This is a genomic window from Actinosynnema sp. NPDC002837, from assembly GCF_040295345.1.
GTDB lineage: Bacteria > Actinomycetota > Actinomycetes > Mycobacteriales > Pseudonocardiaceae > Actinosynnema.
This window is the reverse complement of sequence record NZ_JBEOVG010000068.1, coordinates 1-49,195: the sequence shown is the minus strand read 5'-3', so window position 1 is coordinate 49,195 and position 49,195 is coordinate 1. Positions and strand designations below refer to the sequence as shown.

Genomic DNA, 49,195 nt, shown 5'->3' with positions numbered 1-49,195 from the left:
TTTTTTTTGTGTTTGCTGTTGTTGGGTTGTGGTGTGGGGGGGGGGGGGGGGGGCGGCCCCCCCCCCCCCCCCCCACCACCGTGTCGGCGGCTGCCCTCTCACGCCACCTCCAGGCGGGTCGGCGGGTGGTCGAGCGCCTCCCGCCACGACCGCTCCACCGAGATCGGCGACGTCGCGGCGGTCAGCCGGGTCGGGTCGAGCGCCAGGGTGGGGTCCCCTCCGCGCAGCACTTGGAGCCCGATGCGGCGAGCACGCACGAACGGGTCGTCGGTCAGGGCCAGTTCGTCGAGCAGCAGGTCCTCGGTGGCCGCGGTCACGACGGCCGCGTCGCGCACGAGGCGCGGCACGGCGAGCGATGCGGTGTCGAGCAGGTCGTGCAGGACGGGCGGCGCCACCGGCGCCGGACTCAGGAAGCCGACGCACAGCGCGGTCGGCGACGGCGCGTCCCACGAGGTGCCCACAAGTCCCAGCGAGACGACGGCCCGTCCGGGCAGACCGCGGTCAGCGGCCAGGTCGAGGAGCACGGGCCGTGGACCGCCGACCAGCGCGCGTGCGGCCGACCACACCGCCCACGTGCGGTGCGGGTCGGCGCTGAGACCGCCGACCCGCCAGAGGAGCGCGGCGCCCCGGGCCTCGTCCACCCGCAGCGGCGGCCTCCGCGCCGACCGCTTGGACCGCGTCGACCGGGCGGGCCGGCGCGGGGTGCGTGCGGGGAGGTCGCGGAAGTGCTGCTCGGCGAGAGCCAGGGCGTGCCTGGAGTCGACCCTCCCGGACACGACCACCACCGTGCTGTCCGGGCGGACGTGGTCGTGGAGGAAGGAGCGCACCCGCGCGGGATCGGCTGTCGCGAGTGCGCCGGGGTCACCCAGCGGGTCGACGCCGAGCACCGCCCGCGCCCCCGGCAGCCAGGGGAACCCGAAGTCGGGGTGCCGGCGCAGCGCGGCCGTCTCCTCGGCGATCAGGGACGCGTGCGCGCGCACCGAAGCCTCGTCTACCACTGGAGCGCGCAGCCTGTCCGCATGCGCCTCTAACGCCTCCGGCAGGTCCTCCGGCAGCGCGAACGCCTGGACCACGACGTGGTCCTCCCGCGTGGCGCCCTGGACGGTGTCGCCGCGGCAGAGCAGGTGCTCGACCAGATGCACCAGCCCTTGCAGGTCGGGCGGATCGTCCCGGTAGCCCGTGGCGTGGACGGTGGTGACGCAGGCGATGGCCTCGTCGGCGTCCGGCGCGACGACGACGGTGATCCCGTTGGGCAGCGTCGCGGCGGTCGTCACGCGGAAGACCTGTTCGCCTCGTCCGCCGTCCGGACCTCGGCGAGCGTGGTCAGCCGCCGGATCGGCGAGAGGAGCAGCAACAGGATCGCCAGGGTCATCCCCGCGGCCGCCAGCACCAGGACCCCGCGGACCGGGAGCCGGGTCGCCAGCCACGCTGCGGCCGCCGCGCCCACGGGCAGCGCGCCCCTGGACACCACCCGGATGGACCCGCCGACCCGGCCGAGCAGGTCCTGCGGGGTCAACGTCTGTATGAACGACGCGACCGACACGTTGAACGCGACCCCGCCGACCGCCGGCACGAAGGCGCCGATGACGAAGAACGCCAGGCCCCAGCCGGGGGTGGTGAGCGGCACCAGGAGGATCGCCGGCATGGTGACAAGGGGGAACGCCCAGATCAGCCGCGCGTCTCCGAGCTTGCGGCTCAGCGGCCCGATGAGCAGGGCGCCGATCGTGCCGCCCACGCTCCCCGCGGCGAGCAGCAGTCCCGTCGACGCGGTGGACAGGCCCACCTCGCGCACCAGGAACACGATGATCAGCGCCTGGTAGCCGGCGAACGAGAGGTTGAACACCCCGGAGGAGCGCGCGATCGCCCGAATGATCGGCTGCCGCCACACGAACCTCAGGCCCTCTGCGATCTCCTTGCCCAGGTGGCGCTCGGGCTTGTGCGGGGGCTCGGCCTCCTGCTTGCGGACGCGGGTCAGCAGCACCCCGGACACCAGGTAGCTCACCGCGTCGACCAGCAGCGTGAGCGGTGCGGTCAGCACCTGTACGAGGACACCGCCGACGCCGGGGCCCGCGATGTAGGCCACCGACGCGTTCAGCTGGAGCCGACCGTTGGCCGCCACGAGCTGATCGCGTTCGACGATGTGGGGCAGGTAGGCCGGGTAGGCGACGTCGAACACCACCGTGAGCACGCTGGTGCCCAGGGCGACGAGGTACAGCTGCCACAGCGTCAACGTTCCTGTCGCAGCGGCAACCGGCACCGACAGCAGCAGCACGGCGCGCCCGAGGTCGGCGCCGACCAGCACGGGACGACGAAGCCTGCGATCCACCCACGCGCCCGCCGGGAGGCCGATCACCAACCACGCCAGGTAGCCCGCTGCGGTCAGCAACCCGACTTCGAACACCGACGACTGCAGTGTCGCGATCGCCACCAGCGGCAGGGCGATGACGGTGAGCTGGTTACCCAACTGGCTGATCGCGTCACCCGCCCACAGCAACCGGAAGTCCCGGTTTTCCTTTACCACCCGGAGCCTGCGGGAAGACTCGTGATCCTTCTGCGGCATTCGCCACCCGTTCGTCGATGTCATTCGGGAAGAGGACATCGCGCTGCGCGCCCCCCGCCCCACAGTAGCGGTATCGGCGCGTTCGACCGCAAACTGAGGAGTTCCGAATGTGCGCCGTTCGGGTGACCGCGAACGAAGGGGTCGGGAGTCGCGCCGACCGGGGTCCGGATCTGGAAGTCGGCGTGTCCTGCCGGCGGGACAGGGTTGACCTGCGCATTCTGGTTTAATTCCAGGTCGAGGTGAATGGATTTCTGCGCTCACCCCTTGTTGACCGATGGTCGGGGTGGCGCAGAAATTCTTGAGGCATTGACAGTTAGATAGGCCGCGTATAACGTCGTTGACGTCCGACGGGTTCGGACCTTTCAATCGATTTCAGATGGCCATTCAACTGACGGGGGAACGTTGACTTCTGATCTTGACGTGGACTCGGCAGGAGATGGCGCGGAAATGCTCGTGGACACGCCCGTGCTGAAGTCCACCGCGAAAGCCGTGCTGCGCGACGGCGGCCTGCTGATCGTCGACGGGGCGTTTGAGTACCGCTGCCCCATCGCGCACCCGGCAGTGGAGGCCGTGGAGGCGCTCAACAACCGCGAATTCCGCCGCCTCGCGATGGTCGAGGCGCTGGCGACGCTGCGCGGCGGCGACCTCGGATCGGGTGTCGAGGCGGTGACCGCGCTCGTGAAGTCGGGACTCGTCGTGGAGCACCCGGCGGGGAACCGCCGGTTCCACAACGCCGAGTACATCGGCTACCGGCTGATCGACGCGTTCCGCCAATGGGCTCCCCGGCTGTGGAACGACAACCCGCTCATACGCGCACTGCGTGCCGGCGGACGCCGCGACCTCGGGATGGGCCTGATGCTGGAAACGTTCTTCGTGGTGCGCGCCGCGCACTGGACCGCTCCCTCGGTGCTCGCCCACGACCTGACCGCGGATCAGCGCCGGGCGCTCCGTGAGTTCTTCGACGAGGAAGCCGACCACTCGGCCCTGATGGCCCGGGATTTCGCTCACCTCGACATCGACCCGGCTCAGCTCGGCACAGCCCAGTCGACCCCCGAAAGCATTCTTTTCAACAACTACTTCTTCGCCATGGGACACCACTCGCCCGCCCACTTCGCAGCGTCCCTCATCATCCCGGAAGTGCCCGAAGCGGTCGCCGACCCGGATTCCCGGAAAATCGACCCGGAGGGTAGGCCCCGAGATGTGCTGGACCTGCTGGAGTTCCGCAACGACATCCCGGCGGCCGCACTGGCCGGCTTCCGCGCGCACGGTGCGATCGACGAGGGCGCCGAACACGCGATGATGCCCGTGCGGGTGCTCGCCGAGGAGCACGTGATCAGCGTCGAGCGCACCCGCGTCCTGGCGTCGGTCGTGGCGCAGGGGGTCGTCGCCTACGACCAGTTCCTGCACGGGATCCACCGGCGCTACGACGCCTGGGACGGTCGCCTCGTGCTCGGCCCGGTGCTGGGTGAGTTCTGACCGGTCCCACCGCTTGGCCCCGTGGGTCGTCCGGCTTGACCACGCCGATGGCCCCCTGCTGCTCGGACCGCGTCTTCGACTGCTGCGGCTGACAGGGCGGATCGATCCTGCCGGACTCCGGGACCGGGGCTGCGCCGATTTCGTCATCGACATGGATGCGCTGCCCGCAGCGCGGCCGAAGGGGGTGTGTGCGACCGTGGTGCTGCTCGACAACACCGGACGAGGCGCGGCCGCCGACCTCGTCGCGCCGTTGACCGCCCGCGGGTGGTCCGCCACCGTGGTCGATGCGCCGTCCGCAGTGGCCGACGCCGTGGACGCGGGAACGCCGGTGGTCGTGGTGGCGGACCGGGAGGACATGGCCGAGCCGGACTGGCTGTCCGCCTTGGTCGAGCGGCATCCGGTCCTGTGGTCCGGTGAGAGCGTCGACGGCACGCACGTCGGACCCGTGCTGGCCTCCCGCGACGACGTCCGCCGCTACTTCGAGGCGACGACGACGTGGTGGTCCGACCGCGCGCTGCGCGACCTCGGGTTCACCTCGCGCCCGTTGCCGCTGCTGACCGGCCCGGCCCGGGCGGACGCGGTGGCCGCCGCCACCGACTCCCTGCTGCGGGACCGGGTGCCCGACCGCGTGGTCCTGCTCGACGGGGGCCGCATCGCCCAGCTGTGGACAGCGGTTCGCCGCGGACCCCTCGCCGCGGAAGGGCTGCGCGCGGAGCAGTCCTGGGCCAAGGGGTTGATCAAAGACCTGCGGGTGTTCGCCGGGGGGTCACCGGAACGCCCCGTGAGGCTCTCCACGTGCCGCACGCCGGCGGGTGGCGTGGTCCCGGAACTGGAGTCGGCCAGCGGCAAGGGCGCCACCGATGAGGAGGCCGTGACCAGAGCGGTCGGCGAGGCGATCGAGCGGTTCGCCGCGTGGAACGCCAACCAACTGCCCAAGGCGTGCGCCGACGGCACGCGCAGGCTCCGGCTGGAGGACTTCCACCCCTACGGAACGGCCTACGACGAGTACCTGGCGGCCGGCCGGCCGCCGGTGGACCACGTGCGCGGGCTGTCCCTCGTGGACGGCGAGCCGGTCGACGTGCCGTTGGCGCTGGTGGCCTTCCCCTACATCCCCGGACCGGGCGACCGGCCTCGTCCCACCTGGGGCACGACCACCGGGCTCGCCGTCCACCCCGTGCGGGAGGAAGCGGTGGCCCGCGCCCTCCGCGAGGTGCTCGAACGGGCCTCCCTGTACCCGAACTTCCTGTGGCAGCGCCCGGCGATCCGGTTGCCCGACCCGGATCCGGCCACCCGGCTGCTCGTCTACCCGGACACATTGGTACCGGTGGTGCACGCCTTCGTCGTGGACCACGGTGCCGCACGGGCCGCACGCGGCTCGGGCAGCGGGCTCACCTGGACGCAGGCGATCGCCGCGGCGGTCGAGGAGGCCGAGCAGATCATGTCGCAGGTGCGGCGCGACCCGCCCGACCACATGGGCGCGGCGTTCCGCGACTGGGCCGACCCGGCCGTCGTGGAGCGCGTGTGGGCCTACGTCGACGCGCACCCCGAGGAGCGGCCGCCCGACGTCGAGCACCGCAGCGCGGCCGAGCAGGTGCGAGCCGTCGCCGTGCGATCGGCCGAGGTCGTGGTGGTCGACCTGCCGTGCGCGGTGCGGGGGTGGACCGCGGTGCGGGTCCTGGTGCCGGGTGCCACCGCGCACCGATTCGCCTCACCCAGCGCCGCCGGCGACCGGTTGACGGGCGCGCCGTGGCACGCCGGCCTGCCCGGCGGCTGACCAGACGTCCCGCGGTTGCGCGGGCAACCAGCAGACGACCGATGAGGAGGTGAGATGCATGGCCGAGAACCAGGAGAAGGACGTCCAGCCCGAGGTGGTGGAGACGCCCGAGCCGTTCAAGGTGGAGGCGGTGAAGGTGGACACGGACACCGTCCTGCTGCAGCCCACCTCGTACTGACCGTCATCGCCGTGGTGGGTGTTCGGCACCCACCGCGGCGATGCACGTCCCGACCCTGACCTGATCGGAGCCACGATGCCGGGGGATGCCGTGTTGGACACGTTCGAGCTGGTAGAGAAGGAAATCCTGGCGCTGCACGAGCCGGGCGACCCGGCGCACCTCGCCGGTGCGGCGGCCGAGGCGTTGCGCGTGCACCGCGACCGCCTGCAGCGGCTCGACCCGGCCCGGCTGCTGGTGTGGGCGCTGGACGCGCCCCTGCCGCCCCAACCGTGGGCGAACCCGTTCGGCGATCCGGCGCTTACCGTCGTGCACAACGAGCACTTCCGGATCGATCTGCTGTACTGGAACCACAACTCGACCCCCACCCACAAGCACGTCTCCTGCGGGGCGTTCGCCGCGCTGCACGGTCCGCGGCTCCACCAGGTGTTCGACTTCACCGAACGCCGGGAGATCGCCCCGTTCGTGTCCACCGGACGAATGACGTTGCGCGAGCGGCACCTGATGGCGCAGGGGGACGTCCACGAGATCCACCCCGACCTCGTCCACGACCTGTTCTGGCTCACCCGGCCCAGCGTCACGATCAGCGTCCGGTGCAACGATCACCCGGGGGAGGTCGAGCAGCCGTGGGAGTTCTGGGAACCCGGCCTGACCTTCCTGGGCATGCACCAGCAACCGAACGCGGACGTGCGCCGCAGGACCGCCGCGATGACGACGTTGCGGCGGGCGGGCGAGCGCGCCTTCGGCTCCGCGTTGACCGACCTGGTCCGCGATGGCGATCCCAGCCTCGTCTACCACGTCGTCATGGACACCCTGGCGTCCGGGCCACCGCGGCGGTGGCTGCCGACGATCCTCGAAGCCCTCGCGGCCCGCGCCGACGGCTTCGGGAGCGTGCTGGGCGACGCGATCCCGCACCTGCTGCGCAAGATCCGCCTCTACCCGGTCTACACCGGTGACGTGAACGCGCAACTCGTGGTCTCCCTGCTGTGGGGCGGGGCGTCGACGGAGGACATCGCCGCGTTCGTGGCGGACAACGTGCCGGGGGCGGACGTCGACGCGGTGTTCGCCGATGCGGCCCGGCGGATCGCCGACACCGGCGCCGAGGCGCCCGAACTGGACGGGTGGGCGGGGCGATGACGACGTTGTTCGAGTTCGACGAGTGGTCCCGGTTCACGGAGACCCACTGGGAGCGGCGCCCGGCGGTGCTCCGCACACCCCTCACAGCGGCCATGTCCGCCCCCGACCACTTCGCTGCGCTGGTGTCGGCCGCGGACGCCTGGCGGGCGGGCAGGCTGGTCCGTCCCCGCGACGTCCGCATGCTCATGGGCGACGGTGAGGTGAAGAGCAACTCCATGGCTCCGCTGCTACCGCGCGCACAGGACGGCGACATCACCTCTTACATCCGGCGGGTCGACGAGCACGCCCACGGCGACTGGCACATCGTCGTGAACAGCCTCCAGCAGTTCTCGTGGCCGTTGTTCAGCGCGGCTAAGGAGATCCTGGACGGCATCTACCGCGCCGCGGGTTCCGTGCCCGCCGGCTTGACGGACTGCCACCTGATCGCGGGGTCGTACGGCGAAGCGCCGACGCGGATCCACAAGGACACCGCGACGGTCATGACCTTCGTGCTGTCGGGCAGGAAGCGCTTCTACACCTGGCCCTACGAAACGCTGGTCCGGTACGCGCGCACCCCCGACCCCCTGCACCACCAGGTGAACCTGGACATCGACTTCCGCGACGTCGTCGACCAGGCCACCGTGCTGGAGGGCGAGGCGGGCGACGTCCTGTACTGGCCGTCGGACCACTGGCACTGCGGTGAGTCCGACGGCACGCCGCACCTGTCGGTGCACCTGGCGACCTACACCGACAACAACCTGGTGCGCACCTTGGACTCGCTCGTGTCCACCGCCCTGGCCGAGCGGAAGGCCGACCACTGGCTCGACGGCTTCCCCTACCCACCGCGGGTCGGGGCCGCTCCCGACACCGTCACGAACAAGGCGATGGCCGAGATGCTGGTGGAGATCGCCGACGAAATCCCCGCCCGGTTCCAGGCCAAGCGCCTGCGTCGCGCCAGCGCCGTCAACTTCGAGTTCGTCCCACCGCCGCGCGGCTCGGCCTTCTCCGGCGACCACGCCCGGGTGGACGCCCGGTTCCCGGTGCTGTTCGAACCCACCGCCGACCACGGGGACGCGCTGCTGATCGCGGTGAACGGGCACGTGTCGAAGATTCCCCGCCTGCCGTGGCTGGAGGACCTGCTGTCGGCGCTCAACGGTGCCGGGTCGTCCGGGCTGGACTACCGCGAGCACCTCGGCCGCACCCTGCCGGCCACCGAAGTCGCCGGTGCGGTGTCCGCAGCGACCCAGGTGCTGCGGTTCATCGACTCGGCGGGTGGGCTGGTCCGCCCGTGACCGAGGTGCTCTCGCTGTCCACCGGGGTGTTCGTCACCTGGACCGGTCACCACGCCCGGTTGGGGGCCGTGGCCCAGCCGCTGCACCTGTGGGACCTCTCACCGGAGCTGGCCCTGTGCGTGCTGCGGTTCACCCGGCCGACCGCCGTGGAGTCCGCCCTGGAAGCCGTCCCGGCGTCCGCGCGCCCAGCGGTCCGGGACTTCCTCGCGGAGCTGCGCCGGCACGGCCTCCTGGTGACGGGGGCGACGCCCGCCGCTGTGCCGAGGACGGCCGAGTTCGAGCTGACCAGGCACGTCGAGGTGTACCGGGACATCGACTCGGTGCACCCCGGCTTCAGCGCGCTCTACGCGGACGTGGCCGAGTACACGTTCACGTCCCCTCCCTTGGCCTACGCCCTCGTCAGCGCGGTGGAGCACGTGGTCCGCAACGGCGTCGACGGCGCGATCGTGGAGTGCGGGGTGTGGCGCGGCGGCAGCATGATGCTGGCCGCGAAGGTGTTGCCCGAACCCAGGGACCTGTGGCTGTATGACACTTTTGAAGCCCGCTGGGAACCGCGCGGGCCGAGCGACGGCTACGTGTTCGCCCCTGGGAGGCGGATCGACGACGGCACGGAGCGCGACCCGGTCGGCGCCGAGGCGAAGGCGATCACGGAGGAGGAAGTGCTGGAGAACCTCGTCGGCACGGGCTACCCGAGGGAACGCATCATCACGGTGAAAGGGCTGGTGCAGGACACCATCCCGAACCAGGTGCCCGAGCGCATCGCGGTGCTGCGACTGGACACCGATTTCTACGAGTCGACCCGGCACGAGCTCGTCCACCTGTACCCGAGGCTCGCGTCCGCCGGAGTTCTGATCATCGACGATTACGGCAAGCACGCCGGAGCCACCAAAGCCGTTGACGAGTACTTCGACCAGTTGCCCAACCCTCCCCTGCTGGTGCGGGTCGACGTGCAGGGAAGGGTCGCGGTGAAGCCGTAAGAGGGCATCTGAGCTACTTCTGGCCGAGTATCTCCGCCTTGTCTGGTTCGTTTCGCCAGGTTGGGTGGATTCGCCGGTCAGGACGCGGCTCATCATGTCAGTGCCTGTATCCGAGCTTGGTCGGGCGGAGAGGCTTTGGTGCGCAGACAGCGGAACTCCTGGTGGATCGGGACGGTGTCCATGCGCCGTTCCACCAGGAGTTCCGCTGTTATCGCGCCCGATCCCGGCGGGCGGTTCGACCGCGGTACCCGTGCTGCCGCTTGGCCGCCTCCCACCAGCCACTCGACGGACGAGGTGGTATGCCACCGACGTCACCGACGCCCAGTGGGCCGAGCTGGACCCGCTGCTGCCCGATCCGACCTGCCCGGCCGGTCGGGGCGGGCGGTGGGAGAAGCACTGCCGGCGGGTGATCGTGGACGCGATTCTGTACGTGGTCGACAACGGCATCAAGTGGTGGGCGCTGCCGGCGGACTTCCCGCCGTGGCCGACGGTCCACAAGCGTTTCGCCGCGTGGGAAAGGGTCGGTGCGTCGCAGCGGCTGCTCGACGGGTTGCGTGATCGCGTTCGGCTGGCGGAGGGTCGGGTGGCGGCGCCGTCGGCGGCGGTGATGGACTCGCAGTCGGTGCGCGCCGCGGAGACCGTCGGACGGGCGACACGGGGTTGGGACGGCGGCAACAAGGTCGCGGGCCGCAAGCGCCACATCGTCGTGGACACCACGGGACTGTCGTTGGCCGTCCTGGTGACCCCGGCCTCGACGCAGGACCGGGTCGCCGCCTGGTAGTGGAAATCGTGCAACGCCCGCAGGTGCCGTACTTCACCGTGCCGCACAAGGTGAATGGTGGAGCGGACGTTGGCGTGGATCACAGGGCACCGCCGCTGCGTCCGCGACTACGAAAGACTACGCCACCATCACGAGGCCATGGTCCGCTGATCCACGATCCGCATCACCAGCCGCCGACTCACCCGATCCAGGTAGCTCGGAAACAGCTACTCACACGTCAGGGGGCAGCCGGGTCACCGGCGGGGCAGGAAGCTCCCGCCTCGGCGGCACGAGTCGCTCGTGATCACCGGCGAGGACACCAGATCGGGCAACTACTGCTGGTAGTCGAGCCATCGCATGCTGTACCCCCTGATCGCTCTCAACGGAGATGCCGTGCGTCGGCTGGCTCCCGTCTCGGGTAGAGGCGAGAGCCGGCCGGCGGTGGATTGGGTCAGCCGACCTGCGCGCAGCCCTGACCCCTGAGCCCGTCCTCGCCGTCGGGTTGCACGGCCTCGCAGAAGAACGTGCGCCGGGGCCCCATGACCAGCACCTCGTAGCCGGGCTCGACCTCGGGCTGACAGCCGACGGCACGGATGCCGCCGTCGCCACCGGTCGTGATCCTCTGACACTCGTATCCGCTCTGGGAGGTGGACGCCTCGACCCCGGTGGGGCTCGACGCGGACGCGACGGTGGCCGGCAGGGCCGACAGCGTGACCACCGCCGCGACGACACCGACCCGGCGTGCCGCTCGTGAGAAGAACCGGGACTCCGACAAGTGAACCACTCCTCGTGAAGGTTCGGACGATGACGCGGGGCGAGGCCCACGCCGCGGATCGACGATCCGCCGCCCCACACCACCACCCCTCACCTCCGCCGGCATCCGCGATCACACCTCCGGCCACACCCTCACCCCACCCGGCGACAAGGACGCCCCAACGGTGGCGGGAGGTTCGGTCCGCAAGCCCGGTTCAGACTCCGACAGGACCTCGCGCAGCCGCACGACGAAGCGGTCCGGGGCGTCCACGAAACCGAAGTGCCCGCCGGGGAACCTGGTCGGCTCGACGCCGAGACCCGAGGCGAGCGCGAGCGACGTCCGCTCGCACAGCTCGCCGCCCGAGTCCTCGCCGATGCCAACCACGACCCGGGTCGACGCCGTGCGCAACGCGTCGAGGTCGGGTACCCACCACACGGTCGGCCGCAGCATGTGCTCGTACTGGAAGCGCTCTTCGGCGACTCTTGGTGTCCAGCCATCCGGCCAGGTCACCGACCAGCGGGCTAACCGACGTGGCCGAACCCTTGGCGCTGCGAGCCGTCTGCGCCCTGTACGGCGGGCCCCTGCCGCAGGACGAGCGGCGGCTGCGTGAAGCCTCGCGCACGCTCGCCCTGGGGCTGGACTCCGGGCTGGCCCCCGAGCGCCGCGCCCCTCGCCGGACGCGCGGGAGACGCTCAACGCGATGATCGACCAATGGCGTGCCGCGGCCCGTCCCGGTGGCGTACCGGCCGCCGTGCAGCCGACGAGCAGGTGCTGCGCAAATCAGAGCAAATGAGCACTACCCGCTTTGAGGACAGGCTCTAGCGCCGACCTCGCGGCGGTCACCGTCGGCCCGGTGCCCGGGGTTCAGTCGCCGACGTGGCGGCGGTGGCCCAGCGGCCACCGCCGGCCGACACCGGTCGTGGTCGTCACGGTTTCCCTTCTGAGAGCTTGGTCAGCTCGGCACCCGGCGACTCCGCGGGCTCGAGCACCGGCGCCGGCTCGCCGGCTTTCCACCACCGGACACCGGCCCCCGCGATCAGCAGCGCGAGCACACCGGCGGCGGTCGGGATCAGGAAGCCGGACGTGCCTCCGTAGTGGGTGACGAGCAGTCCGCCGACCGCCGCGCCGCCGGCCATGCCGACCACCACGCCGGCGTCCGCGAGAGCCATGCCCTCGTTCATCCGCTCCTCCGGCGTCAACTCCTGCAGCAGCCCCATGCTCGTGATCATCGTCGGCGCCAACGCCGCACCAACGATGAACGTCCACACCCCGAACAGCAGCAGGTTGCCACCGATGACCAGGGGGACGGGCAGCAGGCAGACGCAGAGGATGGCCGAGAGCGCGAGGGTGCGTCGGCGCGTGTCGCCCTTGAGCTTGCGCGTGCCGAAGTACAAACCGGACAGGGTCGAGCCGAGACCGATGAGGGCCAGGAACACGCCGGAGAACGACCGGGAACCCTGCAGGGCGACATACGCGACCGTGGTGACCTCCATGGCACCCGCGGACAACCCGAGGACGGGGAACAGGGAGACCGCGGCGCTGATCCCGGGCACGCGCAGCCGGCGGCGCGGCTCGCCTTCGTCGGACTTCAGCGGTGCGGGCTCCGTCTTGCGCTGGGCGGCGAAGAGCAGGGTGCCCACCAAGAGCAACGCGTTGGCCGCGGTCAGCCCGGCGGCGGGACCGATCGCACCGCACAGCAGTGCGGCCACGGCCGGACCGGAGATGAAGACGATCTCGTCGACGGTCCGCTCGAAGGAGTTGGCCGCGTGCAGCATGTCCGGCTGCCCCTGGTAGATGCGCACCCAGCGGGCACGGGCCATGGTACCCACGAACGGGACGCCGGCGGAGAGGAAGTACGTGACGTGGAGCGTCCAGACCGGTGCGCCGTACACGGCGCACAGGACCGTGCCGGTGCACGCGACCACCGAGATCACGGTGGCCGGGACGGCGACCCGGGCTTGCCCGTACCGGTCGACCAGCCGCCCGACGATCGGCGCGCAGATGGCGACGCCGACGAGACCTACCGCCGACACGCCCCCGGCCACGGCGTAGGAGCCGCGGGTATCAGCCACGAGGAGCACGACGCTGATACCGAACATTCCCATGGGCAGACGGGCGAGGATTCCGGTGAGCGTGAAGGCCACACTGCCTTCCGCGGAGAACAGCCGTCGGTATTGGCCGAGCATTGAACGAGACTCCCCGTCGTCGAGATGAGTGGTTGCTGGACGTTCATCCAGTGGCTGGTCGTTGGAGCACTGTCGAGGCAATTTCGGTGCTGACAAGGGCCGACGCGGCTCGGCGGTCCACCTTGCCGTTGGTGTTGCGAGGAAGCTCTGCGACGACCAGGACCCGCCGGGGCACCATGTACGGCGGCAGATCGCGGGCCAGTTCGGCGCGAACGTCGGTTGGATCGCGGTCCGGTGCCACGCAGACCGCGTAGAGCCCGAGCGCGTCGGCCGTGTCGTGGCACACCACGGCGACGGCGTCCGCCACGCCCGCGAGGGCCCGCAGCGCCGCCTCGACCTCGCCCAGCTCCACCCGGTACCCGTTGATCTTGACCTGCTGGTCGGTCCGCCCGAGGAAGTTCAGCGTGCCGTCGCGCAGGGTCACCCGGTCCCCGGTTCGGTACCAGCGGTCCGGCGCGACCACCGGGTCCCCCGCCTCGGCCTCGGGGTGGAACCGGCCGGTGTTGGCCATCGGGTCCAGGTAGCCGGAGAAGCGCTGCGGCCCCCGGACGCACAGCTCGCCCTCCGCGGCCGGGCGGCCGGATCCGTCGAGGATCGCGTGGTCGAGCCCCCGGTAGGGCAGACCGATGGGCACGACGCCGTGAGGTGAGGACGGCCAGTCGGCGGGATCCGGGGGCACGACGAAGTCGCTGCAGCTGATCGTGAGTTCCGTCGGCCCGTACAGGTTGGTCAGCGTGCTCGCGGGGGCGGCCGCCTTCCAGGCCCGGGCCTGCTGCCAGGTGAGCTGCTCGCCGCAGAACAGGCTGTGCCGCAGCGACGGCATGCTGTCCGGCGTCAGCCGTCCGCCTGCCTGCGCCCGGCTGATCGCCGACGGCACCGAGAACCAGTGGGTGAGGGCGTTGTCGACGACGAACCGCACTGGCCGCAGCAGGTCGTTGCGGCTCGCCACGACCACGGTGGCGCCCGCGGACCAGACCGCGAACAGGTCGAACACCGACAGGTCGAAGGTGAGGTCGAAGGTCTGCGAGCAGCGGGAGCCGGGAACGAGGCCGTACCTGCCCCGCACCGCTTCCAGGAAGGCGGAGACGTGGCGATGCCGGATCGGCACCCCCTTGGGCGTGCCGGTCGAACCCGAGGTGAACAGCAGGTATGCCTCCGACTCGGGCGCGTCGGCCAGCGGCGGCACCGGCGGCAGCTCCGCCGGGTCCGGTGCCGGGTCTGGCGTCAGCGTGCGGACCCCGTCGAGACTCGGGACCGTCGACCGGGGGTCGGCCAGGACGAGGCCGGCGCCCGACGCCGCCACCATGTGCCGGGTCCTCGCCTCCGGGAAGGCCGGGTTGAGCGGGACGACGGATCTGCCCAGCCGCTGGATGGCCAGGTAGCCCACGTAGGCGGGCACGCTGCGCTCGGCCAGCAGACCGATCCGCGCGGGTACGGTGTCCGACTCGCGCACGATGCGCGCCGCGAGGGACTCCGCCATGTCCGCGAGCTGCCGGTAGTCGAGGCGTACGCCGCCGACCTCGAGGGCCGGCCGCGTGCCGTGGCGCGCGACGGAGGCGGCGAACCAGTCGTAAAGCATCATGACTCCGTCCAGGACAACGTGCCGGCCGACGAGGTGGCGGTGCCCATCCCGAGCCGCAGCAGGTCCGTCCCCCGCCGGCAGAGCCGCATGGCACCGTCCAGCCAGCCGAGGTCCCCGGTGGCCTCCACCGGGCCGTGCCCGTCGACGCGAAGGCGCAGCCCTCCGTCGCCGGGGGCCGGTCGGGCGAGCAGCAGTGCGAAGGCCGCCTCCGAGGCGGGTGCCTTGGCGTGCACCGCCGGCGCGTCCAGCTCCAACCGCGTGACCCGGGCGTTGGGTGCGGACTCGGCGCCCACCAGCAGCACGTCCCGGATCCCCTCCAGCCCCAACAAGGTGTCGGCGACGGAGAAGGCACGCGGGAGGAGGTCCGGTCCGAGGGCCGAGACGCAGGCCATGGGCCCGAAGAAGCCGTGAACACGGCAGAGGTGCCCGAGCGCCGCGGTCGGCGCCGACTGGAAGAACAGCAAGGGACCGACGCGCCGGTCGGCGGCCAACCGGCGCGACGCGCCGTCCAAGGTCTCGGTGTCACCGTGGCCGCCGACAAGGACGAGCGCCGTCGCCTCGCCACCCGCGGCCCCGCCGGGCGCGCGGTCGAGGCAGTCGCCGGCGACGGCGACGACGAGCGGGCCGAACCGGGAGTGGCCGAAGCCGGGGATGGAGGGCAGCGATGCGGGCGCCGCGCCGGGAAGCCCGCCGGCCTGTTCTCCCCACGGTGCCCGGCAGCTCAGGCCCTTCACGGTGAAGACGGGATCGGCGGTCACGCGGCGCTCCTCGCCCGGACGAACTCGAGGAGCGAGTACTCGAGCCGGGCCGGTCCGGGAACGGTCACCGTGTCGAGGACCTCCGTGCGCAGCCCGGCCTCGTCGGCGATGCGCCCGAGCAGGTCCTGGTTCCCCAGGCTGCCGAAGCCGAGCAGCAGGCGTCCGCGCGGAGACAGGAAGTCCCGGGCCTCGCGGAGGTAACGCCGGTGGATCAGGTAGCCGGGGTCGAACACGATCCGCGCGAGGTCCTCCGTCACGCCCTCGGGCGCCGGCGCGTCGACGAAGGACGAATTCCAGAAGATGATGTCGAACTCGCCGGCCGGCACCTCGGCGAACAGGTCGCTGTGGACGGTGTGCACGGTGTCGGCCACGCCGTGGCGGCGGGCGTTCAGCTCGGTGTTGCGCACGGCCGAGGCGTTGACGTCGACGGCCGTCACGTGCGAGCTGCCCTTGAGAGCCGCGGTGACCGCGGTGACGCCCGCACCACAGCCCATCTCCAGGAACGGGCCCGGGCCGTACGGGAGGCGGAAGGTGAACCAGGCCGTGGAGAAGTCGTCGGTCGGGCAGTGGACGCCGTCGAGCACGTCCCATTCCCGTCCCAGCAGCGAGCAGACGATGGGCCCGGTGCGCTCCGCCGGTCGCCGGGCCAGGCGCGTAGCCAGATCGAGGTTCACCGCGAAGCCTCCGTCGTGAAGCGGTGCGCGTCCGCATGGTGCCGCAGGGCGTCCGGGTCCCGCACCACCTTTCCGGAGACCGTGCGGGGCAGGGTGTCGCAGAGGACGAAGACGTTCGGGATCTTGAAGCCGGACAGGTGCTCGCGGCACCAGGCGATGAGATCGGCGGCCTGGACGCCGCCCTCCCGGGCCGTGACGTACGCCTTGATCGACGAGTCGTGGACCACCACGGCGTCGGAGACGTCCGGATGACGGTTCACCAGCACCTCCACCTCGCGCAGGTCGACCTTCAGGCCGCCGACCACCACCAGCGAGTCGGCGCGACCGTGCAACTCCAGGCATCCGTCGGCGGCGAAGGCTCCCCGGTCGAAGGTGCGCAGCCAGCCGTCCCGGACGCGGTCCTCCGTGCCGGGGCCCAGGTACGGGGACTCACCGACGTGCACGTGGACCTCGTCGTCCTCGACCTTGACCCGGCCCTCCTGCAGGACCTTCCCGACGGACGGGGGCGGGCAGGGCGTGACGAGGTCGGCCGTGATGATCCCGGTCTCGGTGGTGCCGTACACCGGGCTGATGGGAATCCCGAGGCGCTCGTGGAACCGCGACCACAACTCCTGCTTCATCAGCTCGCCGGCCGACACGGCGAGCCGCAGCGCGGGCAGGTGCAGGGCACTGGTCCTGGAGATCACGTCGAAGTGCATCGGCACGCCCAGGATCGCGTGGATGCCCGCGGCCCGCGGTCCGCGCAGCAGCGTCCCCAGGCCGCGCGCGCTGGGCAGCACCGTCTCGGCTCCCACGTTGAGCGCGTGCAGGATTCCGCCGATCAGGCCCATCGTGTGGACGGGCGAGTTGAGGACCAGGACCCCCTCCCCGGCCGTCGGCATGCCGGGCAGCGCCGCGTACCTGTCCAGCTCGTCGAGGATCGACCCGCTCGACCGGCCGATCATCTTCGGGGTGCCGGTCGACCCGGAGCTGAACTGGATGAGGCAGTGCTCACCGGTCGCGGGCCGGCCGCCCGGGAGCTCCAGGACGTCGACCCGGCACTCCTCCGGCGGCGCCGAGTCGATCACCTCGGCCGGGGCCGTCACCAGGGTCTGCGGGCGGCTCAGCTCCAGCAGCCGGCTCAACTCCGAGGCGGTGTGCCGTGAGTCGATGAGGACGACCGTCGCCCCGCGCGACCAGAGCGCCAGCAGCACCTCGATCAGCGTGAAGCTCGGCGGCAGGTACAGGGCCACCGACCGGCCGGCGCCGATGCCCTCGGAGGCGAAGCGGCGGCCGTGGTCGCTCACCCGGGCCGCCAGCTCGCCGTGGGTCACGGCGCCCTCGATGCGGGCGAACACGGCGGCGGGGTCGGCGTTCTCCAGCAGGTTCGCGCCCCACCACTGCGGCGTGGATGTCATCGGCGTCTGCTTTCACTCGGTACTGAACAGCAGGGCGGCATTCGCTCCCCCGAAGGCCGCGTTGAGCGACAGCGCGTACTTCAGTTCGGCGGCTCGGCCCCGGTTGGGCACGCAGTCCAGGGCGCATTCCGGGTCCGGGTCGAGGTAGCCGGCGGTGGGCGGGATCCGCTGGTCCCGCAGGGACAGCACGGTGATCACGGCCTCGACCGCCCCGGTGGCCTCCAGCATGTGCCCGGTGGCGCCCTTGGTGGAGCTCACCGGGACCGCGCCCGCGCGGGCGGCGAACACGTCGTGCACCGCCGCGGTCTCGGCCTTGTCGTTGACCGGCGTGCCGGTGCCGTGCGCGTTCACGTAGCCGACGTCGTCCGGGGAGCACCCGGCGACGCGTAGCGCCGCGCGCATGGCCCGCGCCATGCCGCGGCCGGCGGGATCGGGCTGGATGGGGTGGTGCGCGTCCGCGGACATCCCCCACCCGCGCAGCAACGCGAGCGTCGTCGCCCCGCGACGGCGCGCCGACCGCACGGACTCCAGCACCAGGACCGCGGCCCCGTCGCCGTGCAGCATGCCGTCGCGTTGCCGGGAGAACGGGCGGACCACGCCGCTGTCGCTGAACGCGCCGCCTGCGTCGAACTTCGAGAAGATGTCCTCCGACACCGCGTACGAGCCACCGCAGACGACGAGGTCGGCCTGCCCCGAGCGGATCAGCTGCGCGCCGTAGGCCACCGCCGTGGTCGAGGAGGTGCAGGCGTTGCTGAACGCCATCGGCGACGGGCCGAAGCCGAGCTCCTGCGCCAAGGCGGCGGCCAGCGCGGCGGGCGCGCTGGTGCCGAGCCGGTCGTCCTCCCACCGGTCTCCGCGCTCTTCGGCTCGCCAGAACTCCAGGACCGCTGACCGGTCACCCAGCGTCCCGAGCAGGAAGGGCGCTCCCCGTGCGCGGGTTCGCGCGCCGTCGAGGGCCTCGTGCGCGCAGGCACGCAGAAGGCCCAGCTGCGTGGGAGCGCCGGACGCCCAGACCGCGTGGTCGTCAGGCAGGGTGGCCGCGAACCGGTTGTGGTAGGGGGTGGTGTCGAAGCGGGTCACCGGCGCGAACGCCGCCTCACCCCCGAAGACCCCGCGCCGCACGGCATCCACGCCCGCGCCGAAAGCCGTGCACACCCCGATGCCGGTGATCGCCACGGGCTCAGACATCGCTCGTCGCCTTCGCCGTGTCGCGTTCCGGGAAGCGCGCGTCGAGCAGGGTGAGCAGCGGAGTGGCCTTGACCGCGGTCTCCTCGTACTCCGCGGCCGGGTCGGACATGGCCACGATCGCGCCGCCGACGCCGTAGCTGATGCGACCCGGCTGTGCCACCAGCGTGCGGATGGCGATGCTCAGGTCGACGCTGCCCGACAGCGAGAAGTACCCGATCACGCCCGAGTAGATGCCGCGGGGCCCGTCCTCCAGCTCGTCGATGATCTCCATGGTGCGCAGCTTCGGCGCCCCGGTCATCGATCCGCCGGGGAACGCGGCCCGAACGCAGTCGACCGGGCTGCGGTCGGGGCGCAACCGCGCCGTCACGGTGCTGATCAGCTGGTGCACCGTCGTGTAGGACTCGACGACGAACAGCTCCGGGACCGCGACCGAGCCGGTCACCGCCACCTGGGCCAGGTCGTTGCGGAGCAGGTCGACGATCATGAGGTTCTCGGCTTGGTCCTTCTCGGAGGTCGCCAGGTCCTCGCGGAGCCGGCGGTCCTCCTCGGGCGAGCTCGACCGGGAGCGCGTGCCCTTGATCGGCCGGGCTTCCACGCGCCCCTCGCCGTCGATGCGCAGGAAGCGCTCGGGCGAGGTGCTCAGCACCGACAGCTCACCCATGCGCAGCAGCGCCCCGAAAGGGCCTGGGTTGTCACGGCGCAGCGAGGTGTACGCGGCCCACACGTCCAGCGTGCAGTCAGCGCTGAGCATGTTGGTCAGGCAGACCTCGTAGCTCTCGCCGGCGGTGATGGCGCGCTGGCAGGACTCGATGAGGTTCAGGTAGGTGTCTCGGTCGTGGCGCAGGGACAGCGACTCGGTGACCGGCTCCGGGCGCGCCGGCGAGCGTCCGGGAGCACCCGGGATCGCCTCGATCCGCGCGCGGGTGTCGGCCAGCCAGTCCCGGGCCGGTGCCTCGTCGCCCGTGTGCAGGGCGACCAGGTACGTCGTCAGGGTGCCGTGGTCGAACACCACGTACCGGTCCGCGAAGATCAGCGACGCGTCCGGGTGCTCGGAGCGGTGGCGCGAGCGGGCGCCGCACTGGGCCTTGAGCTCGTAGCCCAGGTAGCCCACCCAGCCGCCGCGGAAGTCGAACGGCAGGCTCTCGCCGCCGACGACTTCCGAGTTCTTGAGGCGGTCGTCGAGCCAGTCCAGGAACGGCCGGGTCTCGTCGCGGGTGCCGTCTCCCGCCCGCACGGTGACCGTGCCCTGCGCGACATCGGCCGTGACGACCTCCGACGTGGGGCTCTCGGCCGCCCCGAGCACGGAGAAGCGGCCGAGACGCGGATCGGGACGGCTGCTGTCCAGCCAGAACGCGAACGGCCGGTCGAGGAAGAGCTCCTCGTAGACCTGCTCCGGGGCACGGTCGGTCGGAAGCTGCTCGACCAGCAGGCGGTACGTCACCCGCTGGTCGGTGTCCACGCGCGGCGCGGACACCGGCTGCGGGGGTCCCGGGCGGACGGTTCGGCCGTGCCGCCGGTTCCAGTCCTGGCTCAGCTCCGCGAAGTTGGCCAGCAGGCGATGACCGTGCTCCGTCGCGATGGACTCGGGATGGAACTGCACCCCCCACTGAGGGCGGTGGCGATGGCGTAATGCCATCAGCACCCCGTCGGGCGTCCAGGCGATCGGATCGAGGTCGTCCGAGAGGCGGTCGACCACCCACGAGTGGTAGCGCACGACCTCGTACTGCGTCGGGATGCCGGCGAACAACCCGGTGCCGTCGTGCCGGACGAGCGACTTGCGGCCGTGCCGGGGCTCCGGGGCCAGCGCGATCGACCCGCCGCCCAGCATCGCGATGCCCTGGTGCCCGAGGCAGACGCCGAGCAGCGGGATCCGGCCCGAGGTGACGACGTCGCGGCAGATGCCGAAATCGGCCGGGACACCCGGTGTACCCGGACCCGGCGAGATGACGACGTTGTCGAACGCGTCGAGGTGCTCCGGCCGCCACCCTGGCTCGTCGTTGCGGATGACCGTGGGCTCGACTCCGTTGACCTCACCCAGGTAGTGCGCCAGGTTGTACGAGAAGGAATCGTAGTTGTCTATGAGCAAAGTCCTCATACGTGCTCCTCGGCGCGGTTCCGGGCGATGTCCAAGGCCGCCGCGATGTGCTCCAGGTCTTGTTCCTCCGCCGGGGTGTCCAGGATCAGCGTGGTGTAGCCGAGGTCGAGGTAGCGCCCGATCTCGTGCCCGACCGCGGCGTAGTCACCGACCAGGTACGGGCAGAAGGTCCGGTAGTTCTTGAACGGCCGCATCCAGTACGTGTCGTGGTGATCGGCAGCCTCGGCGAGTTGCCGGTGCCACTGCGAGTCCGAGCGCGACATGGCGAGCCGGTGGCTGACCTGCCCGGCGCGGTCCTCGGGGAAACGCGCGAGGGCGACGTCCCACGCCTCGGCCGACGTCGGCCGGGTGATCACCCCGATGCGCAGGCCCTGGGGGATCGACGGATCGGCCGCGACCTGCTTCCCCGGTTCCTCCGGGTAGGAGACAGCCGTCGCCGAGGCGGCCCGCGCGGCGGCCATCCCGGCCGCGGAGGAGCCGGAGAACAGGAACCGGGGAGCCAGCTCGGCCGGGAGCGCGGTCTCGAGGCGCAGCCCGGTCACGGAGTAGTAAGCGCCCTCGAAGGTCACCGGTTCCCGGGAGGCGAGCAGCCGCCTCATGATCAGGGAGTACTCGACAGCCCGGTCGTAGCGGTCGTCGTGGGCGAGGTCGTCACCCATCGCCCGCAGATCCCCGGTGAACCCGCCCGCGACCATGTTCAAGTCGACGCGGCGGCGGTGCAGGTACGCCAAACCGGCCACGAGCTTCGCGGCGGTGAACGGGTGCATGTACGCCGGCTGCACGGCGACCAGCGGAGCCAGTCGCGCGGTGGCCTGGATGATGGTCTGCGCGATCAGCCACGGGTCGACCGACCGGTTGTCCGTGTAGACCAGGACCCCTTCGTACCCCGCGCGGTCGCTCCAGCCCGCCACCTCGCGGACCCGCCGCAGGTAGTCCGCGCCGTGCTCCTCGACCGAGGGAGGACAGGTGCCGAAGAGGGTGATCCCGCTGCGTGGTCGGCTCATCGGGCCACCTCCTGACCGGGGGTGGTCGCGGCCGGGGAGCCGCCGGCCAGCGGTCGGCGTCGGGTGAGCAGGGAGATCCGCGCCGGGTGTCCCGCATCCTCCACCAGGGAGATCCAGTCCTCCGCGACGCGGCAGAAGGCCGAGTTCAGGGCCTGTTCGGCCGAGACCTCGTCCGGCGCCAACACCTCCCAGCGGACCAGGCTGTTGATCAGGTGGGGGTCGAAAGCGGTCCAGGCCCCGTCCAGCCTGATCTCGGGCCAGTAGTGTTCCAACGAGTAGGGGCTGGACAGCAGCAGCCCGAAGCTGCGCCGGGCCTCCCACTGCTCCTCCGTCGCCCGCCGGACGAGGAACCAGGTGGCCAGTTCGCAGTCGGCCAGCGAGGTCTCGGCCAGGAACGAGAGGTCGCGGCGCAGGGCCTCGGGCAGGAAGTAGAACTCGAACCCGGACACCTCGGCGAAGAGCCGCCCCAGCTCCGGCGGGGCGTCGGCGGCACGCCCGGTGGCGCCGACCTCCAGGCTCAGCGTGAACTCCCCGGCCGCGCCGGAAGGGCTCGCCCCGAGGACCAGCGCCTCGGCGCGCGGACGGAAGTCGCACCGGTGGCCGGGGTCGGGGGACTCGCACTCGGCCGCGACTTCGACGTCATACCGGAACGGGCGGTTGTCCACCACCGCGCGCAGCACGTCGGGCCATCGTCGCATGGCGAGGTAGCGGGGCGAGGGCAGGCGCAGGGCCAGGGAGGCGTTGGCCAGGTCGAGCTCGTCGAAGTACTGCTCCTCGCCCGACGTGCGGTGCGGGAACCCGAGGTCGAGGAGCGCTGACAGGACCGGCGCACCGATCCGGAACACCCGCTGGACGACCGAAGCGTCCTGGTCGAAGACGCGGTGCCGGTCGGGCACGAGCCGTGCCCGGTCGGCGATGACCCGGAGCAGGTCGGCGTTCACCCGGAGTCCTCCCGCGAGTCGGAGATCAGGTTCCAGAGGGAGCCGGGCGAGGAGAAGATCTCGAAGGCGATCATCTCGTCGGGGATCACCACCCCGAAGGTGTCCTCGATGGTCACCAGGAGCCGCACGACGGTGAGCGAATCCATCCCGAACGCCGTCAGGTCGCTGTCCTCGTGCAGCGTCGTGCCGGGCGGGAGCTGGCCGGCCATGCACTCCCTCAGCACCGCCTCGAAGTCCGGGTTCAGCGCGGTGATCTCGGACCCCTCAGACACCAGCGGCCTGCCGGTTGCCGTAGAACTTCCGGAGCATCCCCACCAGTTCGGGCGCGTAGCGCGCGGCCGCGAGGATCTCCGGGGGCGGCGTGAACCGCGGGTGGATCATCTCGGCGAACCGCGAGAACTCCATGCGCAGGCTGTGCTCCATGGTGCGCGGCCACTCGACCGGGACCCTCCAGTCGTGCTCGTAGCCGGTGGCGACCATGTGGGTGACCGAGGACTCGACGATCTCGCGGCGGCTCGCCGGCTGGATCGGAGCGCGCACCGGCTCGAAGGGGGCGAGGTCCGCACGCGGCTCATCGCCGAGGATCCTGGCGGTCAGCTCCGCGGCCAGCAACGGGGAGAGGTGCAGACCGTCGCGATAGGTGCCGGTCAGCATCCACAGTCCGGGCATGGCCGCACCGATCAGCGGGAAGCCGTCGAGTGCCACGGGGCGGTTCCCCACCTGGATCCGGTTGACGCCCGCCGTCCAGAAGTCCCGGTGCAACTGCCGTGCCGCGCAGTCGAGGAGGAACTGCACGTCCCGGATCACCGGCGTGCTCACCGGCGCGGTCGAGATGACGTTGGTCGCCCCGACGTACACCTCGGTCGCGTTCCTCGGGACCAGGTGCAGGCCGCAGGCGAAGGCGCGGTTCGGCGTGCGGATGACGTGGCGGGGCCCCGGTGACTCGGGAGCCGACAGAAGCACCGAGAGGCCGTAGCCGGAGATCAGCGGCGGCATCCGCTCCGCAAGTCCGGGAACGCTCCCAACGACGGCCTGCGAAGCGGCCCCCGCGGCGAGCACGACCTCACCGCCGGACAGCGCCGCACCGGAGGCGAGGACGACGCCGCGGGCCCGCCCGGCGAGGTGATCCAGTGCGGTGACGGAGCCGTCGACGAGCACCCCACCCCGGGCGACGAAGGCCGCCTCGAGGGTGGTGAGCAGCGCGGCCGAGTCGATCGCGTGCTCGTCGGGGATGAACAGGGCGCGCAAGGGCCTTGAGGCGGCGTCGGGCGAGAGCCAGGCGATGTCGTCCACGTCGAGCTCTTCGTGCTTCTGCTCGTAGGTGGTGAGCGCGCTCTGGATGGCCTGGAAGTTCGCGCTGTCGATGCCGGCCACGCCGACGGTGTTGAGGATGACCACCGTGCCGTCGGCCGTGACCAGGTCGGCGGCGTTGTCGCCGGTGTCCGACGTCAGCTCTTCGAGCCACCGCGGCCACAGCTGCTGCGCCTCCACGCCGAGGTCGAGCTTCCGCCGGCCCTCGCTGCTGGCCAGCAGCGAGGAGGTGACCTCGCCGAAGCATCCGAGCATCGCCCCGGCGGCCACCGACGCCGCGTACGGGCGCGACCGCTCACCCACCACCGCCACCGAAACGCCGCGGCGGACCAGGCTCAGACCCAGGGACAGGCCGAGCACGCCATTGCCTACCACGACCACGTCGTAGCTACCGCCGTCCGAGACGGCACCTCCGTGCGGCACGCGACTACCCCCTTGCGACTCGGAAACTGATGCGTGTGATGGCTCGGTGGCCGAGCCCTCGAGAGGACTTCAGTCGGTCACGGCGAAGCGATCCGGGTAGATCTCGGCCAGGTACTGGTGCACCGAGCGCGCCGAGTTCAGGCTCAGGATCACGTCGCGGCCCGGCTGCTGGAGGTCGACGCCGAAGCGCTCCTCGAGCAGGTGCTGAAGCCAGACGAAACCGAAGGAATCGATCACGATCTCGGTGTCGTAATCAATGGGAGCATCGATCATCTGGATGGACATGCATTCACCGATGATCGCGGTTATTTCATCGCGCGTTACCATGAACTCCCCCTCCTGCATCGAGCACCACAACGCGGAATGCGTCATGGAACGACCCTGGAAGCATGGATCCCGAAGGCACGGGAACGGAGTGGGCACGTCGCCACGATGCCATCAGATACGACGTCCCGCAGCGCCGGCATGAGCCACTGACGATGCAGAACAATCCAGGGCATCAGCGCCCCGCAAACCCACAGATGTTTACCCCCCTCGCAGGACCTCCCCCGTGGCCGCGGAAGTCAGACAACCACACGTCACTCAATGCATCAAGAGTCCGATTGGCACACGCGGTGGCACGTCCACCGGAGCGAATCAGACGCCGCCGCGGTCGACCTCGGCGATCCGGCGCGGAGCCGTGTCCCGCGTGGCGAGACCCCGAGCAGCGCGAAACTGCTGGTAACGGGCGTCCGCCGAGATCAACTCGGTTGACCGGAAGCTTTCACGATGCTGCCCCATCCGTCCGAAATGACCGTGTTTGGCCGCGCGATCGGCTCGATCACCGATGCACTGCGGCACACCGCATCCAGCGTCCGACGCCGGTAGCGCGAGCCAGTCCAGGCCCTCAGTTCTTGTCGGTCGTCACCCAAAGGGCGGGAAGAACTGACGATGACCTGGCGCGCCGACCTACGCAGCTGACGAATGGTTGAGGCTTGCACCCTCCCAGCCATCTATGGTTCGCTGATGTTCGCTGTCGATGTTGCCGACGCGTCCACCGCGCCACTATTCGGCGTTCGCCGACAGGGACAGCGGCGGGACAAGACGGTTCCCGTTTTCGCCGACACACCGCTCCGCACTTGCGGTGGTGTGGAGTCGCGTGCGACCGGCGAAGCCCGCACGTGTTGAACGAGCAACTCGGCGCCGCGCCGGCATTCCCTCTTCCCCGCCCGGCGAGGGCGTCATCTTCCGTCCAGAACAGGGGTAGCGGCGTGCGAGAAGAACTGACGAACTTCTCCGGCGGGGTGCGACGCGCCGGACCACTGCAGTCGGGCATCTGCCAGTTGGAGTGGATGTCCTACCGGTCCGGCGCCCACGGGCTGTTCCCCAACATCTGGCGCGTCGTCGCCGTACCCGAGGGTTTGCCGGACGAGGCGGTGAGCGCGGTGGTGGGCGACCTGCTTCGGCGGCACGAAGTGCTCCGGACCACGTTCGACGCCGACGAGGCCGGGCGGCCACGGCAGAGCGCGCACGAAACCGTCCTGGCGACGCTGCCCCGCCTCACCGACGAACACTCCCGCAGCCGCTTCGTCGAGACCCCGTTCGACGTTGCGGCCCAACCCCCGATCCGGTTCGGCCGCACGGCGAACGGCGACCTGATCTTCGCGGTGGCCCACATCGCGGCCGACGAGGCGGCGGCCGAGACCCTCGTCGCCGAGCTCACCGAGCTGCTCGCGGCGCGGCACCAGCGGCGACCCGCCCGGCTCGGCGCCGACGTGCCGCAACCGATCGACCGGGCGCTGCACGAGCGGGGACACGGCCGGCCCCGCGTCGAGTCCGCTCTACGGCACTGGACCGGCACGCTGCGGGACTTTCCGGCGTCCGCCCTGCCGGTGAGCCGTGGCCGGCCCGGAGCCGATGTGGTGTTCGCGGACCTCGAATCGCCCGCCGCGACCCGAGCGCTGGCGATCCTGCACCACACGTACGCGGCGTCACCGGCGTCGGTCTTCATCGCGGCCGTCTACACCGCCTTGGCGATCCAGTACGACCGAGCGCAGCTCGGCTTGAGCCTGACCTGGTCGTTCCGGGAACTCCCCGACACCGGCGAGATGATCGCCTCGGTCTTCCGGGACATGCCCCTGCTCGTCGACGTCGGCGGGCAGCCATCGTTGTCCGAGGTGCTGCGCCGGGTGCGGAAGGCGATCCTCGTCGGCGGTCGGCACATGGGCTTCGACGTGCTGGAGTTCCACGAAGGCGCGGGACGGGTCGAGGCCGAGCGGGGCACGTTCCTGGCGGGTCCCGAAGCCGTCAGCTGTCGCTTCGACGGCATCGACTGGGAGGCTTCGCACCCCGGCGTCGATCCGCGCGCCCTGCTGACCCGCTCGCGGGTCACCGTCGGCCGGATGAACGAGTTCCACAACCTCTGCAACCTGTTCGTCAGCGCCTCCCCCGTCGAAGGGCGGCTGCAGATCCACGCAGCCATCGACGAGGCCATCGCGGGCGACCGGGACGTGGTGGGGCTCGTCCGACTGATCGAGGCGATCCTGGTGCACGCTTCCGGCGCCGGTGACCTCGCCTACCCGGAGGCCGAGGCCCTTGCCCCGGAGCGCTGGCGGCCGGGCGCGCGCTGGACCCGGATCGGCGGCGTCTGGGTGGACTTGGACTTCCTCGCCGACCGCCTTCGCGAGCATCCGGCGATCCACGGCGCCGAGGTCCGCGAGGACCAGGGCGTGGTCACCGCCCATGTCGACGCCGACCTGGAACCGTGGGAGCTGCGCGACTTCCTGCTGTCGACCGACAACGGCCGGTGCGCCATGGCGAGCCCGCACCACTTCGTCGTCCGTCGGGCGGACGGGCGCACGGTCGCCGGTTCGGGCGCCCAACGACCCGCACGGGCACCGCGAGGCCCGGCCGAGCAGGCGCTCATGCGCGCGGTGGCGGAGGCCAACGGATTGGTCGGTCTGACCATGGCCGGCACCTACCTGACGGTCGGCGGCCGCCTCCACCACGGCCCCCGCGTGCTGTCCCTCCTGTGGGACAACGGGTTCGACGGCATCTCGGTCGCGGACCTGCGCCGGCCGACCAGCCTCGTGGCGCTCGCCGGACGACTGCGGGTGCGGTCGTCCATTCTCCAACCCGGAGGTGGTGCGTGACCCTCAAGGACCTGCCCGGGGAACGTTCGTGATGTCGCGCAGGAGTCGCCGGCCGGCCCACCTGGGTCGGGTCGTCGGCGTCGCGGACACGACCCGATCGGAGGCTCGTCGATGGGAATGCTGACCGGCGTGGAGCTGAACGGCGCCTCTGCCACCATCGACCAGGTCAAGGCTCTCGCGCTGACCAACTACGGGCACTTCACGTCGATGCTCGTGGAGCGCGGCCGCGTCCGCGGCCTCTCCCTCCACATGCAACGGCTGTCACGGGACTGCCGGCAGCTCTTCGGCACTGATCTCGACACCGACCGCGTCAGGCAGCACGTCCGCCACGCCCTCGGCAGCGGTGGTCCTACGACCGTGGTTCGCATCACCGTCTTCGATCCAGCGCTCGACCTGGGCACCATCGGTCACGACGCCACACCTCACGTGCTGGTGACCACGCGGCCCGTCGGTTCCGGCAGTGGGTCGCCGTTGCGACTGCGATCCGCGTCGCATCAACGCGAGATGCCATCGGTCAAGCACATCGGCCTGTTCGGCGCACTCCACCAACGGAGGACGGCGCAGCGGGAAGGCTATGACGACGTCCTCTTCCTGAATCCCGACGGGTCCATTTCGGAGATCGCCACGTCGAACATCGGATTCGTACGATCCGGCCGCGTCGTGTGGCCCGAGTCGGCGTGCCTCGCCGGGGTCACCATGACGTTGCTCAACCAAGCCCTCGATGAGCCGGTAGCCACCGAATCGCTGACTCTCGGCGACTTGGAGGGCATCGATGCCGCCTTCGCCACGAACGCGGCCACCGGCGTCCGAGCTGTCGCCTCCGTGGACAGCACCACTTGGTCGTCAACCGTCAACCCGGTGTTAGGCGGGCTGCGTGACCTGTACGCCGACATTCCCGCCGAAGTCGTGTAGCCGGCCCGTGTCGAGCCGCGGCCGGGCTGCGAGAGGTGGACGGGTTCTTGTCGGATGAGGTTGGAAAGGCTCACTGTTCCGCCCTGCGGACGTGCCGGCTCCCGACGTCACCCGAAGGTGTGCCCGACTGCTCGCGGCCGACCAACGTCGGGCATCCGACACCGCCCCTGTTCGAGCCGGGCGGAGCACCGGCCTCCAGACCACTACTTCGAGTGATGAAACGTGCACGGTCCCGGCGCTAACCTTGGTCGACTACTGCTTCGACAGCACTCTCGCCGGTGACGCGGAACCGCTCAAGGTGGCCTCGCCGAGGAGGTTGCGCGCCGAGGCGACCCCGGCGATCACCGACCTGCTCCACGAGATCAAGTCGAAGGCCCGGCACGCACGGATCGTGGTGCTGGGGTACGCGCCGATGTTCGAGCCGGACACCGACTGCACCGGAATGATCAGCAAGCAGGAGAGCAACTGGTTGAACGAGATGGCCGGCCTGATGCGCGAGTCGGTGCAGGCCGCGGTGGCCGCGCTGCATGTCCGTCGACGACACCGGCGAATCCGGCGAGCCGACTGAAGTGGTGTCGAGGTGGTACCAGAAGAAACTCCGGCGACCCGGCCACCGGCCGGTTCTCCTACCAGCCACACAACTACCCCCGGAAGTCCGCAGCGAGTGGCGGGCGGTCGCGGCGGGTGGGGTGACCTCGTGGCGGGACCCGCGGACCGGGTCCGACTGCTACGGCGGCGGTCTGGAGGTCCAGGGCGACCCCGAGTTCTACCTGGACCACTACCCGATCTGCTGACCGCTCGGCCCCCGGCCGGGACGCCCACGGGATTCCCGAGCCGGTACCCCTGCCGACGACGTAATCGAGAACAACGACCAGAGGAGTGGGATTTTCATGTTCGCCAAGACCGCCCGACTCGCCGCCGCCCTGTCCCTGGCGGCCGCGGCCACCGCGACGGCGACCGGAACCGCCGCCGCCGAGACCTACTGCCAGGACATCGGCAACGGGAACTTCTGCATGAGCGTCGACGGCACCCCCGAGGAGGGCACCCTCGTCACGATGACGTACCACAAGGAGGAAGGTAATCCGATCACCATCCGGTTCGCGTGGTGGTACTACGCCGGTGACACCTCCTACAGCGGCTGGCTGCCGGCTGCGGCGGGCGATCGCCTCGTCTTCTACGACTCGGCAACTTACGAATGCGTCTACGGGAAGATGGAAGTGCAGGGAGGCCCCACGTACTACCTCGATCGGAACCCGATCTGCCCGGGGTGACCGAACACGGCCGGCCGCCGAAGGCGCGTCCGAGAGGACTCCTGACCATCGGCGGTTCCTCGACGGCCCCGACCCGCGCCGGTACCGCCTGAACCTGGTCCAGGTCGGCCTGCGCGGCAACGTCTCCGCGGTGGCCGCCCAACTCGACGGCGCCATGCGCGGCTCGACCCGGACCGTCCACAGTGACACCCCGCTGCCGCAGTTCCTGCAGTAGCCCGGCCCAACTACGAGTCAACGACAGAGGGCCGTCCGCGCAGTGCGGAGGGCCCTCTGTCGTTGATCGACGGCGAAATCAAGCCGCTGAGACGACTTCAACGTTGGTCAGGTGCACGTCTGCCGGGCAGGCGACCAGATCGCGAAGCCGTACCCCTGGACGTGGACATTCGACCAGGCCCGCATCACCGCGTCGCACGGTCGCTGCTGCGTCGGCGCGAAACAGGCTCGCGTGAAGCCGCCGTTGAGCGTGCTGGAAAGGCAATCCCGGTCGTAGGTGAGGACCCCATTCACGTAGAGGACCACGTTCGGTGCCGCGAGGGAAACTGCCGAGCTGCCGTGATTGGCGACGATCGCCACGGCCTGCGTGGCGTCGCCGTTGACGACCACGCACGACTTGACGGTGACATCGTGTGTTGGATGGCTGACGGAGGTGCAGTGGAACTTGTTGGTCTGCGTGACCTCCTGCCAGTACGGATCGGCGCTCGCGGTGCCGCCGAGCACGAGGAACGAGCCGGCGAGGGTGAGCACCGTCGCCAAAGTCTTCACCAAACGGATCGCTGATCCTCCTTGGAACGCCCATTGCGTGAAATCGTCCCCGAACGCGGGTCCCGATCCACGCGGATCTCCGGAAGGCTGACGAGCCGGGAGTGGACGCCGGGGCTTGGTGCGACAGCGCCCCGCCCCCGTGAACTACCTGTGCCGCCGAGGTGCCGGTTCTCGTGGGCAGCTTTGCTGCACCGACGCCGTGGCCCCCACGCGATCCCTCTCGTCCCGCCTCGTGGAAGGCCCGTCCCTGAATGCTCTTCAGCACTGGGACCCGAAGCTGTCAGGTGAACGCCTGACAGGACAGGCGCCCGACGGAAGCTGTTCGTCGGCCTGCACGGTTCCAGTCCCGCCGGGCGGCCGAACGAACCGGCCGACGCGGCGCGCGGGTTCCTCACCGCCCTCGGCGTCGACCCGGACGTGCTTCCGGCGGAGCTGGACGCGCTGGCCGCCTCCGCCGAGCAGGTCGTGCCGCCCGCCACCTGCCTTCGGACCTCCTCGCCCGCGGCGAGGCCCGTGCTCTGCCGGCCGCACGCCTCGGCGGCCAGCGCATCGAATCCGAACCCCGGGTGACCAACCCGGTCCCGTGCTTTCGTTGTTCGAGCCCCTGCCACGAAGGCCACGACATCACGGACGCGGACTCCGGCGACGGACTCGTGGACGCCAGAGCGTGTTGACCTGCGAAGCGACAGTCCACATTAGACCGCACAGGCAAAGCGGCCTCGCCCTGGCTGTTTCCCGGCGGACAACCGGGTCGGACCACTACCAACTGGGCGGTGTTCCTGTCAGTTCGGAGCCATGAGCCTGGCCTCCGCTCGCACCTACGACCGGTTGGCCGACGTGTTCGAGCGGGCGCAATGGGTCGGCGACACAGCAGCCCGCCGAGGCACCTCGACGGCACCGACCACCTCACCCACGCCGAGCAGAACTAGCGCGTGTTTCAAAGGTGAGGTGACCGGCGGCGTGTCGGTGGCCGAGATGTGGCGAGGTCTCCGGTAAGTGGGTTAGCGACCAAGCAAACCCGAACACCGGAGACCTCGTGGCCGGCGTAGCGGCAGCGGGGCGGGCCGACCTGACCGACGCGCAGTGGGCTGTGTTGCAACCGCTGTTACCCGTCGGGAAGAAGCCGGGTCGTCCGCCGAAGTGGAGCAAGCGGCAGTTGATCGACGGCATCCGGTGGCGGGTGCGCGTCGGTGCCCCGTGGCGGGACGTGCCTCCCGAGTACGGTCGTTGGCAGACCGTGTACGGGTTGTTCCGGCGTTGGCAGCGGGCCGGGGTCTGGCAGCGGACGGTGACCGCGTTGCAGGCCCGCGCGGACGCCGCCGGGCTGATCGTGTGGGACGTGAGCGTGGATTCCACGATCATGCGGGCGCACCAGCACGCCGCCGGTGCCCGCAAAAGGGGGATCTGCAGGTCGAACCGCCCGACACCCCGCTCGGCGGGGCCGAGCCCGACGATCACGGGTTGGGGCGGTCGCGGGGCGGGTGGACCAGCAAGCTGCACCTGGCCTGCGAGCAGGGACAGCGTCCGTTGTCGCTGCTGGTCACCGCCGGTCAACGGGGTGACAGCCCGCAGTTCACGCCGGTGATCGAGCGGATCTCGGTGCCGCGGGTCGGACCCGGCCGCGCACGGACACGACCGGACCGGGTCCTGGCCGACAAGGCCTACAGCTCCCAGGCCAACCGCGCCTACCTACGCCGACGCGGGATCAAGGCCACCATCGACCAGCCCCGCGACCAGGCCGCCCACCGCAAGGCCAAAGGCCCCGCGGGCGGACGGCCACCCACGATCGACCGGGAGATCTACAAACAGCGCCACGCCGTCGAGTGCGGCATCAACCTGCTCAAGCAGCACCGGGCGGTCGCCACCCGCTACGACAAACTCGCCGTCCGCTACCAGGCCACCATCGACATCGCTGCCATCAACATCTGGCTACGCCACATCTGAAACACGTCCTAGCTTGAGTTTTAACCTTCGGGCGGTGTTCGCCTGCCCCTGTTGATCATGGGTGCAGCCCTTGGTCGATCATTCCTTCTTGCGACAGTTGGAAGATCGACCAGAGGGCTGCGGTGATCAGTGTGCCTCACGCCGGTGGCAGGCGTGTCGACGGGGAGTTGTCGGGGTTCCGACGCGAGTTCTACGGGTGTCTGACCCGACGGGCGGATGCGTTGTTCGAGCTCGGTGACGCGGTGTTGTGTGCCGACGGGCCGGTGCGGTCGATCGCGGAGTTGTCGCTGGTAGGCGAGCATCGTCGTGGTCATGGCAGTGGGTATGCCGCGTTGGCGCGCGGCGGGATCGACATCGCGCGGTTGCGGACCGCGCTGAGTACGGTGTCGATCCCGCGTGCGGCGGACGGGCGGTTGGTGTTGGCGGTGGACGTCACCAGCTGGCTGCGCCCGGAGGCGCACACCGGTCGGCAGCGGATCCTGTGTCACACCTACGGTCGCGGCAAGGACCAGCACATGATGGTGCCGGGTTGGCCCTACTCGGTGGTCGTGGCGCTGGAGTCGGGGCGTGGTTCGTGGACCGCGCCGTTGGACGTGGTGCGGCTGGAGCCCGGTGACGACGCAGCGGCCGTGACCGCGGTCCAGGTTCGGGGTGTGGTGGACCGTCTGATCGTCGCCGGGCACTGGCGGCCCGGGGATCCGGACATCCTGCTGGTCGCGGACGCCGGCTACGACGGGCCCCGCCTGGCCCACGTGTTGGCCGATCTGCCGATCACCGTGGTGGTGCGGATGCGTTCGGACCGGGTCCTGCGCCGACCGGCGCCGCCCCATCCGCCCGGCACCCTGGGCCGGCCACGCCGCCACGGCGGCGAGTTCGCCTTCGGCGACCCGGACACCTGGGGCGAACCCGACATCACCACCCGCACCGAGACCAGGCTCTACGGTCCTGCCCTGATCCGGGCGTGGGACCGGTTGCACCCGAGACTGACCCACCGCATCGCCTGGGCCTCCCACGCCGGGAACCTGCCGATCCTGGAAGGCACCGTGATCCGCCTGCAGGTCGACCGGCTGCCGTCCGGGGCGTTCCCGAAACCGGTGTGGTTATGGCACTCCCGCACCGGTCTCGACCACGCCGCGGTGGACCTGTCCTGGCAGGCGTTCCTGCGCCGGTTCGACATCGAGCACACCTTCCGCATGCTCAAGCAGACCCTGGGCTGGACCACTCCGAAACTCCGCTCGCCCGAGCAGGCCGACCGGTGGACCTGGCTGCTCATCGCCGCCTACACCCAACTCCGGCTGGCCCGCCGGTCGGCAGTCGACCTACGCCGTCCCTGGGAGAGACCTCTTTCACCCGAACGGTTGTCCCCGGCCCGAATCCGGCGAGGGTTTCGGCACCTACGCCCGCACACCGCCTGCCCGGCAAACGTCCCGAAACCCTCCCGACCGGGCCCCGGACGCCCGGCCGGAGTGCCCAACACCAAACCGGCACCGCGCCACGACGTCCACACCGCCACCAGCACGAACGCACAGAAACCAAAGCAGCACAAGAAGACGAAGTCGACCACCCCACGACCCCGCCGAACAGGTTAAAGCTCAAGCTAGTGGCCCATGCCGAGACCACCGTCGACCGGGATCACGGCACCCGTGATGTAGGCCGCGTCCGGGCCGGTCAGGAATGTCACCACTCCCGCGACCTCGTCCGCGGCCGCGTCCCTGCCGAGCGGCACCATGCCGAGGATCTCGGCCTTGCGCTGCTCCGAGAGCGGCGCGGCCATGTCGGTGTCGACCAGGCCCGGCGCGACCACGTTCGCGGTGATCCCGTGCGGGCCGAGCTCACGCGCGAGCGACCTGGCGAGCCCGACGAGACCTGCCTTCGAGGCGGCGTAGTTCGCCTGGCCGGGCCATCCGTACAGTCCCACCACGGAGGAGATGAAGACCATCCGTCCCCGGCGCATCTTCATCATGCCGCGCACGGCGCGCTTCGCGGCCCGGTACGCGCCGGTCAGATTCGTGTCGACCACGTCGGTGAACGCCTCTTCCTTCAGGAAGGCGAGCATGTGGTCCGACGTGATCCCGGCGTTGGCCACCAGCACCTCGACCGGTCCCTGCTCCTTCTCCACGGTCCTGAACGACGCGTCCACCGATGCCGCGTCCCGCACGTCGCACCGCACCACGGACAAGCCCTCGACCGGTTCGCCCGACCGTGAGGTCACCGTGACGCTGTCGCCGCCGGCGGCGAGGCGCCGCGCGATCGTCAGCCCGATCCCTCGGTTGCCTCCTGTGACCAGTACCGAACGCCCCACGTTCCCATCTCCTGTCGTCATCGTCATCGTGCGCCGGCGGTGATGGGCAGCGCGGCCCAGCCGGATATCGTGTGAGAGTGCAGCCGCACCCCTGGCCCGGCCGGGGCGAGGTCGGTGAATCGGCCGAACAACTCGGCGAAGAACAGCTTCAGGGTTTCCCTGACGACGGAGTTCCCCACGCAGTAGTGCGGTCCGATGCCGAAAGCCAGGTGCTTGTTCGGCTGCCTCCGGACATCGAAGGTGAACGGGTCCGCGAAAACGTCCTCGTCACGGTTGGCCGAGGCAAGCCAGACGACGACCGCCTCACCTGCTTTGACCTGCCGTCCCCGCAGCGTCACGTCCCGAACGGCGTACCGCATGAAATGCGTGTTGGGCGTGGCCCAGCGCAAGGCCTCCTCCACCCCACTCCCCAACAGGGACGGATCGGCAGCCCACTGGTCCAAGGTCGCCGTCCCCATCAGGTCGGCCAACGTGCTCGCCGGGACCTGGGAGATGGTCACGCTGCCGCCGAGCAGCAGGCTGTAGCAGTTCGACACCACCTCGCCCTGGTTCAGCGGGCGACCGTCCCACACCGTGCCGATGAGCAAGCTGACCAGGTCCTCACCCGGATGGGCACGACGGTGGCGCACGATGTCGTGAAAGTAGGCGAAGAGCTCGCGGTGTGTCGCCTCGAGCACGGCTTCGGCCGCACCTGCCCGTCCGAAGAGCGGGTCCTCGGGCGCGACGGAGGCGATGCTGAGCTCGGCCAGGTGGGGCCAGTCCTCGGCCGGCAGGTCCATGAGGGTGCCCATCACCGCCACGGCCAGCCCTCGCATGTGCGCGGCCAGGTCGTAGGACGTTCCGTCGGCCAGGCTCGCGAGCGTGTCGCGCACGATCTTCCGCAGGCGCTCGTGCATCGACAGCACCGGCTTGGTCCCGAGCGCCCGCTGCATCGGCATCCGCAGCGTGGTGTGCCGGGGTGGATCGGTCGCCACCAACTGCTTGCCACCAGCCGGGTCGTCCCGGCCGAGCAGGTACAGCAGGGTTCCGCGCTCCGACGTGAACGCCGTGGCGTCCCGGAGCACCTCGGCGGCCTCGCGGTACGACGTCACGGACCAGAACGCGCGTCCGTCGGGCAGGGTCTGCCGCATCACCGGCGACTCGCGGCGCAGACCGGCCCAGAGGGCGTGCGGTGCGCCTCGGCCGTGGAACGCGGGATCGACGAGTGCCATGGCGTCAGCGGCGACCGGCCACCGCGGGGTGTGCGTGTTCACGGGGCCGGCCGAAGCGTGATGAACCGCTGCTGCCACAGGGCGTGCAACTCGTGCCTGACGTCCTGGTCGATGCCGCGCGAACCAGCGAGGGATCGCAGGGTCCGCACCCCGTCGGCGGACGCCAGCAGGGTGAAGAGATCGAGGGAGACCTCCATGGTCGCGCCTTTCGTGTGGTCCAGGGAGATCTCGCAGGAGACCTCGCGTCGGCCTGCCGCGGTGTGCCTGATCCGCTGGCTGAGGCGGGTGACGGGCCGGAGTCCGGGGGCCAGGTCGTCGAAGGCGAGCGTGACGTCCCCGCGCCGGCGCACCAGGAAGTCCTCGATCACGAGGAAGTCCAGCTCGGTGGTGAGGAAGCAGGTGACGGCGTCCTGCGTGGTCTGCACGATCGGCTCGGCGTTGTTGTTGAACGACGTGTTGAGCAGCACGGGCGTACCGGTCAGCTCGCCGAACCGATGAACGAGGTCGTGGAACCGCCTGTTCGACGCCGGGTCCACGACCTGGACCCGGGCGCTGCCGTCGATGTGCGTGACGGCTCCCAGCTCCGCCCTTCGATCCTCGCGCACGGCGACCACGAACGACATGAAGTCGTAGTTGGCCCGGGTCGCCGGCAGCACGAAGTAGTCACCGGCGGCCTCCGGCGTCACGACCGGCGCGAACGGCCGGTACGCTTCTCGCTTCTTGATCATCGCGTTGATGCGCCGCTTGTTGTCCGCGGGCCGCGCGTCGGCGAGAATGCTGCGGTTGCCGAGCGCACGCGGGCCGTACTCGGAGCGGCCCTGCGCCCAGCCGAGCACCGCACCGTCGGCCAGCAGCCGTGCGGCGGTCGCCACGATGTCCGGCGGTCGCTCGTACTCGATGAGGTCACCCCAGGAGGCGAGCTCCCTTTCGACCTCGGCGGGGGTGCCGAGGTCGGGCCCCACGCTCGCGGTGCGCATGCGGGGCTGTCTGCGTGGGGCTGCCCCCAGCTGCAGAGCGGCGGCCAGGGCGGCCCCCTCGGCGGCCCCGGCGTCGTGCGAGACCGGGTGAACGAAGACTTCCCGGAACTTCCCCGAGTCGAGGATGCGTCCGTTGAGGGTGCTGTTGTGCGCTACGCCACCGACGAAGCAGAGGTTCTTCAGCCCCGTCTGGTCGGCCCAGTGGCCCAGGACGTGCAGGGCGATCTTCTCCAGCGCTTCCTGGAGCGCCGCGGCGAAGTCCTTGTGCGCCTGGGTGAACTCCTCACCCTTGCGGCGGGGTGACATGCGGCTCGGGGTGAAGTGCCGGAGCGTGAAGTCGCCGCCGTCCTTCAGGTCGTACAGGGAGCTGAACATGTCCCGGTAGGTCGCGGGGTCTCCGTAGGGCGCGAGCCCCATGACCTTGTACTCGTCGCCGAGCCCGTACCCCAGCACTCGGGTGTTCGCCAGGTAGAGGCCGCCGAGCGACTGCCCGAGACCATAGGTGGCGAGGCTCTCCAGGTGTCCGTCCCTGCCGCGGAAGATCGTCGTCGAGTGCTTCTCACCGCGGCCGTCCATGACCACCACCAGCGCGTCCGTCATCCCCGAGCGGAGGTAGGAAGAGATGCCGTGGGCCACGTGGTGCTCGGTGAAGACCAGCGGTCTGTCCGACACGTCCACCCCGAGGGCTTCCGCCAGCCGAGCCATGACGAGCTCACGCGCGGTGGGCACGGGAAGCTGCGGCCGGCCGGAGTAGATCACGCGGAGCGACTCGTCGAGCAGGTCCTCGGCGAAGAAGTGCCCGACCGCGGCGATGTCGGACGGCGACACCCCGGCGACGTCCAGGCAGGCGCGAATCGCGTTGATCGGGAACTTCGTGGTCTTCTTGATCCGGTTGAACCTCTCCTCCTCCACCGCGGCCACGAGTTCGCCGTCCCTGATCAGGCAGGCGGCCGCGTCGTGGAACGCATCGTGGAAGAACGCCCCCTCCATGTTGGGCACCAGATCGGTGTCTTCGCCCGAGAAATGCCCGCTCAGGCCAAGTACGAGCATGCTGCACACTCTCTTTTCTCAGTCGGGGTCTCGGAGTCCGGCCAGGTCCCGCGCGTGCACGGCGGAACCGAGCATCGCCAGCCGTTCGGCAGCGCTTCCGCCGAACGGGGACACCGTGAGGGTCGTGACACCCGCGGCGGCGAACGCGCGCATTCGTGACGCGATGCGGGAGACCGGTCCCAGTAGCGAGGTGGCGTCGATGAAGTCGAACGGCACGGCCGCCGCGGCGCCGGCGAGATCTCCGGTGAGGTAGCGCTCCTGCACTTCGGCGGCCTGCTCGGCGTACCCCATCCGGCGTGCGAGCTGGTTGTAGTAGTTGTCTTCCCTGCTTCCCATACCTCCCAGGTACACGGCCGTGTACCAGCGCACGGCGTCGGCGCAGGCGCGGACGTCGTCGCCGACCACGATGGGGGTCATCGACACCACGTCGGGTGCGCGATCCGCGGGGGCACGGGCACGAAGGTCGCCGAGCAGCTCGGGCGCGAACTCGGGCGCGAAGAACGAGGCCAGCCAGCCGTCCGCGATCTCGCCGGTCAGGCGCAGGCTCTTGGGGCCGATCGCGGCCAGGTAGACCGGGATCTCGTCCTGGGTGGGTCGAATGCTGAGCGTCAGGGGTTTTCCCGGACCGTCCGGCATCGGCAGCGTCCAGTGCTCACCGGAGTACGTGAGGAGGTCCCGTCGCAGCGCCGTGCGCACGATCTCCACGTACTCCCGGGTGCGGCCGAGCGGGTCGGCGAACCTGACGCCATGCCACCCTTCGGACACCTGGGGTCCGGAAACGCCCAGGCCCAGCCGGAACCGCCCGCCGGACAGGTTGTCGAGGGTGGCGGCCGTCATCGCCGTCATCGCCGGGGTCCGAGCGGGGATCTGGAAGACCGAGGATCCCACCGCGATCCGCTGGGTGCGCGACGCGATCCACGAGAGGACGGTCGCCGCGTCCGAGCCGTACGCCTCCGCGACCCAGCACACGTCGTAGCCGAGGCGGTCCGCCTCGCACGCCAGTGCCAGACCGTTCGCGGCGTAGCCCGCGCCCCAGTAACCGATGTTCACGCCGAGCTTCATGCTCGCCTCTCCCCCACCGTCATCGCAGCGTGGCCGGGAGTGCGTCCAGGCCGAAGGTCAGAGAGCCGTCGCGGTAGCGCACGGCGGTGTCCGGGGCGAGCCGGGCGGCCGGGAAGGACTCGAAGAACGCCGGGAGCACGGTGCGCATCTCCAGGCGGGCCAGTGGGGCGCCGAGGCAGAAGTGGATGCCGTGGCCGAAGGCCAGGTGCCGCGCTTCCGCACGCCCCGGTTGGAACTCGTCGGGGTCCGGGTACCGGCGCGCGTCCCGGTTGGCGGCCGCGAAGGAGCACAGGATGCGGTCCCCTGCCTCGATCGTGGTCCCGGCGACGACGGTCGCCCGCCGCGCGGTCCTGGGCAGCGAGAAGTGGAACACGGTCAGGTACCGCAGCAGTTCCTCCACTCCCCGGACCAGCGACTCCTCGTCGCGCAGCACCGTCTCGCGGTGCTCTGGGAACTCCAGGAGCAGCAGCAGGCTCTGCGCGATGAGACTGGCCGTCGTCTCGTGGCCGGCGAGCAGCAGCAGGTTGCCGGTGGCGACGAGTTCGGCGTCGCCCACGCTCGAACCGTGGCGAGCGATCAGCGCACCGAGCAGCCCGTCACGGTCACCCGGCTCACGCCGCAGCCGCGCCACGAGGTCGCTCATGTAGGCCTGCATCTCCGCCCGGTTCTCCGCCCTGGCCAGGGCGGGCAGGCGGGTGTCGATGGCGATCGCGCTACGTCGGCAGAACTCGTCCCGATCCGTGGGGGGCACGCCGAGCAGCTCGGCGATGACCACGGCGGGGACCGGCTGGGCGAACGACGTGACGAGATCGGCCCGCTCCTGGCCGCGGAGCCCGGCCAGCGCGTCCCGGGTCGCGGCGGCCACCACTGCCTGAAGGCCCGCGACGCGCCGGGAGCTGAACTCCGCGGACAGCAGGCCACGTAGCCTGGTGTGCTGCGGGGGATCCAGCCCGAGGAGTGATCCCGGACCCGTTGGCGAGGCGTCCCCGCCCGGTCCACCGGCCGGCAGGCGCAGGACGTTGCTGAACAACGCGGGATCCCCGAGGACCTCGTGGATGTCCGCGGGCCGGGTGATCAGCCAGGTCCGTCCCCGTCCAGGGGTGACCATCGGCATCGAGATCTCCACGATGCCGCCCGCCGCGTCGACCGCCAGCAGCTCCGGTGACGGGTGCAGGGGTCGGTGGGGGTCGCGGCGCATCGCCAGCGGGGAAGGGCTGCCTACGTCGGACACCGCCATCAGGTGGTCGCGATCTGGGTGGCGAGCGCCGACGACAGCGCGGCAACGGACGGGTGGTCCCACATCATCGTCGCCTCGACGGGGATACCGAGGTGGTCCTCGATATCGGCGACGATGGCCAGTGCGTACAGCGAGTCGACGCCGTAGTCGGCGAGCGGGGTGTCCACATCGATCTCGGCGGGCTCCCGCTTCAGGTGCGTGGCAAGGCGTTCGACGAGCCAGACGCGGAACTCGGCCTCGTCGAAGTCGGCGGACACCATGGTGTTTCCCCTCTCTGGAACGGAATCGGGCGCGTCACGGGCGTGCCTGGGCCGTGAAGCCCAGGCCGCGCCGTGCGGTCGTGCGGTGGGCGGCCTCCTCCACGAGGAACTCCGCCAGTTCTGCGGGCAGGCTCCTCGGTCGGTTCCACGCCGCGTTCCTCAACCTGTGCAAGACGGCCGCGAGCCACCGCTGATCCGCCGTGAAGGTCGTGGTGTCCACGGCGGCGGTTGTCCGCCGCCAGGTCTCGAAGCAGGCGCTCGCCACCAGGACCCGGACGTACCGGGTCACCAAGTCGTAGCTCCGCGGATCCGCGGCGACTCCCAGCGAGGTGACGTCGAGGTCCCGGCAGCGTTCGGTCAGGACCCGGTGCTCAGCCGCGAAGAACTCCGCGGCCTCGGCGACGTCCGGGCGGAGCAGGCCCGGCCGGGATGCCGCGAGGCCCGTGGTCAGGGCCCCCGAGAGCCCTTCCCGGCCGGCAGCGCTGATCGCGAGGGCGTGGAAGTCCAGTGCCGGCAGGGTTCGGCCGGCGACGAACACCTCGTCCGGGACGACGCCGGGTTCCGCCCAGCCACGCCGGGCCAGCAACGGGAGCTGGGAGAGCAGCGACACCTGGCACGCGGCGCGGGCGGCGTGCCCGAAACCGGCGGGCTGGACGTCGCGGAGGAGCTTCTGGAAGATGGCGGCCTCCCCGTCGCGCACGTAGAAGTGGGCGCCGAGAACCTCCGACAGGTCGTTCATCGCGTCGATGAGGATCTTCGACACGAAGAACTTCACCGCCTGGGCGTAGATCGCGGTCTCGCCGGGGAGCACGTGCAGTGCGCGGGTGGCCACGGACGCGAGGCAGTCGGCCGCGAGAAGATCGGCGTACGCGCCAGCGATCACCGATCGCACGTGCGGCATGTCGACCACCGGACCGCCGTACAGCCGCCTTCTGGTCGAGTGACGAAGTGCGACCTCCAGCCCGGTGTCCAGGACGCCGCAGAACATCGACACCAACGTCGTCCTGGTGATCTGGAACGAGCGCAGTGCGGTTTCCAACCCGGACCCCGGTCGCCCCATCAGCGCCGAGTCCGGCACCGGGCAGTCCCGGAACTCGATCCCGCCGAGTTGGACGCCGCGCATTCCCATGGTTCGGAACCGCGGGAGGTAACCGAAATCGCCGCCGTCGAGCGACGCCTTGTCGATCAGCAGCTGGGAGTGGCTCCGGGCGCCCTGCCGCGCGGCGGTGCGAGCGAAGAGCACGAACGCCTCACTGCGCTGGATGTTCGTGACCACTTCCTTGCGGCCGTTCAGCGTGATCCGGCCGGGCTCGAGACTGGCTCGACACTCGGTCTCCGCCATGTCGTTGCCGTGGGACAGCTCGTGGTATGCGACGGCGATCCGACCACCGGAGAGGAGCAGGTCGGCGGCGGACCGCTGTTGTCGAGGGCTTCCCGCGGTCCAGATGTTCACGCCGGCGATGAGCGAGCTCGCGCCGTACCCGAGCCCGAGGCAGGGGTCGCGGCGGTAGACCGAGCGCATGATCTCGACCAGGTCGTCGAGGCGGTCCAGTCGGCCGCCGAGCCGTGCCGGCACGAACTCCGCGTTCAGACCGAACTCCGTGAGCGCCTGTTCACCGGGCCCGAACATGGTCTCGGCCTCGTCCGCGTCGAGGATCCGGTCGAAGCCGAGGGGGTTGCCGGGCTCGAACGGGTCGCCGAACTCGTGCTCGAGGCGGGCGAGCCGCCGCGGACCGGGAGTCGGGTTCACAGCGGTGTCACCCCGGTTCCGAACAGTGCCGGCACCGGCCCGCCCGCCGCCGCGAGCAGGTGGTCTGCCAGCGCCTCGAACGCGTCGCCGTGCGTGTCCGCCGTCCCAGATCTGTGGGGCAGCTTCTCTTCTATCACCGCGAGGGCGCCGCCGAGCCACAGTCCCGCGGCCCACAGGGCGTCGCCGTCGCCCGGACGCGGTTGGCCCCGCGTCCACAGGTGGCACGCGGCCGCTGCGGCGAAGCAGAGCTCGAAGTCACGCGCGACGTCGAAGGCTTCCTGGGGGATCCGGTGTGGCTCCCAGGACTGCTCCGCCATGCGAGCCCTGGTGATGCGCAGCGACTCCCGGGCGGCGGAGGCGGCCGCCGCAATCCGTTCCGGTAGTTCGCCGGCCGCGGCTTGGCGCGCGATGACGTCGCAGTCGGCGTCGAGCCCATCCACGAGGGAGCAACGACGGGACAGCACGCTCAGGCGTGCCGCGCCCAGCGGCTGGGTCTCCTCCGCGAGGGGACTCCCGTTCCCGCTCGCGCCGGGAGCCGTTCTGGCGAGCAGGGGGAAGTGCTCGATGAGCTGGTTCCGGCACACCGCGGTGCCGCCGTCGAAGATCGCGACGATGCGATGATCCCGGTCCAGTTTCTGGAACGCCCGGTACGGCTCGTCCGCGGACAGGAAGCCGCGCAGTCCGAGGACCTCGCCGACCGCGGAGATCGCTTCCTGGCAGAGCTCGGGGACGAGCGCCTTCACGACTGCCGAGACAACGGCCATCTCGCCGGGCGCGGTCGCCGCGAGCCGCGCGGCGGCGAAGACGACCGCCTCGGCGACGTGCAGTGTCGCCACCGCCCGTCCCAGTTCGTGCCGGATGTTCGGGAGGTCCGCCAGCCGCTTGCCGTAGAGAGTTCTGCGGCTCACGTAGTCCGCGCCGAGTGCGATCGCGTGCTCCACGGCGCCGAGCGACAGCCCGCAGCAGACGGTCCGGGTCAGCTGCAGGGCCTTCAGCGTCGTCTCGATGCCCGTGCCCGGCGCGCCGATCAGCGCCTCGGGACCGAGCTGCGCCGCCGCGAACGCGATCCCGCTGATGTCCGCTCCGCGGATGCCGTGTGTCGCCACCTTGGGCAGCGCACTCCACGTGCGCGGATCGGCTTTGCGCTTGTCGAACAGGAACAGGCTGAACCCGCGCGCGCCACCTTCCGGCCGGGTCCTGGCCAGCACGCAGACCAGGTGCCCGCGCGTGGCGTTGTTGATCAGCCACTTCTCGCCGGTCAGGCGCCAGCCGTCCGCGGTCGGTTCAGCGCGGACACCGCCGGCCAGCAGGTCGCCGCCGTGCCCGCGCTCGGTGAGTCCCCATGAGACGACGGCGCCGTCGAGGATGTCCGCGGCCAGCCGCTCGCGCTGGTCGGCGTTGCCGGCCAGCCATACGCTCACCGCTCCCAGGAACGTCTTGGCGTGCCCGACGGCGATCGTGATGTCCCGGCGGGCGAGGAGCCTGATGAACCAGGTCAGGTCGAGCAGTCCGCCGGGCCCGCGATCGAGGTAGAAGCCGGCGGCTCCCACCTCGTCGAGGAACTTGGCCGCGTCCTCCGGGAACGCCTGCCGGTCGTCGAGGGAGAGCAGGTCCTCCTGCCACAGCGGGCCGCCGGGGACCTCCGCCGCGGTCAAGGCCTCCTCGATCCTCGCCGGCGTGCCGCCGATCGCCTCCTTCATGCGGCCGTCTCCGGCTCACCGAACGGGATCGACGGCTCGACCGATGACCACAGCGGGGCCGTCTCCCCGGCCAGGAACGCCTTGCGCACGGCCAGGCGCTGGACCTTCCCACTCGTGGTCCGCTGCACCGTCCCCCGGCGGACCAGTTGCAGCCCGCTGATGGTCACGCCGATCTCGCGCGCCACGGTCTGCCTGATCTCCGATGCGATGACCTCAAGGCGGTCCGCCTTCACGCCGGGCCGGATCTCGTGGACCAGCGCGACCAGTTCGGCGCCGTCGACACCCGGCACCCCGAAGGCCGCGCCGAACAGGCCGCGCAGATCGGGGATCTCCTCGCGGACGAGGTGCTCGATGTCCTGCGGGTAGAGGTTCCGTCCACGTGTGATGAGCAGTTCCTTGATACGACCGGTGACGAAGAGCTCACCGCCGTCGAGCACCGCGAGGTCACCCGTCCGCAGGTAACCGGAACGACCGTCCGCGGTCGTGCCGTTGAAGACCCGTTCGGTCTCCTCGGCGTTTCGCCAGTAGCCGGTTCCGATGCCCGGGCCGCGCAACCACAGCTCGCCGACCCGTCCCTCCGGGCGCACCTCACCGGATTCGGGATCGACGACCAGGGCGTCCAGGTCGCGCACCGACCCGCAGCTGACCAGCTCACGAGTGGCCGACGGGCGCTCGCCGCCGCCGGCCTCGGCCAGCGTTCCCCCGGCCAGGGCCGCGTCGTCGACCCGGCGGACCACCGGGGTGCGGCGGCCGGTTCCCGAGACGAACACGGTGGCCTCCGCGAGCCCGTAACAGGGGTTCAGCGCCTCGGGGCGCAGCCCGGCCGGTGCGAAGCGCTCGGCGAAGGCGGCGAGGGTGTTCGCCCGCACCGGCTCGGACCCGTTGGACGCGTACCGCCAGCGGGACAAGTCGAGGCCCGCCAGCTGCTCATCGGTCACCGTCCTCGTGCACAGGTCGTAGGCGAAGTCGGGGCCCGCCGACCAGTCGAGGTCGTGCTCGTCCACCAACTCCAGCCACCGCACCGGCCGCTTGAGGAACGCCGTCGGGCTCATCACGGTCACCGAGCTGCCCACGTACCACGCCGGCGTGATGAGCCCCGTCAGCCCCATGTCGTGGTAGTGGGGAATCCAGGAACCGAACTTGGTCGTCGCGGTCATCCCGAACGTCGACACCAGGGTCGCCGCGTTCTCGACGATGTTGCGATCGGTCAGCATCACGCCTTTGGGGCTGCCGGTCGAGCCCGACGTGTACTGCAGCAGAGCCAGCGAGTCGGCCCGACCGTCGAACCGCGGCGCCTCGACGAGTTCTTCCTCGTCGAGCGGCATCACCAACACCGGGAGACGGTCCTGGCCGGAGATCCCGGCGAAGGCCTCCACCTCGGCGCGAACCGTCGCGGTGGTGAGGACGGCGCGTGGTTCGGCGTCCTCCGCGATCGCCGACACGCGCCGCTGCTGGTGTTTGTAGCTGCCCGGCAGCGGTGACGGGACCGCGACCACGCCGGCGTAGAGACAGCCCAGGAACGCAACGGCGAAGTCGACACCGTCGGGGAAGAGCAACAGTGCCCGGTCCCCCGGCACGCAGACCCGGCCGAGCGCGGCGGCCACGCACCGTGCGCGGAGATCGAGCTCGCGGTAGGACAGTGCGGTGGTGCCGTTCGGCGTTCCCGGATCGGTGACGTGGGCGACGGCCAGGGCATCCGGCCGGGCGGCCACGTGTTCCCGGATCACCTCGACGAACGGGGAGAGCACGGTGGTTCGAGAAGGCAAGGACATCAGCGAGCCACCACCTCACGGGGCAGCCCGAGGCCTGAGCGGATCGCCATGAGTCCTCCTTGCTGTCTTCCGGAAAAAGGCGGGATCGGAGATCACGGCCTGGAAACGCAATTCACCCGACATGTCAGGCACGGCTCGACAGGCAGTCACGTGGGGAGTCTTCGAGGAGGACGGATCTCGGCATAGAACCCATCCACTGAGGACTCGACGTCCACGTCCGCCATTGTCCGATACAGGCGAAACGCCCGTGTCAGGAAGACTGCCTCGGCGAGTTCATCTCAGCGCACGAGACACCATGAGCTGCCCCCGGTATCGAAAGTTGCGATGTCTACTCTCGATGTTTCGAGATCGAGGCTAGGGATCTCCGCGCTGGCATGTCAAGGCGGTTCGACGGTGAAGAGTCCGGCGCGCACGCATCTGGCCGCACAGCTTGGGTTGACGGCCGCTGAGCCTCGGTGATACCGTCGTGAATCGGGTCGAAAGTTTCGGACCCAGGGTTCGCATTCAGCTGGTCGACAAGGGCGCTGTTATCCAATGGACCGCTCACGCTCCCGGCGATAATCTGAAAATTAATTCGACACTGGACAGCTGCCGCATTGACGAGACGGCGAGGTGGAGGGTTACCGTGCACAACCGACGGCCAGTCGAGCGGGTCGCCGATGGATGAGCCCTCGGTCGCGCTCCTGGCCCAGCCTCGCCCGGTTCACTTCGCACACTGCTCGCGGCGTTCCGGGGACATCGGCTGGGCGCAACAGATCCAGTGGAACTCGATCAACGGACTGGCCGAGCGCACCAGCGCGAGTTACGACATCTGCCTGAGCGTGGAGGTCCCGGCTGGTACCACCGTCGACGACTTCATCGCGGCCATAGGCCGCCTGGTGAGCCGACATGAATCCCTTCGCACGAGATTCCACATCGTCGACGGCCGCCTCGTCCGCCAAGAGGTCGTCGGCAGCGGGTTCGTGGAGGTCACCCAGTACCACGTGCGCACCGGTCACACGCCCACGGACGAGCTCCTGCGGAACCGGGTCGGCGCCGAGGTGCTCGACATCGAGAACGGGCACACGTTCCGCGCGGGTTTCGTCGCCGCAGCCGGAGAGGTGACGCATGCGGCCTTCGACGTCTCGCGGATCGTCGCGGACGCGGGTGCCTGCGAGAACGTGGTGTCGTCATTCACTTCGGAGCTCCAGGCGGTGAAGAGCGGTGCGTCCGCGCGACCGGAACCGGTCTTCCAGCAACTCGACCAGGTCGAGTGGGAGGCCGGCGTGGAAGGGCGGCGCGCCGAGCACCAGGCGTTGAACTACTGGCGGGAGAAGATGGCCATGGTTCAGGCGCTGCCCCGGCCTCCCGTTCTCGACGGCGGAACCGTCCGCTCCGTCATCGTGTCCGCCGAACCAGTCCTGCGTGCCGCCGATGACATCGCACGGATGTTCGGAGCCAGCTCCTCCGGTGTCATCCTCACCGCTTTCCTGCGCGCTGCCGCGCAGACCCTCCGACTGGACACAATCGGCTGCTACCTGCATTCGTCCAACAGGTCCGACCCGGCACGCCAAGGCTCGATCACCCGGCTGAAGAACCTGACCGTCCTCGTGTGGTCACCTGGCAGCACCGACCCCCGGTCCGCGGTGCGCGAGGTGTTCCGGAACTCGCTGGAGGCCTATCGCCACGCCCAGTCCCCCGGTGCGCTGTTCCTCCCGCGACTGGATCTGGCGTCGGAGAACACCCCGTTCATCCACTTCAACGACGTGCGCTCGATCGTCCCCATGGACGGGCTGAAGGGAGCGGTCCACCAGATGGGTCCCAGGGCAGCGGTAGATGCGGCAAAGCCCGTGATGAAGGAGACCGCGCCGGGTTATGCGGCTGGGCCCACCCTCAACCTCGGGGTCGGGGCGATCCAGGGCGCTTCCCGGGAACCGATCCTGCGGGTCGAGACCAACCTCCTGCGCACGGAGGGCATCTCGCTGCTCCTGGAGCGCATGAACAGCTTCCTCGCCAGGGCTGTCCTCGTGCCGTCCGCCGGGTCGCAGGCCTGATGCCGACGGACAGCCTGGCCGACCCGCGGTTCACCCTCGGCGCGTTCCGCCCGTCCGCGTTGCGCGAGATGGCCACCGAGCGGGTCAAGCTGCTGCGCTTGTTGCGGCACGCCGGTGTCGGGACAGTGGCAACGCTCGTCGGTGCGCAGGCGGTCGGTGTGGCGACGGCCGCGTTGGGTGCTGTCTCGACGGGTTGGCTGATCGGCGCGGTCACGCAGAGCGATCGGTTCGCGCAGGTGCTCGGGCCGCTGCTGGCGGTCGTGGGGATCATCCTGGTCGACCGCGTGGCCCAGGTCGCGCTGGTGCTGCCGTCCGCGCTCGCGGCACGGCGGGTGGACGGAGCGGTGCGCCTGCTGGTGCGCCGGATCGCGCTGGCGCCCGAGGAGATCGGGCATCTCGCCGACGCGGAGTTCCGTGACGACGTCGAGCGTGCGTGCGATCTCGGCGTCGGCTGGCGAACCCGGTCTCCCGGCAACGCGGCGGTCGGCCAGTTGACGCTCGTGTTCCGGGTCGTCACCGGTCTGGTGTCGGCCGCGGTCCTCGCCGTGCACTTCCCGTGGCTCGCGGTCGCCCTGTTCGCGGTCTCGCTGTTCATCCGGATGCTCACCCGCCGGCAGTGGATGTGGCTCGCGGCCATGGACGACTCCCGAATGAGCGAGCACCGCAAGGCGCAGTACTTCGCCGGGCTGCTCACCGAGGCCGGACCGGCCAAGGAGGTTCGGCTGTTCGGGCTGGCGGACTGGCTGCTCACGCGGTTTCGAAGCGCGAACGTCGCCGCGCGCAGCCCGATGTGGGAAGCCCGTTCATCCGTGCTGAAGCGCCAGGGCCTCACGTTCTCGCTCACGGCCGGCAGCGCCGCCGTGACGTTGGTCGTGCTCGGCGCTTCCGGGCAGAGCCCGGCGACGGTGGCGCGCTGCATCGTCGCGGCCTGGGTGGTGATGGCTCTGACCAACCTCGGCCAGGAGGCCTTCGACATCGACTACGGTGTGGCGGCCGTGCGCGCCCTCGACCGGATGGCCTCCCGGCACGCTCCGTCGACCCGTGGCTCCCGACCGCTGGTGTCGACCGGCCGTCCCCCGCACGTGCGCTTCGAGAACGTCACCTTCACCTACCGAGGCACCGGCCGGCCGGTGCTCGACAACCTCTCGCTCGAGATCCGGCCGGGCGAGACGCTGGCCATCGTCGGCGTCAACGGCGCGGGCAAGACGACGCTGACGAAGCTGTTGGCCGGGCTCCACCACCCCGACTCCGGGCGCGTCCTGGTCGACGGCGTCGACCTGCGCGAGCTCGACCTCCGGGCGTGGCGCGCACGGATGACCGCGCTGTTCCAGGACTTCATCCACTACGGGACGACCGGTGCCGACAACGTCGCGTTGTC

Annotated in this window: 39 protein-coding genes and 1 pseudogene; 14 read left to right on the top strand and 26 right to left on the bottom strand. The window is 70.6% G+C overall.

Features of this window, described 5'->3' with window-relative positions; genetic code table 11:
- Positions 1-98: 98 nt before the first annotated feature.
- The gene (locus ABTZ99_RS33055) at positions 99-1,274 is read right to left on the bottom strand and encodes a M16 family metallopeptidase (protein ID WP_498786277.1); all 1,176 of its coding nucleotides are present in this window, start codon (positions 1,272-1,274) and stop codon (positions 99-101) included.
- Entirely contained in the window at positions 1,271-2,521 is a 1,251-nt protein-coding gene (locus ABTZ99_RS33050) for an MFS transporter (protein ID WP_499616881.1), read from the bottom strand. Before ABTZ99_RS33050 ends, ABTZ99_RS33055 begins: the two co-directional genes overlap by 4 nt.
- Positions 2,522-3,007: 486 nt before the next feature.
- On the opposite strand from ABTZ99_RS33050, the gene ABTZ99_RS33045 reads away from it, so the two are divergent.
- From ABTZ99_RS33045 to ABTZ99_RS33020, 6 genes are all read left to right on the top strand, one after another.
- Positions 3,008-4,036 carry a hypothetical protein gene (locus tag ABTZ99_RS33045; protein ID WP_499616878.1) on the top strand — a complete coding sequence of 343 codons (1,029 nt, stop codon included), beginning with the start codon at positions 3,008-3,010 and terminating at the stop codon, positions 4,034-4,036.
- Between the two features lie 151 nt (positions 4,037-4,187).
- Positions 4,188-5,810: a YcaO-like family protein gene (locus tag ABTZ99_RS33040; protein WP_499616875.1), complete on the top strand. Its 1,623-nt coding sequence runs from the start codon at positions 4,188-4,190 to the stop codon at positions 5,808-5,810.
- Positions 5,811-6,063: 253 nt separating this feature from the next.
- Positions 6,064-7,122, top strand: a complete 1,059-nt coding sequence (locus ABTZ99_RS33035; protein ID WP_499616873.1) for a hypothetical protein — start codon at positions 6,064-6,066, stop codon at positions 7,120-7,122.
- Complete coding sequence (locus ABTZ99_RS33030) at positions 7,119-8,393, top strand: JmjC domain-containing protein (protein WP_498786265.1); 1,275 nt, start codon at positions 7,119-7,121, stop codon at positions 8,391-8,393. The genes ABTZ99_RS33035 and ABTZ99_RS33030 overlap by 4 nt, the downstream gene beginning before the upstream one ends.
- Positions 8,390-9,370, top strand: coding sequence for a TylF/MycF/NovP-related O-methyltransferase (locus tag ABTZ99_RS33025; RefSeq protein WP_499616869.1), 981 nt, complete (start codon positions 8,390-8,392; stop codon positions 9,368-9,370). The genes ABTZ99_RS33030 and ABTZ99_RS33025 overlap by 4 nt, the downstream gene beginning before the upstream one ends.
- Before the next feature lie 250 nt (positions 9,371-9,620).
- Positions 9,621-10,151, top strand: a complete 531-nt coding sequence (locus tag ABTZ99_RS33020; RefSeq protein WP_499616866.1) for an IS5 family transposase — start codon at positions 9,621-9,623, stop codon at positions 10,149-10,151.
- A gap of 430 nt (positions 10,152-10,581) precedes the next feature.
- Here the strand turns inward: ABTZ99_RS33020 and ABTZ99_RS33015 are convergent, their stop codons facing one another.
- From ABTZ99_RS33015 to ABTZ99_RS32950, 14 genes are all read right to left on the bottom strand, one after another.
- Positions 10,582-10,905, bottom strand: coding sequence for a hypothetical protein (locus tag ABTZ99_RS33015; RefSeq protein WP_498786854.1), 324 nt, complete (start codon positions 10,903-10,905; stop codon positions 10,582-10,584).
- A gap of 111 nt (positions 10,906-11,016) precedes the next feature.
- Positions 11,017-11,394 carry a hypothetical protein gene (locus ABTZ99_RS33010; protein WP_499616863.1) on the bottom strand — a complete coding sequence of 126 codons (378 nt, stop codon included), beginning with the start codon at positions 11,392-11,394 and terminating at the stop codon, positions 11,017-11,019.
- A 416-nt stretch (positions 11,395-11,810) separates the two neighbouring features.
- Positions 11,811-13,070, bottom strand: coding sequence for an MFS transporter (locus tag ABTZ99_RS33005; RefSeq protein ID WP_498783684.1), 1,260 nt, complete (start codon positions 13,068-13,070; stop codon positions 11,811-11,813).
- 43 nt (positions 13,071-13,113) lie between these two features.
- Entirely contained in the window at positions 13,114-14,652 is a 1,539-nt protein-coding gene (locus tag ABTZ99_RS33000) for an amino acid adenylation domain-containing protein (RefSeq protein ID WP_499616859.1), read from the bottom strand.
- Positions 14,649-15,410 (bottom strand): ketosynthase, encoded by a 762-nt coding sequence (locus ABTZ99_RS32995; protein WP_499616856.1) that lies wholly within the window; start codon positions 15,408-15,410, stop codon positions 14,649-14,651. The genes ABTZ99_RS33000 and ABTZ99_RS32995 overlap by 4 nt, the downstream gene beginning before the upstream one ends.
- Complete coding sequence (locus tag ABTZ99_RS32990) at positions 15,407-16,084, bottom strand: methyltransferase (RefSeq protein WP_498783690.1); 678 nt, start codon at positions 16,082-16,084, stop codon at positions 15,407-15,409. Before ABTZ99_RS32990 ends, ABTZ99_RS32995 begins: the two co-directional genes overlap by 4 nt.
- On the bottom strand, positions 16,081-17,481 hold the full coding sequence (locus ABTZ99_RS32985) for a class I adenylate-forming enzyme family protein (RefSeq protein WP_499616852.1): 1,401 nt from the start codon (positions 17,479-17,481) through the stop codon (positions 16,081-16,083). Before ABTZ99_RS32985 ends, ABTZ99_RS32990 begins: the two co-directional genes overlap by 4 nt.
- Positions 17,482-17,493: 12 nt before the next feature.
- Positions 17,494-18,669 carry a beta-ketoacyl-[acyl-carrier-protein] synthase family protein gene (locus ABTZ99_RS32980; RefSeq protein WP_499616849.1) on the bottom strand — a complete coding sequence of 392 codons (1,176 nt, stop codon included), beginning with the start codon at positions 18,667-18,669 and terminating at the stop codon, positions 17,494-17,496.
- Positions 18,662-20,764 (bottom strand): aminodeoxychorismate synthase component I, encoded by a 2,103-nt coding sequence (gene pabB, locus ABTZ99_RS32975; protein WP_499616846.1) that lies wholly within the window; start codon positions 20,762-20,764, stop codon positions 18,662-18,664. Before pabB ends, ABTZ99_RS32980 begins: the two co-directional genes overlap by 8 nt.
- A complete protein-coding gene (locus ABTZ99_RS32970; RefSeq protein WP_498783699.1) occupies positions 20,761-21,768 on the bottom strand; it encodes an LLM class flavin-dependent oxidoreductase in 1,008 nt (335 codons plus the stop codon). The genes pabB and ABTZ99_RS32970 overlap by 4 nt, the downstream gene beginning before the upstream one ends.
- Positions 21,765-22,709, bottom strand: coding sequence for a hypothetical protein (locus tag ABTZ99_RS32965; RefSeq protein ID WP_499616843.1), 945 nt, complete (start codon positions 22,707-22,709; stop codon positions 21,765-21,767). Before ABTZ99_RS32965 ends, ABTZ99_RS32970 begins: the two co-directional genes overlap by 4 nt.
- Positions 22,706-22,981 (bottom strand): phosphopantetheine-binding protein, encoded by a 276-nt coding sequence (locus ABTZ99_RS32960; protein WP_498783702.1) that lies wholly within the window; start codon positions 22,979-22,981, stop codon positions 22,706-22,708. The genes ABTZ99_RS32965 and ABTZ99_RS32960 overlap by 4 nt, the downstream gene beginning before the upstream one ends.
- Positions 22,974-24,443, bottom strand: coding sequence for an NAD(P)/FAD-dependent oxidoreductase (locus ABTZ99_RS32955; RefSeq protein ID WP_499616840.1), 1,470 nt, complete (start codon positions 24,441-24,443; stop codon positions 22,974-22,976). Before ABTZ99_RS32955 ends, ABTZ99_RS32960 begins: the two co-directional genes overlap by 8 nt.
- Before the next feature lie 69 nt (positions 24,444-24,512).
- On the bottom strand, positions 24,513-24,815 hold the full coding sequence (locus ABTZ99_RS32950) for a hypothetical protein (protein ID WP_498783706.1): 303 nt from the start codon (positions 24,813-24,815) through the stop codon (positions 24,513-24,515).
- A gap of 878 nt (positions 24,816-25,693) precedes the next feature.
- Here ABTZ99_RS32950 and ABTZ99_RS32945 point away from each other — a divergent pair.
- The 4 genes from ABTZ99_RS32945 (at position 25,694) to ABTZ99_RS32930 (ending at position 29,757) form a co-directional block, all read left to right on the top strand.
- Positions 25,694-27,574, top strand: coding sequence for a condensation domain-containing protein (locus ABTZ99_RS32945; RefSeq protein WP_499616837.1), 1,881 nt, complete (start codon positions 25,694-25,696; stop codon positions 27,572-27,574).
- A 111-nt stretch (positions 27,575-27,685) separates the two neighbouring features.
- Complete coding sequence (locus ABTZ99_RS32940; protein WP_499616835.1) at positions 27,686-28,486, top strand: aminotransferase class IV family protein; 801 nt, start codon at positions 27,686-27,688, stop codon at positions 28,484-28,486.
- 244 nt (positions 28,487-28,730) lie between these two features.
- Entirely contained in the window at positions 28,731-29,054 is a 324-nt protein-coding gene (locus tag ABTZ99_RS32935; RefSeq protein WP_499616833.1) for a hypothetical protein, read from the top strand.
- Positions 29,055-29,376: 322 nt separating this feature from the next.
- Positions 29,377-29,757: a hypothetical protein gene (locus ABTZ99_RS32930; protein ID WP_499616830.1), complete on the top strand. Its 381-nt coding sequence runs from the start codon at positions 29,377-29,379 to the stop codon at positions 29,755-29,757.
- A gap of 321 nt (positions 29,758-30,078) precedes the next feature.
- Here ABTZ99_RS32930 and ABTZ99_RS32925 read toward each other — a convergent pair whose 3' ends face one another.
- Complete coding sequence (locus tag ABTZ99_RS32925) at positions 30,079-30,519, bottom strand: hypothetical protein (protein WP_499616827.1); 441 nt, start codon at positions 30,517-30,519, stop codon at positions 30,079-30,081.
- Positions 30,520-31,555: 1,036 nt separating this feature from the next.
- On the opposite strand from ABTZ99_RS32925, the pseudogene ABTZ99_RS32920 reads away from it, so the two are divergent.
- Positions 31,556-32,463 (top strand): annotated as a pseudogene (locus ABTZ99_RS32920) (IS5 family transposase).
- 122 nt (positions 32,464-32,585) lie between these two features.
- Entirely contained in the window at positions 32,586-34,052 is a 1,467-nt protein-coding gene (locus ABTZ99_RS32915) for an NF041680 family putative transposase (RefSeq protein WP_499616824.1), read from the top strand.
- A gap of 8 nt (positions 34,053-34,060) precedes the next feature.
- On the opposite strand, the gene fabG is transcribed toward ABTZ99_RS32915, so the two are convergent.
- Genes fabG through ABTZ99_RS32870 form a run of 9 tightly spaced genes read right to left on the bottom strand, consistent with a single transcriptional unit; the run spans position 34,061 to position 45,784 of the window.
- The gene (gene fabG, locus ABTZ99_RS32910) at positions 34,061-34,765 is read right to left on the bottom strand and encodes a 3-oxoacyl-ACP reductase FabG (protein ID WP_498783717.1); all 705 of its coding nucleotides are present in this window, start codon (positions 34,763-34,765) and stop codon (positions 34,061-34,063) included.
- Between the two features lie 23 nt (positions 34,766-34,788).
- Positions 34,789-35,976: a cytochrome P450 gene (locus ABTZ99_RS32905; protein ID WP_499616821.1), complete on the bottom strand. Its 1,188-nt coding sequence runs from the start codon at positions 35,974-35,976 to the stop codon at positions 34,789-34,791.
- A gap of 38 nt (positions 35,977-36,014) precedes the next feature.
- Positions 36,015-38,003 (bottom strand): carbamoyltransferase family protein, encoded by a 1,989-nt coding sequence (locus tag ABTZ99_RS32900; protein WP_499616818.1) that lies wholly within the window; start codon positions 38,001-38,003, stop codon positions 36,015-36,017.
- Between the two features lie 18 nt (positions 38,004-38,021).
- A complete protein-coding gene (locus ABTZ99_RS32895) occupies positions 38,022-39,065 on the bottom strand; it encodes an LLM class F420-dependent oxidoreductase (RefSeq protein ID WP_499616815.1) in 1,044 nt (347 codons plus the stop codon).
- Between the two features lie 19 nt (positions 39,066-39,084).
- Positions 39,085-40,296, bottom strand: coding sequence for a cytochrome P450 (locus ABTZ99_RS32890; RefSeq protein WP_499616812.1), 1,212 nt, complete (start codon positions 40,294-40,296; stop codon positions 39,085-39,087).
- A 5-nt stretch (positions 40,297-40,301) separates the two neighbouring features.
- Positions 40,302-40,562 carry an acyl carrier protein gene (locus tag ABTZ99_RS32885; protein WP_498783727.1) on the bottom strand — a complete coding sequence of 87 codons (261 nt, stop codon included), beginning with the start codon at positions 40,560-40,562 and terminating at the stop codon, positions 40,302-40,304.
- A 34-nt stretch (positions 40,563-40,596) separates the two neighbouring features.
- A complete protein-coding gene (locus ABTZ99_RS32880) occupies positions 40,597-42,312 on the bottom strand; it encodes an acyl-CoA dehydrogenase family protein (protein ID WP_499616809.1) in 1,716 nt (571 codons plus the stop codon).
- Positions 42,309-44,012, bottom strand: coding sequence for an acyl-CoA dehydrogenase family protein (locus ABTZ99_RS32875; RefSeq protein ID WP_499616806.1), 1,704 nt, complete (start codon positions 44,010-44,012; stop codon positions 42,309-42,311). The genes ABTZ99_RS32880 and ABTZ99_RS32875 overlap by 4 nt, the downstream gene beginning before the upstream one ends.
- Positions 44,009-45,784, bottom strand: coding sequence for a fatty acyl-AMP ligase (locus ABTZ99_RS32870; protein ID WP_498783733.1), 1,776 nt, complete (start codon positions 45,782-45,784; stop codon positions 44,009-44,011). Before ABTZ99_RS32870 ends, ABTZ99_RS32875 begins: the two co-directional genes overlap by 4 nt.
- Positions 45,785-46,443: 659 nt before the next feature.
- Between ABTZ99_RS32870 and ABTZ99_RS32865 the strand changes: the two genes are divergently transcribed.
- Positions 46,444-47,817 (top strand): condensation domain-containing protein, encoded by a 1,374-nt coding sequence (locus ABTZ99_RS32865; protein WP_499616803.1) that lies wholly within the window; start codon positions 46,444-46,446, stop codon positions 47,815-47,817.
- A partial coding sequence (locus ABTZ99_RS32860) for an ATP-binding cassette domain-containing protein (RefSeq protein WP_499616800.1) occupies positions 47,817-49,195 on the top strand: 1,379 nt, incomplete at its 3' end. The genes ABTZ99_RS32865 and ABTZ99_RS32860, both read left to right, overlap by 1 nt.

Excerpts from the sequence above, each read along its gene's own strand:
- ABTZ99_RS33045 (WP_499616878.1), top strand. The coding sequence starts at position 3,008 with ATGCTCGTGGACACGCCCGTGCTGAAGTCCACCGCGAAAGCCGTGCTG.
- ABTZ99_RS33040 (WP_499616875.1), top strand. The coding sequence starts at position 4,188 with ATGGATGCGCTGCCCGCAGCGCGGCCGAAGGGGGTGTGTGCGACCGTG.
- ABTZ99_RS33035 (WP_499616873.1), top strand. The coding sequence starts at position 6,064 with ATGCCGGGGGATGCCGTGTTGGACACGTTCGAGCTGGTAGAGAAGGAA.
- ABTZ99_RS33030 (WP_498786265.1), top strand. The coding sequence starts at position 7,119 with ATGACGACGTTGTTCGAGTTCGACGAGTGGTCCCGGTTCACGGAGACC.
- ABTZ99_RS33005 (WP_498783684.1), bottom strand. The coding sequence starts at position 13,070 with ATGCTCGGCCAATACCGACGGCTGTTCTCCGCGGAAGGCAGTGTGGCC.
- ABTZ99_RS33000 (WP_499616859.1), bottom strand. The coding sequence starts at position 14,652 with ATGATGCTTTACGACTGGTTCGCCGCCTCCGTCGCGCGCCACGGCACG.
- ABTZ99_RS32985 (WP_499616852.1), bottom strand. The coding sequence starts at position 17,481 with ATGACATCCACGCCGCAGTGGTGGGGCGCGAACCTGCTGGAGAACGCC.
- ABTZ99_RS32980 (WP_499616849.1), bottom strand. The coding sequence starts at position 18,669 with ATGTCTGAGCCCGTGGCGATCACCGGCATCGGGGTGTGCACGGCTTTC.
- pabB (WP_499616846.1), bottom strand. The coding sequence starts at position 20,764 with ATGAGGACTTTGCTCATAGACAACTACGATTCCTTCTCGTACAACCTG.
- ABTZ99_RS32970 (WP_498783699.1), bottom strand. The coding sequence starts at position 21,768 with ATGAGCCGACCACGCAGCGGGATCACCCTCTTCGGCACCTGTCCTCCC.
- ABTZ99_RS32950 (WP_498783706.1), bottom strand. The coding sequence starts at position 24,815 with ATGACGCATTCCGCGTTGTGGTGCTCGATGCAGGAGGGGGAGTTCATG.
- ABTZ99_RS32940 (WP_499616835.1), top strand. The coding sequence starts at position 27,686 with ATGGGAATGCTGACCGGCGTGGAGCTGAACGGCGCCTCTGCCACCATC.
- ABTZ99_RS32930 (WP_499616830.1), top strand. The coding sequence starts at position 29,377 with ATGTTCGCCAAGACCGCCCGACTCGCCGCCGCCCTGTCCCTGGCGGCC.
- ABTZ99_RS32905 (WP_499616821.1), bottom strand. The coding sequence starts at position 35,976 with ATGGCACTCGTCGATCCCGCGTTCCACGGCCGAGGCGCACCGCACGCC.
- ABTZ99_RS32900 (WP_499616818.1), bottom strand. The coding sequence starts at position 38,003 with ATGCTCGTACTTGGCCTGAGCGGGCATTTCTCGGGCGAAGACACCGAT.
- ABTZ99_RS32895 (WP_499616815.1), bottom strand. The coding sequence starts at position 39,065 with ATGAAGCTCGGCGTGAACATCGGTTACTGGGGCGCGGGCTACGCCGCG.
- ABTZ99_RS32885 (WP_498783727.1), bottom strand. The coding sequence starts at position 40,562 with ATGGTGTCCGCCGACTTCGACGAGGCCGAGTTCCGCGTCTGGCTCGTC.
- ABTZ99_RS32875 (WP_499616806.1), bottom strand. The coding sequence starts at position 44,012 with ATGAAGGAGGCGATCGGCGGCACGCCGGCGAGGATCGAGGAGGCCTTG.
- ABTZ99_RS32870 (WP_498783733.1), bottom strand. The coding sequence starts at position 45,784 with ATGTCCTTGCCTTCTCGAACCACCGTGCTCTCCCCGTTCGTCGAGGTG.
- ABTZ99_RS32865 (WP_499616803.1), top strand. The coding sequence starts at position 46,444 with ATGGATGAGCCCTCGGTCGCGCTCCTGGCCCAGCCTCGCCCGGTTCAC.